General features: G+C 69.6%; 74 protein-coding genes (1 of these 74 only partly in view). 10 read left to right on the top strand and 64 right to left on the bottom strand.

From position 1 onward, the window contains the following. The first annotated feature begins 22 nt into the window (after positions 1-22). Positions 23-436 carry a hypothetical protein gene (locus LQK89_RS02820; RefSeq protein WP_231050127.1) on the top strand — a complete coding sequence of 138 codons (414 nt, stop codon included), beginning with the start codon at positions 23-25 and terminating at the stop codon, positions 434-436. A gap of 77 nt (positions 437-513) precedes the next feature. On the opposite strand, the gene LQK89_RS02815 is transcribed toward LQK89_RS02820, so the two are convergent. From LQK89_RS02815 to LQK89_RS02785, 7 genes are read right to left on the bottom strand one after another with little or no spacing between them, the layout of a single operon-like run. Continuing rightward, positions 514-1770: an SGNH/GDSL hydrolase family protein gene (locus LQK89_RS02815; protein ID WP_231050126.1), complete on the bottom strand. Its 1257-nt coding sequence runs from the start codon at positions 1768-1770 to the stop codon at positions 514-516. A gap of 52 nt (positions 1771-1822) precedes the next feature. Continuing rightward, on the bottom strand, positions 1823-2119 hold the full coding sequence (locus tag LQK89_RS02810) for a hypothetical protein (RefSeq protein WP_231050125.1): 297 nt from the start codon (positions 2117-2119) through the stop codon (positions 1823-1825). A 2-nt stretch (positions 2120-2121) separates the two neighbouring features. Next, positions 2122-2661 carry a holin gene (locus tag LQK89_RS02805; protein WP_231050124.1) on the bottom strand — a complete coding sequence of 180 codons (540 nt, stop codon included), beginning with the start codon at positions 2659-2661 and terminating at the stop codon, positions 2122-2124. Next, positions 2658-3380: a hypothetical protein gene (locus tag LQK89_RS02800; protein WP_231050838.1), complete on the bottom strand. Its 723-nt coding sequence runs from the start codon at positions 3378-3380 to the stop codon at positions 2658-2660. The genes LQK89_RS02805 and LQK89_RS02800 overlap by 4 nt, the downstream gene beginning before the upstream one ends. Continuing rightward, positions 3377-3682 (bottom strand): hypothetical protein, encoded by a 306-nt coding sequence (locus tag LQK89_RS02795; protein ID WP_231050123.1) that lies wholly within the window; start codon positions 3680-3682, stop codon positions 3377-3379. The genes LQK89_RS02800 and LQK89_RS02795 overlap by 4 nt, the downstream gene beginning before the upstream one ends. Positions 3683-3711: 29 nt before the next feature. Then, positions 3712-4830, bottom strand: a complete 1119-nt coding sequence (locus LQK89_RS02790) for a GH25 family lysozyme (RefSeq protein ID WP_231050122.1) — start codon at positions 4828-4830, stop codon at positions 3712-3714. Positions 4831-4854: 24 nt separating this feature from the next. Continuing rightward, positions 4855-5544: a gp53-like domain-containing protein gene (locus LQK89_RS02785; protein ID WP_231050121.1), complete on the bottom strand. Its 690-nt coding sequence runs from the start codon at positions 5542-5544 to the stop codon at positions 4855-4857. A gap of 187 nt (positions 5545-5731) precedes the next feature. Here LQK89_RS02785 and LQK89_RS02780 point away from each other — a divergent pair, with 187 nt between their 5' ends. Further along, a complete protein-coding gene (locus tag LQK89_RS02780; RefSeq protein WP_231050120.1) occupies positions 5732-5929 on the top strand; it encodes a hypothetical protein in 198 nt (65 codons plus the stop codon). On the opposite strand, the gene LQK89_RS02775 is transcribed toward LQK89_RS02780, so the two are convergent. From LQK89_RS02775 to LQK89_RS02705, 15 genes are all read right to left on the bottom strand, one after another. Then, positions 5926-6771, bottom strand: coding sequence for a hypothetical protein (locus LQK89_RS02775; protein WP_231050119.1), 846 nt, complete (start codon positions 6769-6771; stop codon positions 5926-5928). The two genes, LQK89_RS02780 and LQK89_RS02775, sit on opposite strands and share 4 nt — an antisense overlap. Positions 6772-6779: 8 nt before the next feature. Next, positions 6780-7913: a hypothetical protein gene (locus LQK89_RS02770; protein ID WP_231050118.1), complete on the bottom strand. Its 1134-nt coding sequence runs from the start codon at positions 7911-7913 to the stop codon at positions 6780-6782. Continuing rightward, on the bottom strand, positions 7910-8773 hold the full coding sequence (locus LQK89_RS02765; RefSeq protein ID WP_231050117.1) for a phage distal tail protein: 864 nt from the start codon (positions 8771-8773) through the stop codon (positions 7910-7912). The genes LQK89_RS02770 and LQK89_RS02765 overlap by 4 nt, the downstream gene beginning before the upstream one ends. A 231-nt stretch (positions 8774-9004) precedes the next feature. Beyond that, a complete protein-coding gene (locus tag LQK89_RS02760; protein WP_231050116.1) occupies positions 9005-12010 on the bottom strand; it encodes a phage tail tape measure protein in 3006 nt (1001 codons plus the stop codon). 12 nt (positions 12011-12022) lie between these two features. Further along, positions 12023-12463, bottom strand: a complete 441-nt coding sequence (locus tag LQK89_RS02755; protein WP_231050115.1) for an HK97 gp10 family phage protein — start codon at positions 12461-12463, stop codon at positions 12023-12025. A gap of 211 nt (positions 12464-12674) precedes the next feature. Continuing rightward, entirely contained in the window at positions 12675-13169 is a 495-nt protein-coding gene (locus tag LQK89_RS02750) for a hypothetical protein (RefSeq protein ID WP_231050114.1), read from the bottom strand. A gap of 73 nt (positions 13170-13242) precedes the next feature. Further along, entirely contained in the window at positions 13243-14232 is a 990-nt protein-coding gene (locus tag LQK89_RS02745) for a phage tail tube protein (protein ID WP_231050113.1), read from the bottom strand. Position 14233: 1 nt separating this feature from the next. Further along, positions 14234-14518 carry a hypothetical protein gene (locus tag LQK89_RS02740; protein WP_231050112.1) on the bottom strand — a complete coding sequence of 95 codons (285 nt, stop codon included), beginning with the start codon at positions 14516-14518 and terminating at the stop codon, positions 14234-14236. A gap of 10 nt (positions 14519-14528) precedes the next feature. Beyond that, positions 14529-15035, bottom strand: a complete 507-nt coding sequence (locus LQK89_RS02735; protein ID WP_231050111.1) for a hypothetical protein — start codon at positions 15033-15035, stop codon at positions 14529-14531. After that, entirely contained in the window at positions 15035-15880 is an 846-nt protein-coding gene (locus tag LQK89_RS02730) for a hypothetical protein (protein ID WP_231050110.1), read from the bottom strand. The genes LQK89_RS02735 and LQK89_RS02730 overlap by 1 nt, the downstream gene beginning before the upstream one ends. A 104-nt stretch (positions 15881-15984) precedes the next feature. Further along, positions 15985-16464, bottom strand: coding sequence for a hypothetical protein (locus LQK89_RS02725; RefSeq protein WP_231050109.1), 480 nt, complete (start codon positions 16462-16464; stop codon positions 15985-15987). Between the two features lie 155 nt (positions 16465-16619). Then, positions 16620-18077, bottom strand: coding sequence for a hypothetical protein (locus LQK89_RS02720; RefSeq protein WP_231050108.1), 1458 nt, complete (start codon positions 18075-18077; stop codon positions 16620-16622). Between the two features lie 75 nt (positions 18078-18152). Continuing rightward, the gene (locus LQK89_RS02715; RefSeq protein ID WP_231050107.1) at positions 18153-19454 is read right to left on the bottom strand and encodes a hypothetical protein; all 1302 of its coding nucleotides are present in this window, start codon (positions 19452-19454) and stop codon (positions 18153-18155) included. Further along, on the bottom strand, positions 19451-19843 hold the full coding sequence (locus LQK89_RS02710; protein WP_231050106.1) for an XkdF-like putative serine protease domain-containing protein: 393 nt from the start codon (positions 19841-19843) through the stop codon (positions 19451-19453). Before LQK89_RS02710 ends, LQK89_RS02715 begins: the two co-directional genes overlap by 4 nt. Beyond that, on the bottom strand, positions 19843-20517 hold the full coding sequence (locus tag LQK89_RS02705) for a hypothetical protein (protein WP_231050105.1): 675 nt from the start codon (positions 20515-20517) through the stop codon (positions 19843-19845). Before LQK89_RS02705 ends, LQK89_RS02710 begins: the two co-directional genes overlap by 1 nt. 20 nt (positions 20518-20537) lie before the next feature. Between LQK89_RS02705 and LQK89_RS02700 the strand changes: the two genes are divergently transcribed. Further along, positions 20538-21431 carry a hypothetical protein gene (locus LQK89_RS02700; RefSeq protein WP_231050104.1) on the top strand — a complete coding sequence of 298 codons (894 nt, stop codon included), beginning with the start codon at positions 20538-20540 and terminating at the stop codon, positions 21429-21431. Here the strand turns inward: LQK89_RS02700 and LQK89_RS02695 are convergent. After that, entirely contained in the window at positions 21386-21664 is a 279-nt protein-coding gene (locus LQK89_RS02695) for a glutaredoxin domain-containing protein (RefSeq protein ID WP_231050103.1), read from the bottom strand. The genes LQK89_RS02700 and LQK89_RS02695 overlap by 46 nt on opposite strands. Before the next feature lie 224 nt (positions 21665-21888). Here LQK89_RS02695 and LQK89_RS02690 point away from each other — a divergent pair, with 224 nt between their 5' ends. Then, positions 21889-22134 (top strand): hypothetical protein, encoded by a 246-nt coding sequence (locus LQK89_RS02690; RefSeq protein WP_231050102.1) that lies wholly within the window; start codon positions 21889-21891, stop codon positions 22132-22134. Between the two features lie 30 nt (positions 22135-22164). Here the strand turns inward: LQK89_RS02690 and LQK89_RS02685 are convergent, their stop codons facing one another. The 22 genes from LQK89_RS02685 to LQK89_RS02580 all read right to left on the bottom strand — a co-directional run bounded on the left by LQK89_RS02685 (position 22165) and on the right by LQK89_RS02580 (position 37507). Further along, positions 22165-25344 (bottom strand): phage portal protein, encoded by a 3180-nt coding sequence (locus LQK89_RS02685; RefSeq protein ID WP_231050101.1) that lies wholly within the window; start codon positions 25342-25344, stop codon positions 22165-22167. Then, positions 25313-26929 carry a phage terminase large subunit gene (terL, locus tag LQK89_RS02680; RefSeq protein WP_231050100.1) on the bottom strand — a complete coding sequence of 539 codons (1617 nt, stop codon included), beginning with the start codon at positions 26927-26929 and terminating at the stop codon, positions 25313-25315. Before terL ends, LQK89_RS02685 begins: the two co-directional genes overlap by 32 nt. Then, the gene (locus LQK89_RS02675) at positions 26892-27470 is read right to left on the bottom strand and encodes an HGGxSTG domain-containing protein (RefSeq protein ID WP_331000566.1); all 579 of its coding nucleotides are present in this window, start codon (positions 27468-27470) and stop codon (positions 26892-26894) included. Before LQK89_RS02675 ends, terL begins: the two co-directional genes overlap by 38 nt. Before the next feature lie 20 nt (positions 27471-27490). After that, a complete protein-coding gene (locus LQK89_RS02670) occupies positions 27491-27943 on the bottom strand; it encodes a hypothetical protein (protein WP_231050098.1) in 453 nt (150 codons plus the stop codon). A 229-nt stretch (positions 27944-28172) separates the two neighbouring features. Beyond that, the gene (locus LQK89_RS02665) at positions 28173-28700 is read right to left on the bottom strand and encodes a hypothetical protein (RefSeq protein WP_231050097.1); all 528 of its coding nucleotides are present in this window, start codon (positions 28698-28700) and stop codon (positions 28173-28175) included. Positions 28701-28755: 55 nt separating this feature from the next. Then, complete coding sequence (locus LQK89_RS02660; RefSeq protein WP_231050096.1) at positions 28756-29301, bottom strand: hypothetical protein; 546 nt, start codon at positions 29299-29301, stop codon at positions 28756-28758. Between the two features lie 238 nt (positions 29302-29539). Next, positions 29540-29707, bottom strand: coding sequence for a hypothetical protein (locus tag LQK89_RS02655; RefSeq protein ID WP_231050095.1), 168 nt, complete (start codon positions 29705-29707; stop codon positions 29540-29542). 159 nt (positions 29708-29866) lie between these two features. Beyond that, a complete protein-coding gene (locus tag LQK89_RS02650) occupies positions 29867-30082 on the bottom strand; it encodes a hypothetical protein (RefSeq protein WP_231050094.1) in 216 nt (71 codons plus the stop codon). 26 nt (positions 30083-30108) lie between these two features. Then, on the bottom strand, positions 30109-30603 hold the full coding sequence (locus LQK89_RS02645; protein WP_231050093.1) for a hypothetical protein: 495 nt from the start codon (positions 30601-30603) through the stop codon (positions 30109-30111). A 1023-nt stretch (positions 30604-31626) separates the two neighbouring features. Further along, positions 31627-31827, bottom strand: coding sequence for a hypothetical protein (locus LQK89_RS02640; RefSeq protein WP_231050092.1), 201 nt, complete (start codon positions 31825-31827; stop codon positions 31627-31629). After that, positions 31824-32225: a hypothetical protein gene (locus tag LQK89_RS02635; RefSeq protein ID WP_231050091.1), complete on the bottom strand. Its 402-nt coding sequence runs from the start codon at positions 32223-32225 to the stop codon at positions 31824-31826. Before LQK89_RS02635 ends, LQK89_RS02640 begins: the two co-directional genes overlap by 4 nt. Then, positions 32222-32689 (bottom strand): hypothetical protein, encoded by a 468-nt coding sequence (locus LQK89_RS02630; protein ID WP_231050090.1) that lies wholly within the window; start codon positions 32687-32689, stop codon positions 32222-32224. Before LQK89_RS02630 ends, LQK89_RS02635 begins: the two co-directional genes overlap by 4 nt. Before the next feature lie 502 nt (positions 32690-33191). After that, the gene (locus tag LQK89_RS02625) at positions 33192-33956 is read right to left on the bottom strand and encodes a hypothetical protein (protein ID WP_231050089.1); all 765 of its coding nucleotides are present in this window, start codon (positions 33954-33956) and stop codon (positions 33192-33194) included. After that, positions 33953-34216, bottom strand: coding sequence for a hypothetical protein (locus LQK89_RS02620; protein WP_231050088.1), 264 nt, complete (start codon positions 34214-34216; stop codon positions 33953-33955). The genes LQK89_RS02625 and LQK89_RS02620 overlap by 4 nt, the downstream gene beginning before the upstream one ends. Then, a complete protein-coding gene (locus LQK89_RS02615; RefSeq protein ID WP_231050087.1) occupies positions 34213-34587 on the bottom strand; it encodes a hypothetical protein in 375 nt (124 codons plus the stop codon). Before LQK89_RS02615 ends, LQK89_RS02620 begins: the two co-directional genes overlap by 4 nt. Further along, complete coding sequence (locus tag LQK89_RS02610; protein ID WP_231050086.1) at positions 34584-34835, bottom strand: hypothetical protein; 252 nt, start codon at positions 34833-34835, stop codon at positions 34584-34586. The genes LQK89_RS02615 and LQK89_RS02610 overlap by 4 nt, the downstream gene beginning before the upstream one ends. A gap of 14 nt (positions 34836-34849) precedes the next feature. Further along, positions 34850-35377, bottom strand: coding sequence for a single-stranded DNA-binding protein (locus LQK89_RS02605; protein WP_231050085.1), 528 nt, complete (start codon positions 35375-35377; stop codon positions 34850-34852). A 1-nt stretch (position 35378) separates the two neighbouring features. Then, positions 35379-35609: a hypothetical protein gene (locus LQK89_RS02600; RefSeq protein ID WP_231050084.1), complete on the bottom strand. Its 231-nt coding sequence runs from the start codon at positions 35607-35609 to the stop codon at positions 35379-35381. Next, the gene (locus tag LQK89_RS02595; protein WP_231050083.1) at positions 35606-35992 is read right to left on the bottom strand and encodes a hypothetical protein; all 387 of its coding nucleotides are present in this window, start codon (positions 35990-35992) and stop codon (positions 35606-35608) included. Before LQK89_RS02595 ends, LQK89_RS02600 begins: the two co-directional genes overlap by 4 nt. After that, complete coding sequence (locus LQK89_RS02590) at positions 35989-36747, bottom strand: hypothetical protein (protein WP_231050082.1); 759 nt, start codon at positions 36745-36747, stop codon at positions 35989-35991. The genes LQK89_RS02595 and LQK89_RS02590 overlap by 4 nt, the downstream gene beginning before the upstream one ends. Next, a complete protein-coding gene (locus LQK89_RS02585) occupies positions 36747-37061 on the bottom strand; it encodes a hypothetical protein (RefSeq protein ID WP_231050081.1) in 315 nt (104 codons plus the stop codon). Before LQK89_RS02585 ends, LQK89_RS02590 begins: the two co-directional genes overlap by 1 nt. Next, entirely contained in the window at positions 37061-37507 is a 447-nt protein-coding gene (locus LQK89_RS02580; protein WP_231050080.1) for an HNH endonuclease, read from the bottom strand. The genes LQK89_RS02585 and LQK89_RS02580 overlap by 1 nt, the downstream gene beginning before the upstream one ends. Before the next feature lie 147 nt (positions 37508-37654). Here LQK89_RS02580 and LQK89_RS02575 point away from each other — a divergent pair, with 147 nt between their 5' ends. Continuing rightward, positions 37655-37990: a hypothetical protein gene (locus LQK89_RS02575; protein ID WP_231050079.1), complete on the top strand. Its 336-nt coding sequence runs from the start codon at positions 37655-37657 to the stop codon at positions 37988-37990. A 214-nt stretch (positions 37991-38204) separates the two neighbouring features. Further along, a complete protein-coding gene (locus tag LQK89_RS02570; RefSeq protein WP_231050078.1) occupies positions 38205-38783 on the top strand; it encodes a hypothetical protein in 579 nt (192 codons plus the stop codon). A 35-nt stretch (positions 38784-38818) separates the two neighbouring features. On the opposite strand, the gene LQK89_RS02565 is transcribed toward LQK89_RS02570, so the two are convergent. From LQK89_RS02565 to LQK89_RS02520, 11 genes are all read right to left on the bottom strand, one after another. Then, the gene (locus tag LQK89_RS02565) at positions 38819-39460 is read right to left on the bottom strand and encodes a DUF4406 domain-containing protein (protein WP_231050077.1); all 642 of its coding nucleotides are present in this window, start codon (positions 39458-39460) and stop codon (positions 38819-38821) included. Between the two features lie 215 nt (positions 39461-39675). Next, positions 39676-40137, bottom strand: a complete 462-nt coding sequence (locus LQK89_RS02560; RefSeq protein ID WP_231050076.1) for a hypothetical protein — start codon at positions 40135-40137, stop codon at positions 39676-39678. Continuing rightward, on the bottom strand, positions 40134-41072 hold the full coding sequence (bet, locus tag LQK89_RS02555; protein WP_231050075.1) for a phage recombination protein Bet: 939 nt from the start codon (positions 41070-41072) through the stop codon (positions 40134-40136). The genes LQK89_RS02560 and bet overlap by 4 nt, the downstream gene beginning before the upstream one ends. Next, positions 41069-41713 (bottom strand): hypothetical protein, encoded by a 645-nt coding sequence (locus LQK89_RS02550; protein ID WP_231050074.1) that lies wholly within the window; start codon positions 41711-41713, stop codon positions 41069-41071. The genes bet and LQK89_RS02550 overlap by 4 nt, the downstream gene beginning before the upstream one ends. Beyond that, a complete protein-coding gene (locus tag LQK89_RS02545; RefSeq protein WP_231050073.1) occupies positions 41710-42024 on the bottom strand; it encodes a hypothetical protein in 315 nt (104 codons plus the stop codon). The genes LQK89_RS02550 and LQK89_RS02545 overlap by 4 nt, the downstream gene beginning before the upstream one ends. Further along, on the bottom strand, positions 42021-43289 hold the full coding sequence (locus LQK89_RS02540) for an ATP-binding protein (RefSeq protein ID WP_231050072.1): 1269 nt from the start codon (positions 43287-43289) through the stop codon (positions 42021-42023). Before LQK89_RS02540 ends, LQK89_RS02545 begins: the two co-directional genes overlap by 4 nt. Positions 43290-43334: 45 nt before the next feature. Beyond that, entirely contained in the window at positions 43335-43460 is a 126-nt protein-coding gene (locus LQK89_RS18015) for a hypothetical protein (protein WP_269145915.1), read from the bottom strand. After that, positions 43457-43630 (bottom strand): hypothetical protein, encoded by a 174-nt coding sequence (locus LQK89_RS02535; RefSeq protein ID WP_231050071.1) that lies wholly within the window; start codon positions 43628-43630, stop codon positions 43457-43459. Before LQK89_RS02535 ends, LQK89_RS18015 begins: the two co-directional genes overlap by 4 nt. A 94-nt stretch (positions 43631-43724) precedes the next feature. Then, positions 43725-44027: a hypothetical protein gene (locus LQK89_RS02530; RefSeq protein WP_231050070.1), complete on the bottom strand. Its 303-nt coding sequence runs from the start codon at positions 44025-44027 to the stop codon at positions 43725-43727. Positions 44028-44245: 218 nt separating this feature from the next. Further along, positions 44246-44467 (bottom strand): hypothetical protein, encoded by a 222-nt coding sequence (locus tag LQK89_RS02525; protein ID WP_231050069.1) that lies wholly within the window; start codon positions 44465-44467, stop codon positions 44246-44248. Next, entirely contained in the window at positions 44464-44685 is a 222-nt protein-coding gene (locus LQK89_RS02520) for a helix-turn-helix domain-containing protein (RefSeq protein WP_231050068.1), read from the bottom strand. Before LQK89_RS02520 ends, LQK89_RS02525 begins: the two co-directional genes overlap by 4 nt. Positions 44686-44767: 82 nt before the next feature. Here LQK89_RS02520 and LQK89_RS02515 point away from each other — a divergent pair, with 82 nt between their 5' ends. Then, complete coding sequence (locus tag LQK89_RS02515) at positions 44768-45163, top strand: helix-turn-helix domain-containing protein (RefSeq protein ID WP_231050067.1); 396 nt, start codon at positions 44768-44770, stop codon at positions 45161-45163. Between the two features lie 22 nt (positions 45164-45185). Next, the gene (locus tag LQK89_RS02510) at positions 45186-45548 is read left to right on the top strand and encodes an ImmA/IrrE family metallo-endopeptidase (RefSeq protein WP_231050066.1); all 363 of its coding nucleotides are present in this window, start codon (positions 45186-45188) and stop codon (positions 45546-45548) included. Here LQK89_RS02510 and LQK89_RS02505 read toward each other — a convergent pair. From LQK89_RS02505 to LQK89_RS02475, 8 genes are all read right to left on the bottom strand, one after another. After that, on the bottom strand, positions 45508-46767 hold the full coding sequence (locus LQK89_RS02505) for a site-specific integrase (protein WP_231050065.1): 1260 nt from the start codon (positions 46765-46767) through the stop codon (positions 45508-45510). The genes LQK89_RS02510 and LQK89_RS02505 overlap by 41 nt on opposite strands. 1 nt (position 46768) lies before the next feature. Continuing rightward, entirely contained in the window at positions 46769-47032 is a 264-nt protein-coding gene (locus LQK89_RS02500) for a hypothetical protein (protein ID WP_231050064.1), read from the bottom strand. 2 nt (positions 47033-47034) lie between these two features. After that, positions 47035-47490, bottom strand: a complete 456-nt coding sequence (locus LQK89_RS02495) for a hypothetical protein (RefSeq protein WP_231050063.1) — start codon at positions 47488-47490, stop codon at positions 47035-47037. Continuing rightward, on the bottom strand, positions 47487-47618 hold the full coding sequence (locus LQK89_RS18010) for a hypothetical protein (RefSeq protein ID WP_269145914.1): 132 nt from the start codon (positions 47616-47618) through the stop codon (positions 47487-47489). The genes LQK89_RS02495 and LQK89_RS18010 overlap by 4 nt, the downstream gene beginning before the upstream one ends. Before the next feature lie 94 nt (positions 47619-47712). Then, positions 47713-48030: a hypothetical protein gene (locus tag LQK89_RS02490; protein WP_231050062.1), complete on the bottom strand. Its 318-nt coding sequence runs from the start codon at positions 48028-48030 to the stop codon at positions 47713-47715. After that, on the bottom strand, positions 48023-48670 hold the full coding sequence (locus tag LQK89_RS02485; protein ID WP_231050061.1) for a hypothetical protein: 648 nt from the start codon (positions 48668-48670) through the stop codon (positions 48023-48025). The genes LQK89_RS02490 and LQK89_RS02485 overlap by 8 nt, the downstream gene beginning before the upstream one ends. Continuing rightward, positions 48667-49257, bottom strand: a complete 591-nt coding sequence (locus LQK89_RS02480) for a TetR/AcrR family transcriptional regulator (protein ID WP_231050060.1) — start codon at positions 49255-49257, stop codon at positions 48667-48669. The genes LQK89_RS02485 and LQK89_RS02480 overlap by 4 nt, the downstream gene beginning before the upstream one ends. After that, positions 49257-49829, bottom strand: coding sequence for a hypothetical protein (locus tag LQK89_RS02475; protein ID WP_231050059.1), 573 nt, complete (start codon positions 49827-49829; stop codon positions 49257-49259). The genes LQK89_RS02480 and LQK89_RS02475 overlap by 1 nt, the downstream gene beginning before the upstream one ends. 293 nt (positions 49830-50122) lie before the next feature. Between LQK89_RS02475 and LQK89_RS02470 the strand changes: the two genes are divergently transcribed. After that, the gene (locus tag LQK89_RS02470) at positions 50123-50854 is read left to right on the top strand and encodes an SOS response-associated peptidase (protein ID WP_231050058.1); all 732 of its coding nucleotides are present in this window, start codon (positions 50123-50125) and stop codon (positions 50852-50854) included. A 236-nt stretch (positions 50855-51090) separates the two neighbouring features. Then, on the top strand, positions 51091-51578 hold the beginning of the coding sequence (locus LQK89_RS02465; protein WP_231050057.1) for an Ig-like domain-containing protein. It continues 4432 nt past the right edge of the window; the window shows 488 of its 4920 coding nt (coding positions 1-488); the start codon lies at positions 51091-51093; its stop codon lies off the right edge, out of view.

Below are 51578 nucleotides of genomic sequence, written 5' to 3'. Positions count from 1 at the left end.
ATGGAGAGCGGACTCCATGTGAGTGCACGACGTCGAGCTTCCCGAGCGCCTGCGCGTGCTGCTCGGTGAGGGCGTCGTGCCGCCGCCGCTGCAGCTGCTGGGACTTCCTCCGCCAACCTCTCGGTATCGTCCGCGTATGACCCCTGAGTCGGTACAAGCGAACCCGCACGGCACCTACGACGTCGACGGGCACGCCGTCGGTGTCACACCTTGGCTCGACCAGACTGTCGATGGCAGGCCGCTCGATGAGGCCGAGTGGTTCGCCGTCACGCGTCCCGCGTCCGCAGCGCACCCCGCCGGAGGAGTCGCAGGCTTCATCCGGCCGGCTGGCTCCGGCTTCGTCGCACACCGGCGTGAGGATGCCGGCCGCGGCATCCCTGGCACCGCAATGGACTCGTTCGAAGCGGCGGTCCGGTTCCTCTCCAAGCCTGAGTAGCGGACATACGACGGAAGACCCCCTCGCGCTCCCGAAGGAGCACGAGGGGGTCTCGTCGTTCGTCGCGGCGGCCGGCGTCAGAGCTGCGGCAGGCGGATGTGGGACGCCATCACCTGCCAGCCCTCCGGCGTGTAGTGGACGCCGTCGGCGCTGACGTACTTCGCGCGGGCGTACTCGTTCGAGCCGGACGCGGGGTCGTAGATGCCGGTGAACTCGAAGTAGCCGTCGAGCAGCGCCTTGCCGAAGGTCGCGACGGTGGTGTTCATGGTGACGCGGTCGGCGGCCTTGAGGTTCGTGTTCGTCGACGCCGCGGGGAACGCGCTGGCGTAGAAGATGCGCGCGTTCGGGTAGTTCGCCCGGATCGTCTCGAGCACCGCCTGCACGCCGGCGGCCGCCTGCGCGGGCGTCGCGCCCTGCTGCAAGTCGTTGAACCCGATGTGGAGGACGACCGCTTGCGGGTTGAGCGGAGCGGCCATCGTCGAGAAGCGGCTCCACTTCGACGACGTCGCGGCCCAGTCCGACGTCCGCGTGTCGGCGAACGCGTCGATGATCGCCGCCCCGCCGGTCTGCCGCGCCCACGCCTCGGGGAACGAGTCGAGGTGTCCGAGCCAGTTCTGCATGGGCGGGTTCCCGAACGGCCCCATGAAGAACCCGTCGACCGCGGAGTCGCCGATGAACAGCACCTGCGGGGACCCGTCGTCGACGTACTCGTACTCGATCCACGTCGCGAGCGGGGTGTCGCCGTACTGCGTCCACGCGGTCCCGACCATGTCGAGGGGGTCGTTGTCGGCGTTCTGGTAGAAGCCGTTCGACGAGTAGTTGTAGGCGAGGTTCGTGCCGACGCACTGCACGGAGAGGGTGATGAACCCCGTCGCGATCGCCGTGTCCCAGGACGGTGCGAGCCAGCCGCTCACCCACTCGCCGCCGTTGTCGAGGCTGCCGCTGCCTCCCGGGAACTCCTGCTGCGTGTTCAGGGCGCAGCCGCCAGCGCCGGGGCTGGTGTTCTGCTGGCCGACCCAGGCGGCGTTGATCGACGGGCCGTTGGTCTGCGGGACGTCGCCGAGGCCGCAGACGTTCGAGATGTGCAGGCGCATCCGGGTCACGGTCTTCGGGAGCCGGATCGGCAGCCGCACGATCATCGTCTGGTTGCCGTAGGTCTTCCCGCTCGCGCAGCCGCCGAGGGTGTAGGCGGAGGAGCGGGTCTGGTCGATGCCGAGGGAGTCCTCGATCCCGCCGACGACGACGTCGGCGAACTGGTGGGTGGTGGGGTCGACGGTGGGGACGTACGCGCCGGGCACGAGCTGGGCGAGCGGGCCGTTCGGGTTGGCGGGCATGGAGGCTCCGAGGGGTGATGGTGGGCCGCCCCTCGGGGCGGCCCACCGGCTGCTACTGCTGGGTGGTGACGGCGGCGTGGATCGCGTCGAGCTTCCCGAGCGCCTGCGCGTGCTGCTCGGTGAGGGCGTCGTGCCGCTGCTGCTGCAGCGCCTGGCCGACCATGATGATCGGGAGCAGGACGAGCTGCAGGAACGTCTGCGCAACCCAGCCGACGATGACGATCGCGTCGCCGGAGAGCAGCGCTGCGGGGAGCGAGACGAGCGCGAGCGCCGCGAACAGGTACGCGGTCCACATCGTGCCGATGAGGTCGGTGATGCGGGCCGCGACCCGTTCGTTGAACCGGCGCACGGCTACTTCTCCGCGGGGACGCCCGGCACTGCGATGGTTGCCGACCCCGTGCCGTTGACGGTGGTGGTCTGCGTCACCGGCAGCACGCCGGTCGTCTTCTCGCCCGTGTAGATGTTCTGGACGACAGCGGGCGTGACGATGGTGGCGACCGCCTCGGGGAGCTTCGCGATCACGGCGAGGACGAGGGAGCCGAGCCCGGCGACGGCTGCGTTCTGCAGGATGACGACCCAGTGCACGTCCTGGAAGAGGACGGCGTTGCCGATGCCGGCGACGATCGCCTGCGCGAGGGTCTTCACGACGCGCTCGAGGAGCGAGTACCAGAGCGGCAGGACCCCGCCGGACGCCTCGGCGATGCCGGTGAGGGACGTGACGAGGGACAGGACGAAGCCGAGGCCGGCCGCGGAGACGACCGGGACCCAGCCGAGGCCGTGGACGAGGGCGACGCCCGCGCCGAGGTACGGGACGGCGATGACGAGGGCGGTGCGGACGGCGCGCAGCAGCGCGGCCTTCCACCAGAGCTTCGAGAACAGGTTGAGCTTCACGGGGTGCCTCCTGGCGTGGGTGTTGGGGTGGGGGTCGGGGTGGTTGGTGGGGTGCAGTCGCCGGCGACGTCCTGGGTGGAGCCGTCGGTGAGGGTGAAGGCGAACGCGGTGCCGGTGGACGTCGCGACGCAGGTGACGGAGGTGACACCGACGCCGTTCGCGCCGTTCGTCCCGGCGGGGCCCTGCGGTCCGGTCGCGCCGGTCGCGCCCTGGGCGCCGGTGGCTCCCTGCGCGCCGGTCGCGCCGGCGGTGCCGGCGGCCCCGGTCTGGCCGTCCTTGCCGTTGGCGCCGAGGCAGGTACCGACCGTGGCGGTCGAGCCGTCGGAGTAGGTGACGGTGAGGCCGGTGCTGGCGCACTGCATCGAGACGACGCCGCGGCCGTCGTGCCCGTCGCGGCCGGACGCGCCGGTGGCCCCGGTCGCCCCGGCAGCGCCCTGCAGCGCCTGCGGGGCGACCGTCGTCGGGGTGACACCCGACGCCTTGGCCTCCTTGTAGAGCTTCGTGTACTCGGCGGTCAGCCCCTCGACGGTCGTCTCGAGGCTGCCGTTCTGCTTGAGCAGGACGGTGATCCGGGACCGCTGCACGGCGATCGTCTCGTCCTTCGTCGCTTCCTCTTGCGCCCGGGCGACGAGGTACGCCGTCCCGACGGCGACGAGCGCGACGACGGCGACGAGGCCGATGATGTTCGAGCGGGTGAGCCACCGGCGGATCCGGGTCATCGGTGGATCACCGACCAGATCGCCACCGCCGAGGGGACGATGATCCCCGCGAGCGCGAGGTAGGTGGTGCCCTTGGACTTGAGGCCGTCCTTCACGTCCTGGATCAGGTCGCGGACGTCCTGCACGTCCTCCCGCGTCGCGCTGGCCTGCTCGAGCGACGTGACGCGTCGGTCAATGGCGGCCATCTCGACGCGGGTGGCGTACTGCTTCGCGCTCTCCTTCATCGCGCTCTCGACGCGGATGACGTTGCGGTTGACCTCGCCGAGGGTGATGTCGGTGTCGGGGGGCTTGGGGTCGGACACGGCGGTCCCCTCGTCGGTGGCGATGATGATCAGAACCGGTTCTGGTTGAGCCGGACCTGCAGTGCGGTGATGGTGTTGCGGCCCCAGATGCCGTCCTGGGCGACGCCGAGGTGCGCCTGCACGGCCTTGCGGGTGATGGGGCCGAGGAGCCCGTCGTCGGTGACCCCGACGACGCGCTGCACGGCGCGGATCAGCGCCGACGGGGTAGAGATCGTCCCGTCCGCTGGGGTTCCCATGACCTGCTGCCACCGGGTGATGGTCCGCGGGCCGAGGACTCCGTCGAGGGTGAGGCCGGCGGCCGCCGGTGCGGCGGGGGCGGCGGTGAGCTGCGCGAGCTTGCCGACGACCTGGCCGCCGGCGATGCCGATGTCGACGCCGAGCCCGTGGTCGACCTCGAACTTGTGGACCGCGGCGGTGGTCGCGGGCCCGTAGTCGCCGTCCGCGCCGGACGGGCCGAGGTCGTAGCCGAGGTGGATCAGCGCGGCCTGGATCTGCTGCGTGGACCAGGACGAGGCGTTGTGGCCGACGGTCGCGGCGGCGGTGACGACGGGGATGACGCCGCCGCTGGTCGTGCTGACGTCGAGGCTGCCGCCGAAGCCGGGCATGCGCCCCTGGCTGGTGTACTGCCAGTACGTCCACGACGTCCAGTGCGCGATCGACGGGGCGCCGTGCGCGTTGCCGTCGTTCGGCCCATACTGCGCGACCCAGAGGGGGCAGCCGAACGCGACGACCGCGGACCAGTCGGCTTGCGCGGTTACGGACGAGGACATGTAGACGCCGGCGATCGCCCCGGTGCGCGCCTTCACCTGCTGGACGGCGGCGAGCACCTGGTCGGGCGTCCAGTGCGCGAGCGCACCCTCGTTCTCGATGTCGAACCAGAGGCCGTCGCCGGCCTGCGGGGCGGCGTAGTCGATGAACGCGTCGGCCGCGGCGACGGGGTCGACGGGGCCGTTGAAGAAGTAGTGGTCGACGCCGAGGCCGGCGGCGCGCGCCCGGGCGACGTTGGTGTCGTGGCGGGAGTCCTTGTAGAGGCCCCCGTCGGCTCCTCCGGCCTTGAAGACGACGCGCTCGACGCCTGCGGCCTTCCACGCGGCGAAGGTGGACTGGTCGATGAAGTTCTGCCAGTAGGAGATGTCGATGACGGTCATGGTGTTGCCTTCCTGTGGTGGCGGTTATCCGCCGATGGCGAGATACCAGAAATGGACGTTCGTGCTTCCCGTGCTGGGCCAGAACGTGCCAAAGCCGGTGGTGGTGCTAGACGCCTCGATCAGGGTCGGATAACCCGATCCGTTCGAGTTGTTCCCCAGTTGGATGAATACCGGCCCGCAGAAGTTCGGGAATGCCTGCGGGAAGGTGCCGTACAGGACGCCGCCAGCGCTCGTCTTGCCAGCGACGTACCCGACCTGGATGATCGGGGCGTAACTCGACGGCATCTGGGTCGAGGGGAACGACAGGAGCGAGTTGCCCGGGTTCGAGGTCCGGAGGAACGCGAACGTGCGGGCGTCGGAGATGTTGCTCTGCCCGATCGACGAGGCATTCGCGGCGACGGCGATGTAGGCGATCAGGACGGCGTTGGACGGGACCGCGGGAGCGACCGGGGTGGCTGCCGCGACGCCGGTGACGATGCCGGGGATCGCCTGGTTCGTGGATCCGCTGTAGAACGAGTCCTGCACGCCCACGTAGACCGCGTCGATTCGCGGGTTCGTCGCGTTCGCTGCTGCGACGGTGAGGGTCACGTTGGCGTCGTTGAGGACGTCGTACATGCCCTGCGTGGTCGCGGGGATCGGGTTCGACCCGCTGCTCAGCGGTGCGACGCTGGTCCCGGTGATCTTCGCCCGGCCGGGACCGAGGATCACGGACATGTTCGGTGTCGGCTGCGCACTGACGAGGAGCTCGTTGACGCCGAGCGCCCCGCCACCAACGAATGCCGACGACGCGGACTGACGGAACAGCGCTGCGGAATGCGACGCATTCTGCAGCGCATAGGGAACGGTTTGTACAGCCAACTGAATGCCTCACTATTGACGAAAGCGGAAGTAGAATTGGGGCATGACAGACCAGCCGATCGACTCCGACCCGGTGACGGCGAACGCCTATCCGGACGGGAATGCGCCAGCGGGAACACCGGTGCCGTTCGTTGTGTCGTCGGACCCGAACAACGCAGACGGCGGCGCGTACCTCGACCCGGGCGCGTGGTGCGCGTCAGGGTCGGCGTCGACGGTCGATGGGATCCCCGTCTGCGACTAGAGCCCGGCGGCGCGGAGGCGTCGGTCGAGGTCTTGGACCGCGGCGACCAGCGGGATCGTGAAGCGTTCCCAGTTGATCGCGAACGGCACCTCGTCCCCGTCGTCGTTCGTGCGGCGGGCGACGAACTCGCGCAGGGGCGTCCGGTCGACGTACTCGACGATCGACCCGAGTTCCTCCGCCGCGTCGTCGCCGTGCTCCTCGACGGCGGCGATGTACCGGAACCGGATCAGCGCCAGGCGGTAGAGCGCGTCGACGAGCGGCCGGACGTCGGCGGGCGTGAAGTCCTGCTTGATCGTGTGCGACGACGCGGACGCGAGCAGCCGGCCGTCGCCGTTGAGGTACGCGGCGACGTAGGACGAGCTGACCGAGTTGTTGCGGGCGTAGGTCGACGTGACGGTGCCGGACGAGCCGAGGCCGACGGAGGTCGCGGTGAGACCGCCGCCGAACGACCCGCCGCCGCTGGATGACAGGCTCCCGACCGTCGCCGACCCGTTCACGGAGGCGTTGCCGCCGAGGCTGAGGCTGCCGTTCGGTGCGTTGAGGTTCCCCTGCGTGGTGATGTCGCTGCCGGCGCTGATCGTCGTGCCTGCGGTGATCGACTGCTGTGCCGAGAGGGTTCCGCCGGAGTTGAGGCCGCCGGAGATGTTCATCTGGCCGCCGCCGGTGACGTTCAGCGAGCCGCCGCCGGTGATCGTGATGCTGCCGCCGTTGACGGTGAGGCCGCCCGCGCCGATCGACGCGTTCTGCAGCACGTCGGCGTTCTGCAGCCGTTGGACAGCGTCCTCGAGGTTGCTGAGCCGCTTCGCGAGGTTGTGGTCCGGGCCGAGGTTCGTCGAGGCCATCGCTGCTCCTAGTAGGTCGGCGGCAGGTTGAAGGTGAGTTCGACGGTCGGGACGCCCGCGTCGGGGACATCGACGGACTCCTGCACGATGCGCCAGTACTGGTCGAGGCCGTTCGGGAAGAACTCGTCGCCGGCGGTGACGAGGCGGGCGTCGTCGCCGAGGATCCAGGACCCGAGCGGCTGCGCGCCGGAGGTTGGGACCGTCACCACCGGCGTCATGAGCGGCTGCGAGCACTGCGACGACAGGCCGTTCGCCATCTGCTGCACCTGCTGCTGCGACTGCGCGCTGCTCGAGAAGACGTAGTCCATCCGCGGCGGCTGTCCGAGGCCGCCGACGGCGAACGGGGCCACCACGGTCGCGAGGGGCCGCGCGGAACCGTTTCCAGCGCCGGTGACGGTGATGACGTTCCCGGACGGACCGTTGTCGATCGGCCAGGAGTACTCGACGCAGTTCGACAGGTCGAACATCAGCCCGGTCGACCCGGCACCGCGGCCCGAGCGGGGCGCTCGGACGTACGCGGTGCGGGTCGGGTTGCCGTTCGTGTCGTACGCGACGACGAGCTGCCAGTCGAGCGTCCCGTAGCCGGGCGTGAGGGTCGTGACGAGGTCGCTGACGATCGTCCCAACCATCGTCGGCTGCGACAGCGGGTACCCGGGCGTCAGCATCGGCAGGTTCGACGGCGCGGAGACGACGGACAGGCCGATCGAGGCGCCCGGGCCGCCGTACGCCGGGTTCTGCGTGTCCGTCAGGACGGTTCCGAGCAGGATCGCCGGGTCCACACCGTTCGGGTACGACTTCTGCGAGTAGTCCCGCAGCGCGAGGCGGCTCTCGAAGTAGGCGAGGAACTCCTTGCCGCCGACGGAGAGGAGACCGGTCGACTTCTTGTAGGCGACGGTCTCGCTGATGCCGCCCCACACGAGGATCCCGGAGCGGTCGACGTACAGCGCGACGGGGTTGCCGGCGTACTGCAGGAACGGGTTCGCGATCGCCGCGGTGCCGGGCGCCTTGAGGTCGACGTCGAACGAGATGGAGCCGTGGTCGTTGAGGCGACGGTCGAAGCGGAGACCGTTCGCGGGGAGCTCGCAGATGAACGCGTTCGTGTTGAGGTCGTACGCCTTGACCGTGAACACCTCGTCGGTCACATGAACCCCCAGGAGCTCGAGAAGGTGCCGGTGAAGGTGGCGGCGACGGCTGCGGAGTCAGACGACGCGACCTGGACGGTGACGGTCCCGGGCGGGACCTGCAGCCACGACGAGCCGGCCATGACGAGGTTCGCCCGGGCGGCCGTGCCGTTCAGGGTGGCGGTGTGCGCCGCGGTGTCGATGACGAGCACGTCGGAGGCACCGAGGGTGATGTTGAAGCCGAGGTAGAGGTTCCCGATCCGGAGGATCGGGTTCGTGACGGGCCCGGTGATGGTCATGACCATCGGGCCGGGCACGTTGCCGATGTTCACGAACTGCAGCGAGCCACCCGTCGAGGCGCCGAACACGAACGGGGCGGACGCGGGGAACGTCAGGCCGGCGGTCGGCGACGGCAACCCCGTCGACTGCGTCTGCACGACGGTGTCGTAGATGAGCGGGTCCGGGCAGGTGAACTCGAGGGCGATCGCCCGCTCGACGTTGAACTGGAAGTCCGTGTCGATCGGGATCGCACCCTTCGTGGTGCGGCCCTTCACCTGTCGGGCCGACAGCCACCCGGGGAGCATGAACTGCAGCGGCTGCAGCGCGTTCGGGGAGGACATCGGTTGGAACGCGGTGGCGATATTCGAAATGACCGTCTCGAACGCTGCGACGGGCGCGAAGACGGCGAAGGTCAGGACGAGGACCCGCTCGCCGAGGGTGTTCGTGCCGGGTGCGGCTCCGTTCAGGCGGGGCAGTTGCACGTCGCCCTGGTTGACCGTCGTCGTGTCGCGGAGACCGTCGATGGAGACGAGCTGCACGTCGGTGCCGGGTCCGAAGGTCAGACCGTTCGAGGTGCCCTGGTACGGGTTGAGCGCGGTCACTGCCTGTCCGATCTGTGTTGAGTTTGGGGACGAGCCGACAGGCCCGTGAAGGTTCCGCAAGAGAGCTCGCGGCTCCGACGGGCGTTTGCTTCTATGGCTGCCGAGCGGCGGCTTTGACGGCGCATGAGGGCCGACGCTCAGCACCCCCCTGTCGCTGCACGCGGTCCCTGCACACCCGCATCGCAGCGAGGTGCAGGGCGCCGGGAAGCGGTCCCCCACCGCTTCCCGGTGTCAGCCCATGCGGCGCAGTTCCCACCCGGCGGCGGAGGCGATCTGCTGCGGCGACGCGTTCGTCGTCGCGTATACCTGCACCGTCTGCTGCTTGACCGACGGAGCACCGCCGGCCTTCATCTGGCTCTGACCGAGCGCCTGCTGCGCCCGCGCGGGGATCGGCGCGCGGCCGGCGAGCATGTCGTTCGAGAGCATCACCTCACCGCCGTGCGCGAGGATCGGGATCGGCGCGTTCATGGCGCCGGGGATGACGCCGCCGACGTCGAACGACGGCAGGTGGATGCCGCCGAGGACGCCGCCGACCGTCGAGGCGACGCTGGACGCGGCCGACGAGATCCCGTTGATCGCCGACGAGATCCCGCCGATGATGTTCGAGATCGTCGACGCGGCCCCCTTGATGAACGAGATGACCGGCCCGAAGGCGGTCTGCACGATCGATCCGAGCCCGGACCACATCGCGTTCCACCCGGCGGAGATGTCGGCTCCGATCGACTGGAACCAGCCGACGACGGACTGGAAGATCGCCACCGCGGCGTTGATGTCCGCCTGGAACTGCTGGCGGACGAACTCGCCGATCTTGCTGTTCCAGAGGTCGGACCACCAGGACGCGAGCGTCGCGCCGATGCCCTGGAAGAACGAGACGACCGCCTGCCACGCGGAAACCAGGAACGAGGTGATCTGCTGCCAGTGCGTCGCGACGAGGATGATCGCGGCGACGAGGGCGACGATCGCGAGGATCACGATGCCGATCGGGTTCGCGTCCATCGCCACGTTCCACGCCCACTGCGCGGCGGTCGCGATCCCCATGATCGCCGCGGACGCGACGATCGGTGCCTTCTGGGCGATGAGGGCCGCGGTCTGCACGGCGAGAGCGGCGACGGTCCGGGCGGTCGACGCGACCCACGCGGCCGCCTGCCCGGCGCCCTGCGCGACGCTCGCCGCGGCGAACGCTGCCCCGCGGGCGGTCGCCTGCGCGAACGCCACGGACTGCGCCGCGACCCACCGGGCCGCGCCGGCGGCTGCCTGCGCCACCCAGCGGGCGTAGAAGACGGCCCACTGCGCGGTGCCCGCTGCGATCGCGGTCGCCTGCTTCGCTATCCACTGGCCGGCGTACATCCCCCACAGGGCGACGGACTCGGCGACGGAGACGGACTGCTTCGCGACCCACTCGGCGGCGAACATGCCCCACAGCGCGACGGACTCCGCGACCGACGACGCCTGCGCGGTGATCCAGTCCGCCGCGTACATGCCCCACAGGGCGATGGACTCGCCCGCTGAGGTCACCTGTTCGGCGATCCACGCGGGCCCGTAGGTCAGCCACAGGCCGACCCACTCGACGGCGGCGCGCGACTGGGTCGCAATCCACTCCCCCGCGTACATCGACCAGATCGCGACGGACTCCGCGGCGGACGCGGTCTGCTTCACGATCCACACGGCCGTCGCAGCCGTCATCCGGGCGAAGCTGACGACGGACTGCGCAGCCGCCCACGTGATCTTCGCGACGTACGCGGCGATCGCGACGAGGAGGACGCCGCCGATGACCGACGCGATGCTGATCAGCACCGCCGGGTGCTTCGACAGGCCCTGCATCCAGGCGTTCCCGAACTGCAGGGCCGCCGACACCTTCGGGATCAGCGCGGTGCCGATCTCGACGCCCACCGCGGCGATAGCGCCCTTCGCCTGGTCGAGCTGGACAGCCAGGTTCTGCTGCGTCTGCGCCCAGGTGGAGATGTCCTTCCCGCCGTGCTTCGCGGCGTTGCCGACGTCCTCGACCCGGGCCTTGAACCCGGCCATGTTCTCGCCGCCGAGCATCAGCGCCGTGTTCAGGCCGGTCGCCCCGCCCATGACCTGCTTGAGGTAACCGGAGAAGGTCAGGGCCGCCGGGTTCCCGGCCTTGATCATGTTGTTGAATCCGTCGGCGTTCTTCGCGACGGACAAGAACTGCAGGCCCATCGCGGCGGACGTGTTGTCCATGCCCTTGACGGACTTCTGGTAGTCCATCAGCCCGACCTTGCCGTCGAGGTAGGACTGCGAGAGCTGCTGCAGCTGGGGCGGCATCTTGCCGAGCATCGCCTGCAGGTCCTGCGACGCCGCGGCGCTCTTCTTCATCGTGTCGACGACGACGAGGCCGCTCGGGCCCATCTTCTTCGCGATGGCGTCGTAGACGAGGTTGATGGTCCCCGTCAGGCCGCGCTGTCCGAGCTTGGAGGAGACGTCGACGGAGTCGAGGCCGAGCTGCTGCATGGCCTGCGAGGCGACCGCGTTCGGGGCCTGCAGGTTGCGGATCGTGTTCGCGAGTTCCTGCGTCGCCTCGTCGGCGGAGGTGCCGTGCTGGGTGAGGGTCGCGATCGCCCCGCCGACCTGGTCGAAGCCGATGCCGGCCGCCGACGCGACCGGGATGACGGTCGACAGCGCGCCGGCGTACGCCTGCATCGTCGTCTTCGCTTGCCCGGACGCCGCGACGAGCTCGTTCTCCGTCCGCACGGCGTCGGACGCCTTGAGGTGGTACGACATCATCACGCTCGTCAGCGCGTTCGTCGAGGTCGCGAGGTCGACGTTCTCGGCCTTCGCGCCCTCCGACGCGGCGCGCAAGACGTCGATCGCCGCGGCACCCCGGTAGCCGGCCTTCTCGATGACGTATGCGCCGTCGGAGAGCTGGTCGATGGAGGTGCCGGTCGCGCCGGCGAGGTTGAGGATGCCGTCGGAGACGACCTTCACCCCGGACTTCGTCTCCCCCGCCGCGGTCTGCAGCAGCGTCATGTGGGACTGGAAGTCCGTCGCCATCTTGAGCGAGACGCCGCCGACGACGAGGCCGGCGGCGAGGAGGCCGACGCCGACGATCTTGCCGGCGGCCGCGACGCGGTTGAAGCCGCGCTCAATGCCGGATGCGGACGAGTTCACGGCCGCTTCCGTCTTGGAGACGGCAGCGTCGACGCCCTTGAGGTCGGTGATCACCTCCCCCGCCCGGGACTTCAGTTCGAGGATGAGCGGGGGCAGCATGGCCATCGGGGTCCGCCTTCACGGGTCAGGGGTGAGCCACCTCAACCAGGTGGCGGCGGCTAGCGCCTGCAGCTGCGGCGCGGTGCTGGTGACGGCGGGGACGAAGTACGGGAACGGCGGCTGGTGGTACTTGCGGCCGCGCGAGTCCTGGCCGAGGAAACCGAGCTCGATGCGGCGGCCGTAGACGACGGACGGGCCGACGACCGTGCCGTACGACGCGACGCCGAGCCGGGCGACGGGCTCGTGCCGGATGCTGCGTCGGAGGTCGCCGGACACGACGTTCGGCTTGTCGCCGCCCTGGTGCGGTTCCCCTCGGGCGTGCGAGCCCTCGAAGTTCCGCTTGGCGGCCGCCTCGACGATCGCGGCGCCCTTCGTGGTGATCTCGCGGGAGGCCATGTCCGCGCCGACCATCGCCTTGTTGAGGGCGGCGCGGACCGCTGCTGCTCCGATCAGCGGCATCAGGTGGCTCCGTTCGCCGCGGCGCGCTGCTGCTTCCGCTCGCGCTCCCGCTCGAGGTCGTCGATGTGCAGCGCCCACCGGATCGAGTCGAGCGGTTCGTCGAGGTACTCGGCGTGCGAGAGGTGGAACAGCTTCCGGTACCGGTACTCCGAGTACTGCTGGTGGGCTTCTACGGGGACGTCAGCCCCGGTGCCTGACTCCAGCGCTGCCCTCAGGCGTCGGAGCCCCCAGTAGGGGAATCCGGGTCCTCGACGGCGTCGACGGTGAACATGTTGACCAGGCTCGACGCCTGGATCTTCGCGGCGTGCCCGACGAGCGCGTCGTACAGCGGCCGCGGAAGGTCGAGGAGCTCGTCAGCTTCGGTCGGGACCGGCTCCGCCTTCGTCCACCCCTTGAGGTACGCGACGGCGGCGAGTTCCTGCAGGTGGATGATCTTCTCGGTGTCCTCGATGGAGAGGGACAAGTCGAACGGGCCGAGCTTCGTCGGGTCGACGATCCCGGCGGCGCGGAACGCCTCCTGGAACTTCGGCATCAGGTGGGCGTTGAGGATCGTGAGGGGCCGCTCGCGGCGCGGGGTGAGCTCGCCGGGCTTGTAGAACGTCGCGACGCCGCCGCCGGGCAGCTTGAGGGTGGTGAGGTCTTCGGTCTTCGGCCCGGGGGTCGTAGCGGCCTTGCGGGTCGTCGTGGTGCTCTTGCGGGTTGCCATGGGTGCCTCCGATGGGTGTGGAAACGGCTGAGGCCCGCCATGTGGCGGGCCTCAGCCGTAGGGGTGGGGTGGGTCAGTACGCGACGGCGACGGGGGTGAGGAGCGTCGCGAGGATCGGCGAGACGTTGCCGCCCGCGGCGACGTCGGTCGGGTTCGCGAGCCCCTTGAACGCCGACTTGATCTCCATCCACTTGTTCGTGCCCGCGGGGTCGGCGCTGTCGAACGCGACCTTGGACAGCTGCAGGGTGAGCGAGTGGACGCTGTCGCCGACGGGCGCCGTCTTCACGGTCACGACCGGCTGCGTGTTCGCCATCTCGGAGGCGAGGTTCACGTCCGCCGAGCCCTGGTAGACGGCGACCAGCGATCCGGCGATCGACACAGGCCCGGCGAAGATCGCCATCGGGGCCTGCTGGCCGTCGAGGTTCGGGATCATCTCGGTCGCCCGCTTGATCTCGAGGTCGACCTCGCTGTACTGGTTCAGCTGGTTCCCCGCGATCGTGATCACCGAGTTCCAGCCGGGCATCGGCGGCTGCGTCGTCGGGGTGTTCGTCGGGGCGGCGATCGCGACCGCCGGCATGCCGACGAACGTGACGTCGACCTCGATGAGGCCGTCGGACTTGATCGTGAACTTGAGGTCGGAGACCTGCGCGCCAGGCATCTGCCACGCCTTGCCCGCGCCGTCGAACCAGAACACGGTCGTCGACTGCGGCTGCCCGTTGTTGCCGGACAGCAGCGACGTCTTGTGCGTGTACGGGTCCGCGGAGCCGGTGATCGTGTCGGCGACGCCGAGCGCAGCGCGGAGGAGGAAGAACACCGAGTCGATGTAGGCGTTCGTCTTGAACGTCACCTGGTCGTAGCGGGTGCCGTTGACCTGCTGGTGCTCGACGGCCATGGAGCCGCGGAGGGCGGTGTCGACGAGCTTCTGCGTCGGGTGCGTCCACACGGGGGTGTCGGCGGGGACGAACAGGGTCGGCGTCGCGACGGGGGTGCCGTAGGTGGTCTCGGCCGCGAGACCGACCCACTGGGTGTTCGCGGCAGCGAAGGTGGGGGTGTTGCCTGCCATGTCAGTCCTTCTCGGTCTCGGTGGTGGCCTCGGGGGCCGCGGTGGCGTCGGCGACGCCGAACGTGGTGGTGAGATGCTCGGCGAGGTCGTCGGCGAGCTCGTGGAGGTCGGCGTGCACGAGCGGCTCGTCGACCTCGAGGACGTCGCCGGGGTGCAGGACGACGGTGGAGCCGTCGGGACCCGGCGCGACGGTGAAGCCGTCGCCGGTGTGCGTGATCTTCACGTGGGGGCCATAGGACAGGTCCGTCGCGACGACGGGGAGATTGCCGGTGAACAGGTAGCGCAAGATGCCCTCCTCAGGCGGTGATGATCTCGATGACGTCGACCTCGAGGCGCGTCCAGTTGTGGATGACGCCGTTGGTGCGCCGGGGCAGGTCGCGTTCGTGGCGGATGTCGTTGTCGCCCTGCCCGAACTGGAAGACGGTGCCGCCTGCGCCGGTGCCGGCGGTCGGGTCGGAGCGGATCCGGTCCTTCACGGCGTCGACGATCTGGTCGAGGGGGCCGATCCAGGAGTCCTCCCCGTTCTCCGGCACCTGCGAGGGGATCAGGTACTGGTAGGCGATCAGCAGCGACACCGTGTAGTCGATGCGCTTCTGCCCGGTCTCGACGGGGATGGTGATGCGGGACTCCTGCGCCCGGTCGATGTGGACGTACGCGAGGGCACCCCAGCCGCCGTTGTCGGCGAGGTTCCACGTGCCGCCCTGGATGAACCACGGCTCGTCGCGGTACCAGTGCTGGATGCCGGTGATCGGCGGGGCGGCGAAGAACTCGACGAGCGCGGAGCGGAGCGCGGCGTCCGGCATCAGGCGACCCTGCGGAACGGGGCGAGCAGCTCGGCGGCGATCGTCTCGTCGCCGGACCCGGACGGGTCGAGGGTCTGCTTCTGCGTCGGTTCGGAGCCGAGGGACGGCATCACGAATGCGGAGTCGCCGCGGGTCTTGATGAGGGCGGAGGTCTTGAGGACGGTCGCCTGCTTGATCGCGGGCGGCAGCGCGGACACGGCGACGTCGGCCTGGTGCTGAAACAGCAGCGCTGCGGCGAGCGTGACGGCGTTGCCGGCGACCGCGACGACGGTGACCTGCTCGGTCGCGCCCGGGTCGTAGATCGTGACCTGCATGCCGGGGATGATCCCGAGCGTCGAGTCGACGGCGATGGCCGTCGCGCCGGCGGCGGCCGCGGCGCTGAGGAGGCTGTTCGCGTACCCGTTGACGTAGTGGACGACGGCGGCGACGGCCGCGCCGGCGGGGAACTGCACCGGGACGGTGATCGTCTTCCGGCCGATCTCGACGAGCGGGATCGTCGTCGCGGGCAGCAGCTGCACGCCCGCCTGCGAGGAGCCGACGGACACATCGACGACGGCGACGATCGGGGTGTTGTCGAGCGGGATCCGGATCGTGTTGTCCGCGGTGACGCGGTACCGGCCGGCCTGCGTGTCGAGGGTCGCGGCGAGGATCTTCCGGCACTCCGTGTCGACCCACGACGACGCTCGGGCGATCGTCTGCGCGAGCGCGTCGGCGTTCTGCTGCGCGGACCCGTTCGGGACGAGGCTGGACACGTCGACGCCGGTCGGGGACGCCGTGTACTCGGCGGGCGTCAGGTACGGCGTGCGGGACGCGTACGTGGGAACGATCGGGTTCACGATCGTCATGGGTGCCTCCGTGGCGGTGTGGGTCCGGCGCCCGGACGTGGGAGGCGCACTTCCGGGCGCCGGGGATGGTGGGGGCGGGGCGGCTCGTGGCCGCCCCGCCGGTGTCACGCTGCGGGCGTGGCGTCCGTGTTCGCGGCGTCGTGCGCGGCGGCTTCGGCCTTCGCTGCGTCGGCCTCCGGGTCGGCGGCGGGCGCGGTGGCGGCCGGCTGCTCGTCGGCGGGCTTCGCCTCGGCCTCGGCGGCGGTCTTCGCAGCCTCGGCGGCGGCAGCGGCCTCGGCGGCCTCGCGCTTCTTCTTCACGGCCGCGGACTCGCGCTTCTGCTTCGGCGCGGGCCCGGCCTGCTTGGCGTCCGTGTTCGCCTCGCCGTCCTCGCTCTGGTCGCTCGTCGGCGTGTGGTCGCCGGTGCCGTCGTCGTCCGACGTGACGGGCTCGTCGACGGGCAGCGGGCCGTTGTGGCGGTGGAAGCCGAACACGCGGATCAGGTGCTCGCCGAGCTCCTCGGCGACCTCGAAGATGCCGTGCTTGGCGTGCAGCTCACCGGAGTCGGTGGCGATGGACGTAGCGGTGTCGTGCTTGACGAGCATGGGTGCCTCCTGGCTGGTCTGGGGTGGGTGGCCGCTGATTCGCTACGCAGGCTCAGCGGCCGAAGCCTCGATAGCCGCCGTGCCGCTCGGCACGACAATCGGGCAGGGCAGGTGACCCGCCCTAGGGGTCACCTGCCCTGGAACGCCGGCTGAGGTCAGCCGATGTTGCTGATGACGCCCATCGCGACCGGGGCGCGGTTCACGAGGGTCGTCGACGACGAGGTCTCACCGTCGAAGCGGGGGCCGCCGCCGGCGACGCCCTGCACGCGGGACACGCCGTACTCGTAGTCGGACACCGGGGCCTCGTCACGCTGCTCGAGCGTGTTGGTGATGTTCGAGTTCGGGAACGGCACCGTGTCGGTGCGGGCGATGAGGATGCCCGGCGCCAGGTTCGGGTGGATCTCGATCTCGATCGGGGTCCCACCGGTCGACTTGTTGATGTACCAGGACACGTTGCCGCCGGCGACGACGTCCGTGCGCTGCGCGGCCTCGTTCGGGGCGAACATCGTGACGGCACCGGCCGCCGAGGTGAGCAGGCCACCGGAGAGCTCCGACGCCGTCTGGGACGACATCATGTAGGCGGTCGGCGACAGCTGGACGCTGGCGTAGATCGCCGCGTTGAGGCGGTCGAGCTCGGCGACGTTTGCGCCGTTGATGGTGAACCCGGCACCGTCGAGGGACTGGAACGTCGCACCCGACGGGACACCCTGGCCGGCGGTGACCTGACCGTACGAGCCGGGCAGGGCGTAGTCGCCGGCGAGCGACGCGAGGAGGCCGTTGAAGTCGTTCGGCTTCGCGGACCCGTCGACGGTCGGGACGGCGGCCGGAGCGACCGCGTAGATGCCGGGGAGCAGCGGCACGGGCTGGTTCGCGGTCGGGATCGTGGTGATCGTGACCTTGTTGACGGTGGTGGTCGTCAGGTAGAACCCGCCGACGAACCAGTCGTACGCGACCGCGCCGCGGACCGCGGTGACGGTCGCGACGGCGGAGTTCGTACCGCCGGCGTTCGAGGTGGTCGCCGAGACGATCGCCGTGGCCGCGCCGGAGCCGCCGTAGTTGTAGTTCGACAGGGTGCGGGCCGCGACCTGCACCTGCACCTGCGTCGACGCGGGGATCGAACCGCCCGTGGTGGACGGGACGACGGTCACGCCGGTCGGGGCGGCGAGGGCGAACGACTGGCCGCCGAGCAGCTTCTTGTCGGCCGCGATCTTGTACTGGTTGAGGCAGTTGAAGAGCGCGATCGCCTTCGCGTCGGCGTAGCCCTTCGCCCGGTTGATGGCGTCCTTCGTCACCGTGTAGCCGGTGCCGATCTTGCCGTACGCCGCGGCGACGTCGATCTCGCTGATGTTCACCAGCGGGGCGGCGTAGTCGTACGGCGTGCCCGGGTCGGGCTGGGTGTTGTTGACGTTCGTCAGGGCGCGCCACTGCGCGAACCGGGCGCCCTGCTCGGGGCTCGTCTTCGGCAGCTGGTTGTAGAACGGCGTATTGACCGGGATGAGGGAGACGACGTCGGAGAGGTCGACGCCCTGCAGGCCGGTGCTGATGTTGACGCCGGCGGTCGTCGCCTTCTTGATCTCGTCGAGCGTCTCGGCGCTGATCTGGTTGAGGTCCACTGGGGAGCCTTTCTGGGCACGGCGAACAGCCCCGCGGGTTGGCGGGGCTGCTCAGGGGATGAAGGGGTGGGTTGGTCAGGCGAAGCGGGAGCGGATCTCCGCGAACGCGAGCTGCGACTGCAGTTCGCGGGTCTGCGCGGGGTCCTTGCTCTCGGCGATCGCCTTCCGAAGCTCAGCGTGCTGGTCCTCGGCTCCGTCGCGGGCGGCGACCCCGGCGACGCCGGTGGCGCCGTTCAGGACCGGGCTGCGACGGTCGTCCGGGCTCTGCGCGATCTTCTCGAGACGCTCCTCCAGCTGGGCGACGGTCTTCGCCAGGTCGGACTTCTCGTCCGCCTGCTTCGCGAGTGCGCCGGTGAGCTCCTTGAGCGCGTCGAGAACCTCGAGGTCGAGGCCCTTCGTGACGGGGGTGTCGTCGTCCGTCTGGGCGGGCGACTGGACGGTCTCGGTGCCGGGGATGACCTTGCTGTCGTCCGTGGCGTCGGCCGTCTGGTCTGCGGTCTGCTCGCCGGTGGTGGCGGCGGCAGCGGTGTCGGTCGCGGCGGCGTCGGTGGCCGCGGCGTCCTTGTCGGTGGCCGCGTCGTCGGCGGCGGCCGGGGTGGCGGCGAAGGTGGTGATGTTGGATGCCTTCACCGCGCCGAGCACCTTCCCGTCGGCGGTGTAGACGAGCGTCAGCTCCTCGTCGTCGGCCTTCACGACCGGCTCCTCGGCGTCGGTCTTCGCGACGTCCTCGACGGGGGCGGGGAGGCTGCCGACGACGTCCTCGAGCAGGGACTGCGCCTGCCGGATGCGGCCCTCGTTGACGCCGGACAGGACCCGGCCGGACTTGAGGACGACGGACGCGTCGTCGGTCTCTCGGTCCTCCGCCTCAGCGGCCTCGGACACGGCGAATGGGGCGAGCGCGGCGACGATGCAGTCGACGGCGTCGGATGCGCCCTGCAGGGTCCACACGTTGTCGGCGTCGTCCGGGTCGCCGCCGACTGCGACCTCGGTGGCCTCCCGCTCGATCGCGGCGGTGATGTTCCGCTTGAGGGCGACGGCGAGCTCGATCGCGGTCTGCGCGTTCGCGGCGTCGACCGCTTCCCACGCTGCCGACGTCGGGTCGTTGGGGTCGCCGGCGGCGTCGACCTTGCTGGTGTCGACGGTCGGGTCGATCTTGTCGCCAGCGTCCTTCGCGAGCGGCTCGTCGGTGGTGTCGGTCATGTCGCCCTCCTGGGCCTTGGCGAGTGCGAGGACGTCGTCCGCGCTGAAGATGGATGCGTCGTCCGAGGTGGCGGACTTGGCGAGGAAGAACCGGGTGCCGTTCGCCGCCTTCGACACGAGGTCGACGCGGGGCGTGTGCATCTCGGTGATCTCGGTGTCGTCGTCGAGGTCGCTCACGGGTTGCTCCTGATGGGTCGGCGGCGTGCGGTGCCCTGCGGCGACCAGCCGGTGATCTTCCCCGCCTTGTAGAGGTTCCAGGCGGGGTCGTCGAGGATCGCGCCGATGACCCAGTCGCCCGGGTCGACGGTGACGCTCTCGCCGTCGTCGAGGGGGAAGGTGGTGGGGTCGCCGCGGTGGATGTAGGACTCGACGACGGTGGCGTGGCCGACGGTGCCGTCGGCGTGTTCGACGCCGATGTCGCGGCTGCCCTTCATGAAGTTCCAGGCGGCCTGTTCGATGACGTCGGCGGAGGCGATGTCGCGCTTGCCGTCGGCGCCTCGCTTGACGAGGTCGTTGCGGCCGGCCTTGAACGCGATGCCGAGGACGTAGCGGTGGTCGGCGGTCATCACCGCACCGCCGATCGGACTGCGCGCGGCGCGGTCGCGGCGGCGGCCGCGCGCTTCGCGATGTCCCGGAGCGACCGGTCGTGGGCCTGCTGGACGGCGACGCGGTGCTCGACGTCGAGGCGGGCACCGAACCGGGAGAGGAACACCGGGTTCGTCGACACCATGAGGGTGTTGTTCTGCGCCTTGAACCCTGCCGGATTGGCGACGTCGGCGCGGAGGCTGATGCCGGTGCCCTCGCCGCTGTCGGACCAGTTCATGCTGCCCTCGAAGCCGATGCCCTGGCCGACGAGGATGCCGCCCTTCGTGTGGCTGATCTGGTGCGTCTCCGAGTGGCCGATCGCGAACGAGTAGTTGAAGTCCTCGCTGTTCGTCTGCTGGTCGAACTCGACGATCTTCCGCTCGTGGACGCCGCCGGCCTGCGACCGGTCGAGGGTGGCCTGCACGTGCACGGCGGGGTCGTCGAACAGGCCCATGATGTCGGCGTTGAGCTCGTCGTCGTCGTAGCCGAACATGTTCAGCTTGAACAGGAGCCGTTCCTGCGGGATCAGGTGGTGCAGGATGCCGTGGCAGTCGTCGCGGCCGACGAAGAACACGTAGTGGTCGCCGTAGCCGGGCTGCAGGTGCCCTTCGGGGGTGAACTGGCCGAGCTCGGCGAGGCGGGGGTCGTCGATCATGCGTGAAATCCGATCGCGTAGTGACGGAGTACGGGTGGGATGCCGGGGCCGCAGTTGCGTGCGGCCGCCAGCCGGAGCCGGAGAACCTGCGCGCAGGAAAGAAAGGAAAGTGGCGAGTGGCGCTGGTCGAGCCGCTATACGCTGCGAGCATCATGATCGATTGGCTGCTCGGACTCCTCACACCCGCTCAATGGGATGCCTGGCGCGGTTGGCTGACGACTCTCGGTGGCCTCGTGGCCCTGTTCGTCGCGACCAGCACGTACCTACGAAATGGCCGCATCAAACGAGAGGAGCAAGCACGCCTGGTCTACTCGAAGCACACCCACGTTGATCTGTACGAGGTTGGGCAGACGTTCTCACTCAAGTCACCCGCAGCAGATTCCGGCCAGGTCATTGAAGGCGCCGCGGACGTCGTCATGAATCCCGATTCCACCTCTGCCGAGAGGTGGCTCGGCCTCGCTCTGCAACCGCTGATCCAGGTGAGGGTGGTTATCCACAACGGGAGCAAGGAACTCATCGGCCCGGCTCGACTTCAAGTGCTGAACGCCGGGAACGGCCTGATCTGGGAAGACTTCTCGATTAAAGTCGACGCAGTTGGACCCGAGACGGACTATGTGGTCGATGCCGTGTGGATCAATAGCTTCCATCCAGGAATGCCTAGTCTCGCAACGACCGTCATCTTCCGCGATGCGAGCGGACAATGGTGGAGACGTCATCGCTCGGAGCCGATCGAACGCGTCCACGATGACCCCGAGAACTCAGGCCCAACGGCTGCAGAACGGTCAAGAATTCGCCAGCAGCAGAGCGACCAGGGCGTTCTGGAAGCGGAGCGCATTCAAGAGCCTCGTCCGACAGCCGCCGTGCGACTTCATCGACTTCTTCGCAGGTGGAAGGGCAAATCACCCACCCCCTGACGGTCCCTTAGCTGTTCGAGCAGGTCGGGGCGGAACCCGCCCCACACCTCGTCGCCGACGACGACGATCGGCGCGGCCGTCACGCCGAGCGACCGAGCCGCGTCGGCGACGCCGTCCGCTTCCGCGCTGTCGTGGACGAACGGGACGGCGTGGTCGGTAAGCCACTTCTCCGTCAGCCGGCACTGCATGCAGTTCGGCTTCGAGTAGACGCGGACGGTCGGCTGCGGGCTCACGGTGTTCCTGTCTGCGGCCGGCGGCCGCTATCGATCTGAGAGCCGAACGCTCGTCGGCGATGGGAAGTCGCACAGCAAGCGATCACGGCGGGGACCAGCGCCGTAGCCTCCGGCTGTGCACGCCTTCCTGATTGCTGCTGTCGTCGTCGTTCTCGTAGCAGTCGCCGCCGCTCAGACGTACTTCACGGTGGGCCCGGGCGGTAAGAAGCGACGGAAGTAGGCGGATGAGCCAGAAGCGTGCCTTCTTCGATGCGCCCCACCCGGCAGCCCTGATCGTGGCTGGCGTTCTCTTCGCCGTCATGGGCTTCGTTCTCGCCCCGGGGCTCGGCCCTCAGGGGCACCGTGCGATCATCGACCCGTTCACGGCGAGTGCTCCGGTGTGGACCGTCGAAGCGGTGATGGCGCTCGTCGGCCTGACCTTCATCGTCCAGGGGATTGGCACGATCCTTCGTCGTCGCGGAGGTCGGTGAGAGCTCGGCGGCGTGCCGGGCCCGGGCGAACTAGTCGCTCGCCGGACCCGACACGTCGGCATCGGGGATGGAGTCGGCGCGCGGCGCTGTGGAGCACCGGCACCTCGGGTGGATCGGCGTCTGCGCGCCCGCGTCGTTCAGCGGATGCGGGTTCGCCGCCTCCGCCGCCAGACACACCGGGCAGGCGCCCGCTGAAGTGATGACGTCGAACTCGGTGACGCCGTTGACGTCGTACACACCCAGCGACGCGGCGGTGATCGCCCGCGCCGTCTCGGTGTGCGCGATCAGCTCGGCGCGCCAGTCGGACCCGACGAGGTCGGCGAGGTCGTCGGCGATCCGGTCGGAGCCGTAGCCGTTCCGGACGCCGTCAGCGATGCCGTTCCCGATCTGGTCGAGGATCGTGTCGCTGATGCCGCTGATCGTGACCCCTGCCGTGTCGAGCAGGTCCGCGAGTCCCCCGTCGGCGACGAGGTCGGCGGCGGTGTCGTCGCCGGGTTCCCACGCGTCCCAGTCGACGTCCACGGCCGCGGTCCCGGCGTTGCCGGTGACGGTGAGCGCGTGGGCGCCGATCTGCTGCATGGACGCGTGGACGCCGGCGAGGTACCCGTCGGCGAGGATCCGCCGCACCGTCTGGTCGAGTTCGTCGAGCGGGAGGTTCACGGGCAGCTCGGACATGACCTGCTCGAGCAGGGTGTCGTCGACCGCCTTCGTGAGGCGGCTGCCGACGGTGTCGACGATGCCGGCGACGTTCACCTGTCCGACGGCGGCGCGGAGGCCGTCGCGGACGGCTGGCGCGTAGTGGTCGGTGATGCGGAGGTCGTAGCCGAGCTGGGGTGTCACCTTCGGGGTGTCACGCCAGCTCTTCACGAAAGGGGCCGCATCGTCCTCCCCATGCTCGTCGAGGCGTGCGAGGACGTGCTCGGTGAACGCGGACTGCGGCGGTGTCGGCTCCGCCTCGTCGGCGGTGTCGGGCAGCAGCAGCGGCAGCACCTGGTCGAGGTTCGCGGCGAGCTCCGGGCGGACCATCGGGTTCCCGGTCAGCGCGGCCGGGTCGACCCACAGGATCGCCTCGACGGCGTCCCCGTCGGGGTCGTCCGGGTTCACGATGACACCGTCACCGCGGACCGGCACCGACGACTCCTGGTCGACCGTGTACACGGTGCCCTGGTAGACGCCAGACGACCATGACGAACCGATCGTCCCGAACGGGGGAACCGGCACGCCGGTCTCCTCCGCCCACTCACGGCCCGCGGCCTGCAGCGGCGTCTCGTCGCCCTCGATGTGGCCGCCGGGGAACTCGAGTGTCCCGCCGGCGGGGTCGGCGTCGTCGAGCGCCCGCTGCAGCATCAGCACCCGGCCGGTGTCGGCCGCCCGGACGGCGAGGCCCGCGGCGACGAGGTCACCGGCAGCCTTCCGCACCTGCGCGCGGCCGGCGTCGTTCAGCCGGTGCGCGTCGACGGGGTCGGTGGCGGTGAACTGGAAGTCGCGCCAGGTGCCGCGCTTGCGGCGGGTCTGGGTGAACTTCCGGAACGCGGCGAGCTCGCTCTTCACGAGCTGCTCGTCGTCGTCGTCCTCGTCGTGGCCGAGCTGGTCGACGCCGGACAGGCCGGTGTCGATCGTCACACCGACGGTATCCGCCTTCGCGACCGGCGCGGACGGGTCCGCGACGACCGCGGTCGCCGGGTCCGGCTGCTCGAGGTCCGGGAACTCCGGCTCCTCCGGGTCGGACGGTGCCCGCTTGAACGACGTGCCGCCGGGCAGCTTGTCCGGCATCACACCGTCGGTGCCCTCGAACGGGGTCGGGTCGAGCGGCACCCCGTCGACCGGCGCGGCGGTCTCCGGGTCGATCGGTCCGGCGACGCGTTCCATCGCGACGAGCGGCACGAACCCGAGCCGCGACGAGATGATGCCGCGTGGGACGGGCCGTTCGTTGTCGATCGGGAGGCCGAACTGCTCCGACCGCCACTCGTCCGGCGAGACGGCACCGCCTGCGACCGCGAGGTTCCACACCTGCGCCTGCTGCAGGCTGTCCTCGACGTCTCGGCCGGTGTCGAGCGTCACCTTCACCGGCAGGCCGAGCGACGTCTGCACGTACCGGTTCAGGATGCTCTCCACGAACCGCACCCACGGGAGCGTGTTCACGCGGAACTGCACGTCGACCTGCGTCTCACCGTTCGCACGGTTCACGTCGTCGATGATCCCGAGATCCTGCGGGACGACACCGAACGCGGCGGCGACGCGGGACATCAGGTACTGCGGGAACGTCTTGTCGAAGACCTTCGGCTTCGTCTCGATCAGCTGCGTCCCGGCAGGCACCGCGATCAGCTTGTGCAGGATCGACTGGTCCCCGGACGTGAACGCGTCCCAGTAGTCCTGCCACTCGGCGACCTGGTCAGGCGACGAGATGTCCGGCGGGAGCTGCATCAGCCCGGCGGGCACGGTGCCGTCGGTGAACATCTGCAGGAAGTGCCACTGGAACCGCATGTCCGTGTTCGCGGTGAGCAGCACCGACTCGATCGGCGCGAGCCCGAACGGGGAGTCCGTCTGCGGGCGGAACCGGCGGAACAGGATGTCGTCCGCCGTGAACCACGTGTCCGTGATGCCCTTGATGCGCTGGAAGTACGCCGGCGCGGGCGGTGCGGGGCGGCGGCCGTTCTCGTCGACGTACGGGAACACGGTGGTGCCGTCGACGACCTCGAGGCCGATGACGTCGCCTGCCATGTTGCGGCGCTGGTACAGGACCGTCGAGTCGTAGCGCAGCGCACCCTCGAGGACGAGCGCGAGCCACTCGGCGTAGTCGTTGTCGCGGTCGGGGCGGGCGAGCGCGGCGCGGGCCGCGTCGATCGCCGCGGACACGTCACCGGAGACGCCGTCGGCGGGCTGGAACAGCGGCTCCATGGACCGCATCTCGTCGATCTTGTGGTTGATGCACATCCGGGCGACGTCGTACGCGTCGATGATCGCCTTGAGAGTGGCGTAGGAGGTGCGGCCCCACGCTTCCCGCGACGACGACGCGATGTTCACGCCGACCGGGTAGTCGGTGGCGCGCGGCCGCTGCGAGTACCCGGTGCGGGGCAGCAGCGGCGACCCGGGCCCCATGTCGGAGGTGCTCGCCATGCCCTCCGCGTACAGGGCGGCGGTGATCGGTGCGGGCGTCGACGAGGTGGCCTTGATCAGCTCACGGCCGTTGCGGTCGACCAGTCCGGGCATCGGTGCCGCCTTCCTTCATGCGCTGCGCGGTGACGCGCCAGTTGCGGGTGCTGGTCTTCGGCTGGTCGCCGAGCTGGTTCTTCATGTGCTGCAGGAACGCGGACCCCTCACCGACGCGGAGCAGCAGTCGGGCGAGCGCCTGCGACGTCGCGTCGACCTGGTCGTCGTGGGCGGCGTTCGGGAACGAGGTGGCTTCGTCGAGGAGGTCGTCAACGTCGAACAGGGCGACGTCCTTCGACGGCAGGTGCACGTTGCCGGCTTCGATGAACGGGGCGACGGCGTTCGCGCGGGAGTACTTCGAGTCCTTCGGGGTGATCGGCACGATGCCGGGGATCGTCTTCCGGAGCGAGTCGATCACCGCGGTCCCGTTCGCCTTGTCCTCGATCAGCTTCGCGGTCGCCTGCGGCCACCGCTTCACCATCGCCTCGAACGCCGTCTTGGTGTCGGTGAACGACATCCGCTTCTTGATCTGGTCGATCAGGTACACGTCGGCGCCACGGCGGGCCCACACCTGCCCGACGACGAAGTCGCTGGCCTTGGTGTCCTTGAACGTCATGTCCCACGACAGGATCACATCGTCGACCTCGTTGAGGCGGCAGGTGCCGGCGGCGACGTCCTCCGACCACAGAGGCTGGTCGTAGCGGCGCCACCAGGAGCGCTGCCACACGTCACCGGTCGCCGGGCTGGGTCGGCCCTGGTAGAGGGCGTTGAAGACGCGGGAGCCGGCGCGGGTGCGGATCGCGTCCCATTCGGCGGGGGTGCGGCCGCGGGCGGACGGCAGCCACGTGCCGGGTGTCCGGTCGAGCGGGTCCGTCTGCCCCTTGGCGGGGTCGTGGTCGGCGAGGGCGGGGATGTTCACGACCCGCCACAGGTGCCCGTCCTCGGCGGCCTGCAGCCGTCCTGCGAGGTCGTCTTCATGCCAGCGGGTGAGGATGACGATGACGGGTGCGCCGGGCGCGAGACGGGTTGACGCGGTCGACTGCCACCACGCCCACACCATGTCGCGGTAGTTCGACGAGTCCGCCTGCACGGAGTCCTTGAACGGGTCGTCGATGACGAGTGCGTCGACGGGGCGGCCGGTGAGGGACGACTGCACGCCGACGGACACGACGCCGCCGCGCTTGCCGTCGAGACGCCACCGGCGTGCGGCTCCGTTGTCGCGTGCGACGCGGAGGCCGAGGTCGAGCATGCCGTCTTCGCCGTCGTTGGAGACGATCCAGTTGCGGATGTCCCGGCCGAACCCTTCGGCGAGCTCCTGGCTGTAGGAGGCGATCGCGAAGCGGCGGTCGGGGTCCTGCAGCAGCGCCCACAGGGTGCCGGTCTTCGTGACCCGTTCGCTCTTGCCCTCCTGCGGCGGCATGGACACGATGAGGCGGGCGTCGCGGGTGTTGTAGGCGCGGACGAGCTCCCGGTCGATGATGTCGAGCGCGGGCGTCTGCACGGTCTTCGGGTTGATGGCGCGGGCGAGGTCGCCGGGGGTGGCGTACGTGTGCTCCGGCGGTCCGAGGTTGCGGAGGGCTGCGCGGAACGCTGCGAGGTCGGACGGGTCAGCCTGCGACAGCGGCGAGGTGAGCTTCGATGGCACGGGGCATCGCCTCTCGCTGCTGGTCGGTGAACCCGAGTGCGGGGTCGGTCATGACGGCGACCATCACCTGTGCGAGGAGCGCTCCTTGCCGTTCAGCGAGTCGGACTTGCCGTTCTGCGAGGCCGGCGGCGATCGCCTTGGTGGCGAAGGTGGCGAGGCGGTCGCGTTCCTGGTTCTCGAGCTGGATGAGGCCGCGGATGTACTCGCCGGTCTTCGTGTCGCCGCCGAACTCGGACACGGCGATGGTGTCGCCGATGAGGATGTCCTCGATCGTTGTGCCGGGTGCGAGGTCTTCGATCTTCTCGGCGATGAGAGTCGCGTACCGGTCGGCGCGGATCCGCGACTGGGTGACGAGGCGGAGCAGCACTTCGCCGGGGTCGTCGACGGCCTGCCCGAGCGTCCACGCGGCAACCTCAGCGCGGACAGCAGCCCTCGCGGCGGTCTTCGGGTTTGCGCCGCCGTGCATGCGGCAGACGGTGCCGCCGGCGATCGGGTTGTTGCGGCAGGGGTCACCGGACCGGGTCGAAGCGGAGCACTGCACGTCAGCCTCCGTGTCGCGACTCAGAAGAAGTAGTTCGGCCGACGGTAGTTACGTGGGCGGTTCTTCCCGACCCAGTGGGCCCGAGCGATGCTGCGGGCGGTGATTGCGATACAGGCCAGCCAATACAGGACCCAGCCGAGTCCCTCGAAGAAGCCGCGATTTCCCCACGGGTTCGCATCCTGATCCGAGAACAGCGCGAGCACGAGGAACAACCCGAATGCGCCGAGGATGAGCGCGCCTGCCAGGAGTTCGTACATGCGAGGCTGCAGCTCAAGCACGGCGATTCGCTCAGCGAGGTGATCCCGAGCGTTCTCGATCATCTGCTTCTGGTCGCTGTGCAGGGATCCTTCGGCGAGCATCTTCTCGGTGCGCTCCCACCGCTTGAAGAGCGTCCGTTCGCGGGCTACCCCGGCCACCGCGACGATGAAGGCCGCTGGGAGCGCGAGTATCGCCGCGAGGCCAGTCAAGTCCATCAGCCCATTGTGGTGGAGGGCACCGACCTTGGAGTCTCACTGTGCAGCGCGAACATGATGATGCGGACGCATCGGCCTCGCAGCGGACCCGAATCGTCGGGAGGCCGATGCGCCCTGACCCTCCTGCAGGCGACTAGACGCCCCCGTGCAGACCATTCGTTGCCGATCCGATTGCGGCTGGCCCGATGCGGCAAGCGGACAGGGGATCGCCGTCCCCGGCGCCATCGGTTCAGGCGGGGAGGAGGTCCGGTAGGAGCTTCCAGAGGTCAGCACCGCGGAGCGGCGTGAAGGGCAGGGTGAAATGCAGACCCTCTGCTCCTGACAAGACGAGGTTCCCGTCAGACGGCCACGACGTCGACGGCCGGTACATGTCACGTGACGACACTTCGGATAGGTGCGCGCTGCGGACGTCGGCGCGACGACGGACCCGCACGTCGACTCGGGGGCCCTGCTCGACGTTGGATGAAGTCGCAAACGTCGCCGTCACAAAGAGCTTCGTGGTCACAACCCGGATCTCACCCTTGATCCACAGTCGACGGTCCTGAGGCTGCGCGATGACATCGAGGTAGCGGACCTCCGACGCGTCCGGGATCCAGGCCGTTACCGGCTCGACGACCGCGGCGATGATCTGCTCCGCGCCGTACTGGCTGGTGCGCCCGTGGATCGCTCGGACGAGTTGAGCGAGGTCCGTGTGTCCGTCGTCGAGAGCGGTCGTGGCGATCGATGAGCCGACGTCCGTCAGAGAAGTGTTCAACATGCGCTGAAGCTACCGTGAGCCTCTGTCGTCCATGGGGTCGTGCACGTGCATGGGGTCAGAGCGACAGCAGGTTCCCGAGATCGGCGAACGGGGCACCGTGGAACGCTTCCAGTTTGATCGGCTCCCCCTCCCGCATGTGCAGGGTGACGGAACCGTTGGGCCGCCACTCTGATTCCGCTGCGTCAGTGGGCTGGGTGCGCACTCCCTCGAAGGTGACCTTCCGGATGTCGGAACGCCGTACCGCGATCGCGCTGGAGTCGACGTTCTGCGCAACGATGTAAGCGTCGGGTCCGGACTCCGCCGACATCTGCAGTGCGATCAGCAGATCGTCGGTGACGATGGTCGCCGTTCCTCGAAGAGACCGCTCGTTCGTCGCTTCCGACTCAGAGGCGAAGTTCACATCGATGTCGGCGTACATGATCCGCTCCGCCGTGCGCACCAGAGGCACCGCCGAACCGAGGAGGTTTCTCCGGACCTCCCGATGCAGACTGTCGCCGTTGCCCACAAACACCGCTTGGACAGCCTCGCTGATCGTCCAGGCGGAGCGGGAGGGCAGTGCTGCGATGTGATCGACGAGAGCATCGACCTCAGAAATCTTCATGCACGCACGCTAGCCGAGTGCAGGTCACTCCCCCGCCTACTCTGCCAACCGGAAGGCCGGCTCGCCGGTCAAGACGGGTGCCCACTCGAGCGACCGAGGCGTTCATTCGTGCGGCTGGCAGCGAAGACCCTCGCCTCAGCGTTCCGACGATCGCCGAGCTCTTCGACGTACACGGCGCGCCACTGCTCGTCGAGGAGGTTCCGGGCGATCTCGTAGAACACCCTGCCCGGGTCAGCCATCAGCGTGCGAGGGCGTAGTCGCGGCGGACGCCGATGCCGAGGAGCCCGCGGGCGAACCGGTGCACGAGTCGGGTGATCGCCTCCACCGTCCTGCGTGAGTCGCGGGAGCGGATGGGTTCGACGCCGTGCTCGGCGCAGACGCGGTCGTAGACAGGGTTGCTGTTCACGGTGGCCTCCCTACGGTGCGGGGCGGAGACGGTCGACGGGTTCGTGGATGGTGCGGGAGCCGTCAAGGGAGCGGAGGGTGCGGGTGTGGTCCCGGTACCCGACGACCTGCCACGCCTCACGTCGGTAGGTGACGGTGGAGCCGACGGGGAATCGCACGGCTACCGGCGCGGGTGCGACGACGCGACGATCGCGATGACGACGATGCTGACCAGGAACACGACGGCCCAGATGCCGGCGCTGATCCACAGGGGTGCGAGGACCCACCACCACGACCAGGCGATCACGTGGGTGAGCTTGAGGACGACGAACGCGACGGTGAGGAGGCCGACGATGCCGACTCCCCCGCTGCGGGTGCTGCTGGTGTTGCTGCTCACTGTTGCCTCCGGTGAGTGGTCGGTGGTCAGTCGGCGGACGGCCACCAGCCGTGCTGCTGCCAGATGTGGATGAACGAGCCCGGGTAGACGGCGCCCGGGAGGCGGCCGTCGTCGAAGAGGTGCAGGCCGGCGGCGAGGTACGCGGCGTCGGCGAGCTGCGCGCACTGCAGGTGCCGGTCCGACGACAGGCGTTTCTGCACCCACCGGGGTGCGGGGATGCCGCTGAGGAGGGCGACGCCGATCGCCGCGTCGTCGAGGAACGAGTACGGGGTGCCGACGTGGCCGGTCGCCCAGTCGGCGATCGCGTGGCGCTGCTGGTCGGTGAGGCCGAAGTGCGACCAGACGGCGTCCGGGTAGTCGGAGACGCGGTGCACGGTCGCGCCGGCGGGGTCCGCGCCGACGACGTGGTTCTCGGAGACGGCGACGACGACGTGGTGCACGGGTGAGCGGGTCACCGTCTCGATCGCGTGCTCAACCCAGCCGGGCGGGTGCGGGATCAGGCCGATCTGTCCGGTCAGCATCGGGGGCCTCCGTCGGTTCGGGTCGCCGGTTCGAGCGGACGCGGTGGGCGGACAGGTACGGGTCGTCCGGGAGCCGCATGGTGACCGGTCAGGGTGCGATGCCGACCGGGGCCGGCCGGTCGCAGACGGTGCAGGTGTAGAAGCCGGAGGGGCGGAGCACCCGGCTGCCGTGGCAGATCGAGCAGTGCACGACGCTGAGCGGCATGGGTGTTCCCTTCGGGAAGTCGAGGCCCTCTGACCGGGGGCAGCCGGGCTGCGTGTCGGCGCTCTCTGCTCGCAGCGAGCATCGCAGCGGATCTGTGATCCCTGCGCCTACCTGTTGACCGGCCAGGCTCCGGGATCTTGCTGGCCTCGGGGAGACAAGCGGGGCACTATGCCACCGATGGACCGGAAGGCCTATTCGCGACACGCCGACGAGCTGATTCCACACATGTGGATAGCGACATCACACCCGTGTGGATAAGTGTCGGTGGAAGGCCGAACAGAGGCGGAACTATGGGCCTCGACGGAATTGCACACCCTGTGGAGAGCCCGACCGGGAACTACACGGCTGTAACACTTCCACTTGTGGACAGGACGCCAATTCGTAACCGGCTGTAGTCTGGGTCTAACCGGGAAAGTCCCGGGGATGCAGAAACCCCGACTCTTACGAGTCGGGGTCTGCGCTGATAGCCAGGTGCAACGGTCAGCCGTCCAAAGTCGGCCGTTGCCCTGGCGGGAAGGAGGACGCGTTGGACGCATCCTCTCGATACAGCACCCCCTGCGGGCCGCTGTGTCACAACCGTACCACCGTACTAACTTGCCTGGTTGCCCAAATCGCCAGACACGCGAAGTACACGAACGCTGCGAAGCGCTTCGTACGCGCGGCTGTCGTTTTCACTGGCGCCGTGCAATTCGGGCAGGCAGCCTACGCAGTCTTCGACTGGCTGCACGCGATCCACGTTCTGTACTGACAGTACGAATGCACGGACCGCGCGGCCTCGGCTCCTCGGAGTCGAGGCCGCTCGGCGTGCAGGGGTGAGCTCAGGGAACATCACAATCGCGAAGGCAGCGCCCGGGTTGCACTAAGACGAAGAGCGGGGTGGTGATGTGGTCCCCGTGATGCTCGGCCTTGCCGAGGGTGAGGGTCGCGGACGAGTCGAACGCGGCGACGACGACGGGTGCGGTGTCGCCGACCTGCATCCACACCTTCACGGGGACGGTGACGGTGTCGGGTGCCTTCACGGCTGCTCCCGGGCGATCGCGTCGAGGTTGACGCCGCCGAGCAGGTGCAGGGGGATGTCCTCGACCGCGATCGGCGCGAGGCTCCGCTCGTCGCGGTGGAGCTCGGTGCCGCATGCGGTGCAGACGGTCCGGACGATGCGGCGCGGCTCCCGGAGGGTGCCCTCGTGGTGCTCGGCGGTGGTCGTGTCGGTGTGGTCGCAGTGCACGACGCTGCCGCAGCCACCGCAGTTGGCGGGCAGGACGGAGTCGGCGTGGAGCTGGACGTGCTGGCCGCGGTTCGGGCAGCGGAGGTTCGTGCAGACGAGCGCGAGGGAAGCCGGTGCGCCGTCGGTGGCGTGGTCGCCGCCGAAGGTGAACCCGTGCTGCTCCTCGAGCGCGGTGAGGTTGTCGGCGCTCATGCTGCGATCGCCTCGCCGAGCGTCGCGGCGACGTCGTGGACGCGCTTGACGACGCCGAGGATGTTGCAGATCGCCGCCTCGGTCAGGTATGCGGTCCCGTCGATGACGTACCGCTCGAGGAACGCGGCCGTGGCCGGCTGGATGCGGCCGTCGACGGCAAGGAGGTAGTAGCCGGCGGCGTTGCAGCCGACGAGGGGGAGGAACCGTTCGCCCTCGATGCGGGCGCCGCGGACGACGTACCAGGGCTCGCCAGCTTCGGTCTGCGCAGCGGCGGTGGCGGGCATCGCGACGCGGAGGACGCAGGTACCGAGCTGCCGGGCGATGTTGATCATCTGGTCGAGCCCCTCGACGGGGACCATCGCGGTCGCGTCCGCGGCGATCGCCTCGGCGGTCACGGGCTCCGCGCCGACGCCGAACACGGCGGGGGCGCTGGTGCGGCGCTGGCGGGTCGTCGTCGACGGCATGCGTGTCTCCTTGTCGGGTGAGGGTTCCCCGTGCTCGCGCCGCGTGCGGTGGTTCGCGGGCGACGACCAGGACGTTGCCGCTCAGGGCGGTCACGAGTGCAGCGGGGCTGGCTGCGGTTGTCCGGTCGCGGCGTGTGCGGTAGCGGTGCGTGTCGGCGGGCACGGGGAAGTTCTGGGGGTGAGCACCCCGGGGTCTGCCGCGCGCGCTTCCCTCGGGGTGCTCGACCGGTTCATTCGCGGTTCTCACGGGTCGCTGAGCCGGCAAGCTCGCCCTCCTGCCGTTACCGCGGCAGTCGACGGGGTCCGTGTGAGCGACCACACCGCACGGAGGACCAGGACCGGGAGGGGAACGACGAAGGGCCGGAACCGTGTGGTTCCGACCCTTCGATGCTCTGGTGCTGCGGCTACCCGGTGGGTGCAGCACTCGCCTCGCGTCGAGCGTATCGCTCAATGGTTCAGGAGCGCAATACCCCTCATCCGAGTGTCGCGCCCGTGTGCAACCTCACAGTCTGGGGTACAGCGTGCCGCCGTACTTTCGGGTCAGGTGCTGCGCCACCCGAGACGCCCGGAGGCTATCGGCGGCCGCCGACACCGCGGCGTCGTACTCCGACTGGATCATCAGGTGCCCGCACGACTCGCACTCGTACCGGCGAGCACCACCCGCGACGCGCGGCGGGTGCATGACGATCCACCCGCGGTCGATCGGGCACGGCAGGTCCGTCAACACCGGCCGCTCCTCCGCCGGCCACCGCGACCGGAGCTGCTGCACCAGCTCGAGGTCGTGCGCGAACGCGACGACGCGGCGCGGGTCGGTGTTGAGGATCCCCTCGAGGTGGAGCAGCAGCCAGTCGGCGACGCGGCCGGTGACCTCGCGGGCGGTCTCCGGGGTGACGTCCGCGGCGAGGCCGACGACGCGGCCGCGGTCGTTCACCCAGCCGGTGACGCGCGGCTTGTCGTCGGTCTCGAGCGCTTTCGAGAACGCCGCCGCCCAGTACGCGACCAGCACGTACAGGGTGTTGGCGTCGTCGTAGGCCGTCTCGTTGAAGGGCAAGGGTGCGTCGCGGCTGGTCTGGACGCGGTCGCCCGCTCCCCCGCCGTGCACGGTGCTGAGCGAGAGCACGTGCTCGACGAGGTCGGGGACGATCGTGAGGCGGGCCCGGCAGCGGGACCAGAACGGCGTCGAGAACCGGCCGTGCTCCGCGGGCAGCACCTCGTCCGTTCCGCGTCTGGTCGCGCCGTCGAACGCGAGGACGGGTGCGGTGGTCATGATGAGCCTTCCGGGTAGAGCGGGGACACCTCGGGGGTGCCGGTCGAACCGCAGACGCAGACGTGGGGGTTCCACAGCGCGACGACGACCCGCGCGATGTGGCACGGCGCGCAGAGGAGCGTGACGTGCCGGCAGGACCGGCACACGTGCGACCACGTGGCGGTCTTCGGGCACTTCAACACGACCTGCAGGGGCGGGGTGCCGTGCGAGTCCTCGCAGAGCAGCTCGACGCCGTCCACGGCACCGCCTTCCCGGCTCATCCTCGGGCCTCCCGAATCGCATCGCGGACGACGTCGATCTGGTGGACCTGCAGTCCCACCGCCATCGCGCCGGGTTCCGCCTCGAAGTCTGCACCGCACGGGCACCGGAACAGGACCCGGGAGTGTGAGAGGTCAGCGATGTACTCGACGCCGGCCTCTGCATGGTCGGCGAGGACGAGGACCGCGGCGGCCGCGGCGCGGCACCCGCACTCCTCGGTCACGTCCGGCAGCGGCGCTCCCGCGACGGCGGCGTCGAGCTCGTCGGCGGTCGCGTCGCCGACCTCCCGCCCGCAGCGGTCGCAGTGCCGCTTCACGGTGATGCGGCGCCCGCCGCTCGCGGTGGTCGTCGGCGGCGTGTTCGGGCGGCTCACCGCTCCTCCGCCTGACGAGTGAGGAGCACGGACGCCTTGTGCTCGCGATGCCACGCCTTCCGCTGCCGACCGCTGGTGAGGACGTCCGAGTGTGCCCCGCAGCTGCAGAGGGCGTAGCCGGTCCCAGCGACGGTGTAGGTGCCGAGATCACGGGCACGAGTGTGCTGTCCTCGTCGTGTCCCCGGTCGGTACGGCGCCCCTTCGCTCGCGAGCTCGTGGTCGGCGAGGCGGGTGCTGTTCTTGGTCATGGTCGTCCTCCTGCTCAGAACGGGGTCTCGTCGTCGTACGGCTGCTGCGACCAGACGTCCTGCGCCTGCCCGCCGGACTGCCGCTGCTCCCCCGCGTAGGCGTTGCCCGCGACGGAGTGGTCGACCTGCTGCCCGTACTGCGCACCCGACTGGCCGCCGCGCGCGCCTTGCCCCGCCGCGGCCGCCCGGATGACCTGTGCGGTCGCGTACCGCAGCGACGGGCCGATCTCGTCGACGTGCAGCTCGAACGTGGTCCGCTGCTGCCCGTCCCGGTCCTGGTAGGTGCGCTGCACCAGGCGGCCCTGCGCGAGGACGCGCATGCCCTTCGTGAGGCTGCCGGCGACGTGCTCGGCGAACTCGCGCCAGCAGCTCGCGCGGAGGAACAGCGCGTCGCCGTCCTTCCACTCGTTCGTCTGCCGATCGAACGTCTTCGGGGTCGACGCGATCGTGAAGTTCGCGACCGCGAGGCCGTTCTGCGTGTACCGCAGTTCGGGGTCCGCGGTGAGGTTGCCGACGACGTTGATGACGGTCTCGCCGGCCATGTCAGCCCTCGACCTTCGTGAATCCGTTACGGAGCGAGTGCGCCGCGATGGTGGTCGTCTTGCCGACGAGGTGCGGGCGCGCCTCGTTGCTGATGGTCTCCGCCGTGAAGCGCGGACGGCCCTTCCAGTCCGGCTGCGCTTCGGCGACGAGACGCAGCCGTCGGTTCCGCTCGTTGCTGTGCCGGTCCTCGAACACGTCGCCGACTGCGGGCTGGGGCTTCTTGCTGGTCATGCTGCTGTCCGTTCTGCGGCTGCTGCCGCCTGTCGTTGCGAGTACGTCCGGATGGCCGCCTCGATGTCACTGCGCTCCCGCGCCGTCTCTGGCACGACGACCGGCTGCGGGTGCCGGGCGATCGTGAGGTTCGCGTCGGCTTCCTGCCGGTCGTGCCGCCGCTGCAACCGCTCCGCCTCGGTCATGGCCGCCGTCGCCGCCCGGTCCCGCTTGAGCCAGTCGTGCGCTTGGACCATCTCGTGATGCTCACGGGACCCGAACCGCTCGGCGTTGAGGTCGCCGGGCCGTGCGAGTTCGCGCTGCAGGGCGACCGGGTCGAGGGAGGCGACGAAGTTCGCCCACGCGACGTCGTGCTCGTCGACCGGGTGCTCGTCGCCGGTCACGCCGCAACCCCCGGCAGGTCGAGGACGTCGACCGCGATGTGCACGATCTCGTCGCGTCGCTCCGCTGCCCGGGCGATGTACGCCGTCGGGTCGCGCACCGGCGACTTCGCTCTCCGGAGGATGACCCTCGCGAGCTCGACGCCGTGCCGCGGGTTCAGTGGCCCGACGATCGGCTCGAGGATCGCCAGCACCGCTTCGAGGTCGGGGACCCCGGCTCGGTTCGCTTCCGCGATGATCTCCTCGGACAGGTCAGTCCTCGGGTGCGCACGGTCACCTACGGGACTTGACTCAGGAAGGTAAGTCACGTCAGTCAGGGGTTTCTGACTCTGACTCTGACTCTGACTCTGGTTTTTTCCCGGTTCGGGGTCGGTACCCGAGTTGGTAACCGAGTCGGTTTCCGTTCGGTTCTTCCTCGGTCGGCCTCCGCGTGCCCCGTTGGTTCGGTTCCGTGCCTCGCGCGCTTCGCGATCCTCGATCGTGTCCTGGTGCTCGGCGTAGTTGTGGATGACGTACACGTCGCCGTCGATCGTCAGCGTCGGGCGCTCGGGATGGTTCGTCTCGAGCTCCTTGAGCGCCCGCACCTTCCACTTCGCCTTCGCGGCGCGGATCGGGACGCGGCCGTCGAGATCCTGCTCGCGGGAGTAGGCGTTGAGCTCGACGAACGCGCGGAAGGCCGCGTCGGACAGGGGACGGATCTTCGGGTGGTCAGGGAAGCTGATCGGGAACTTCATCCACAGGCGGGTGTCCTTCTTCATCAGGTCTCTCCTGCCTGCACGGCGCGCAGTTGCACGCGCGGGCGGTGGTCGTCGGGGTCGTTGTCGAGGAGGCCGCGGTGTCGGCCGCACTGGCACTCCCCGATCACGGTGCGGTGGCACTCGTGCGTCCGGCATTCGCCGGCGACGCCGGGGACCTTGCCGCAGAGCAGCTCGACGTCGGAGAGGCGCACGAACAGCACCTCGACGCCGTCGCGCGTCAGCGTCACGGACAGGGGCGGCACGAACTCGGGCGGCGCGTAGATCGCGATCCGCTCGAGCGTCCCGCGGGCGGAGTACGTGTAGGCGGTGTCCATCAGGCGGCCCGTCCCATCGGTGCGCCGGGGAACGGCCGCAGACCGGCGCCCTCGACGTAGTCGTCGCCGTAGACCTCGTGCATCATCCGCATCGCCTCCGCGTGCGTGACGTGGTCGCGGCGGGCGCACGTGTGCGCGAGCCGGTACCAGCGACCTTCGGCGGGGACGAAGACGGGCACCAGGCCGGCATGCTCGACCCAGCGGGGTACCTTCCACCCGAAGCGGAGCGCGGCCTGATGCAGGTCGGCCTCATAGCGGCTGTTGCAGGTGCCGCAGGCGGCTAGCCCCTGGTCGAGGCGGGGCCGGTGCTTCGAGCCGCCCATGCCGACGGCCTGCCGGTGCTGGAACGTCAGATCGTGGCGGCCGCAGGACACGCAGCGGTGCCCATCACGCTCGTAGACGCCCATCCGGATCGCCGGCGTCGGATCGGATCCGCGACTCTTCATACGGCTGCCTTCGCTTTGTAGTGCCCGCGGTTGAGGACGACCGCGCGGCACGACGTAGCGACCCAAGCCATCGCGAGATGAGGCCAGACGACGACACTCGCCGAAATAGCCGGCCGCCTCCCTGCAACCCTCGATACGCTCTCGCCCGTGATCTCAACCGACGGTGCAGCACTGATCGCCACGCTGATCCCGATCGGATTGCTCGTCTTCGCTTTCGAGAAGCGTTCGCCTGTGGTCATCAAAAGCATGTCGCGTGCACGACTAGAGGTATTGCGCATTGTCCTCTCCATGGTGATCGTCGCTAGCTCACTGCTGGCGATTTGGTTCTGCGTCGAAGCCGTGGCGCAGGAATCAGCACTTCGTGATGCCAAGGCGGTGTACGTCACCTCGAGCACTGCGCTCTTCTTCCTGGTGATAGCCGCAGAAGTCGGCGGCCAGGCTGTCGACAGATATTTCGAGGCCCTGCGTGCTCATCGAGACTGACTTCTCATGTGGCGCCTCGCGGGCACCACATCCGCGTCGGCGACCTAGAGCTCAGGCCGACGCCGTCGCTACGGAGAGAGCACTCGCCGGCCTCTGAAAGAGCTACCTCAGCCCGCAGAATCGCGCGCCGGTGCAGGCCATAGCCAGTCGACATCACTGCTTCCGCCCGCCGTCGCATACCGAGACGGCCTCATCTACCGCTATGCTCCGATCCGTGAACTTCAACACGGATATCGCCGTCACTTTTGTCGGGCTCGTTGCCGCACTTTTCGTCGCAACACTCATCATCAAGTCTTTCGAGAGCCGCAAGAGAACGAGCACCGGGAATCTCGTCGTCCACTTCGGCAACTTTGTCGTGACGACAATCCTGCTGCTTTTCGTTATTGCAGGAGAGAACACCATGACGGGCCTTGCGGGCGGGAGCTTATGGCTCCTCGGGGCCGTAAGCACAGGCGGTTCCCTCGTAATGCTGGCTATCGATCTTCGTGATCGGCGGAAGCCTGCCGCGACCACGGACGATGGTGACAAGCATGAAGCAGGCGTCGCCGGAGCGGGCGACAGCGCAGTAGAACTTCCGAAGTCGGTCGACGCCAAGACGGAGAACACTCAGGCGATCAATACGGAGCAAAGCCCAGCCGCGGCGGGTGCGACAGGAGCCGGCAAAGCCATGTCGGATCGTGCTGCACCGAACGAGGACGAATCGACGCATGCCGAGCCGGCCGCAGCTGCGCAGGACGAGACCGCGCACACTGACGCCGGGGACCCGCCCCATCGTCCCTCTCCGACGGCGTAGCTCAGCCGCCCTCGAAGGGCATTGTCGTTCCAGTGTCATGCTGCAACCTCGATCCACTCGTCGAGGTGCCGGACCGGCATCGCGAGAGCTTCGGCGACGCGCCGCTCGAGCGCTGCGCCGCGGGAGTTCTGCGCGCCAGGGAGGAGTGCGACGCCGTCGGCGTCGAGCATCATGCGGAGCGCGCGCCGCATCCACCACTCCCACGGCTGCTGTTCCCCTCCAGGGTTGTGCTGCTCGTTGTCGACGGGGTTGAGGACGCGGAAGCCGGACGCGCGGAGCTCGTCGGCCGCGGCGCGGAACGCCGGGTAGTTGTTCGCGGGCAGGCCCGCCATGGGCCCGGCGATGTAGAGCGTCGTGCCGGCGCTCGGCGGGACCGGGCCGTGCGGGGCGGTCTGCTCGACGAGGAGCGTCAGCGCGGCGGGCTGACCCGCGCGGTAGACGATCCGCGGGGTCGGCTTATCCATGAGCGCGGGGATGTCGTCCTCGACGATGCCAGCGTCCACGAGGCCGTCGCAGAGGGGCTTTAGCGTCGCGACGATGTTGTCGGCGTCGCGACGGTGGTGCGTGTTCACGTACCAGGTGAGGGTGACGCGGCAGGCGCCGAGCGCGGGGATGTGGTGCGCCTTCGCGAGCAGCATCGCGTCGCGGCGGACCCGCTTCGTGATGCTGTGCTGCACGCGTCGGCTGTACCGCTTGTTCAGCGATAGGGGCGGCGTCAGGTAAGGGAGCGCGATCAGCCAGCGTCCGGACTCGACTCTGTCGAGGTCGCCGAGCGCCGGCGGGAACGTCTCCGAGGCAGGAGGATAGGGAGGATTCACGTCATGTCCTTGCAGGGGGTGAAGTGGGTTGGAGGGGCGGCACCCGCCGGAATCGGGTGCCGCCCCGGTCTGTGTCAGCGGCCTACGTGGTACGCGCTGGCCGCGGCGCTCATCGCCTTGTTGAGGTTCAGGTAGCCGTAGAGCTTCGAGGTCAGGGCTGCCTGCAACCACTCGGCGTAGCGGAGCTTCTCCTTCGCGAGGTTCACCTCGTGGAGCTCGTCGATGGTGTGGAACTTCGCGTACTCGCGGGCGAAGGTGATCTGCTTGTTCGGGGAGTTCACGACGTGCTTCGAGAACTGCTTCTGGTACGCCTCCTCGGCCCGGTGGCGGGCTTCGTAGAGGCGGACCATGACCGACGGGGCGGCTTCGAGCCGGTCGGTGAGGACGCGGATCAGCAGCTCGAGCTGCGCGGGCTCGACGGGTTCGTACTCGACGAGCTCGGTCGGGGTGAGGAGTCCGATGACGTACTCCTCCGCCTCGGACGAGACGACCTCGCCGCTGGTCGGGTCGACGACCGCTCTGCCGTCGTCGCTCATGCTGCGCGCGCCTCACCGCGAGCGAGCGCTGCGTCGAACTCGGCGTTGGCGATCCGCTCGTATTCCTCCTCGGAGACCTCGCCGACGCGCTCAGACGGCGCGGTCGGCGGGGGCGTCGGAGTGTCGGTTGGCGGCACAGCCGCGGTCTGCTCGGCGCGGTCGAGCATGCCGTGCCGGGCGAACGCGAGGCCGCGGACGGCGTCGGTCAGCACGCCGTCGTTCTCGGCGCGGTCGATCAGGTCTTCGACCTCCTCGTGGGTCGTGCACGCGGCGAGCTCGGCGCGCCAGTCGCGCTCGGCGATGATGGGCTGCTCCGCGGGTGCCGGGGGGATCTCGTCGACCGTGTACAGGCCGGACAGGTCCATCGGGAACGCCTTGCGGAGGGCGAGCGCCTCGGCGCACTTGGCGAGCTGCCCGGCGCCCTGCCGCTGCCACATGTCGACGGGGCTGCCGTCGCGCTTCGTCTGGACGTACGCACCCCACTCGGCGACGCCGACGGCGGGGCGTTCCCAGTCCGTGCGGTAGACGCGGACGCGGGCGGCGAGGGGCTGGCCGCCGTGCAGCTTCGGGATGAACGCGGTGACCCACTCCCCCTTGTCGGTCATCCACTCGGCTTCGTCCTGGCCGGCGTACTTGTCGGAGCGGTCGGCGACGAGACGGAACCCGTCGATGCCGGTCTGCACGGCCCACTCGACGACGCCCTTCGACAGGCGACCGATGCACCAGATCTGGTTGGAGAGGGGGTTGAGGCCGGACTGCCGGGACAGGGACAGGAACTTCTCGACCACCGGTCGGGGTGCGGGTTCGCGCTGCCCCTGCCGGTCGCCGTAGGTGTGGGTGAAGACGAGGCCCGCGGCCTCGACGATCGCCTTCTCGGCGGCGGTCCAGGTAGAGACGTCGCCGTTGGCGGGCAGCGTCGTCAGTTCGGCGGTCATGCTGCGCTCCGTTCGTAGGACAGGGCGACCCGGAGTCGGGTCGCGAGTTCGGTGGCGATGGGGAGGATCGTGGCGCGTGCGGCGACGATCTCCGGGTGGTCGCGGCGGATGGCGAGCATCCGCGGGCGGCCGTGCAGGCCTTCGCGCAACTGCCACTCGCCGTTCGCGTCGCGGACGAGCTCGACCCAGAGGAACGCGATCTCGTCGGCTTCGGGGAAGCACTCGAACTGGAAGGCGAGCTGCCGCCATTCGGCCTTCGCGGGGCCGTCGTAGACCTTCCCGTGGCGGACCTTGCACTCGGCGAGAGTGAGGCGTCCGGTCGGCTCGACGCGGATCCCGTCGGGGGTGCACGCCCAGGCGTCGTTGTGCGGCGACCGGACGAGCGCGACGTTCTGCGGGATCGCGGCGTACTCGAGCATCAGCGGTTCCCACCGGTGGCCCTGCTCCGTGTACTCGTTCCCGTGGAACGACTTCGGTGCGAGCTTCGCGATGAGGTACCGGTCGATGCTCTCCGCCTTCGCGAAGGTCTTCGCGTCGGACGCGCCCCAGAACGGGCGGCGAGCAGCCTCCCAGGCGGCGCGGTCGGAGCCGTCGACGACGACCCGCTCGAGGTACGGCGGGGCCGGGATCAGGAGCGTCATCGGACACCCACCTCGTCGTCGAGAGCAGCACGGACGCTGAGGTCGACGGCCTCCTCGAGACGGCCGAGGTACCCGCCCGCCCAGCGGCCGTTGTCGCCGTCCTCGCCGCCCTCGTTGCCGACCTCCCCGAACGAGCGGTCGCCGTTTAGGACCGCGATCAGGTTTGCGGTGCTCTGCTCCGCGGCGAGGAGCGCGGTGGCGTGCACCTGCGCCTCGGCGATCGAGTTCGCCTTCCGCTCGACCGCGGTCTGCTGGGCGGCGTCCTCGAGGGCGTCCATCATCGCCTGCCGATGGAACTGGGCGGCGTTCATGCGGACACCTGCCCTTCCTCGATGTAGACGCCGACGGACCGGTCGTCGCTGACCTTCGACAGCCACACCTGGTAGTCGTGCGACGCGGCGAGCTCCTTGATGACCTGCACGCTGTCGGCGTCGAGCGCTTCCCCGCCGTCGATGCGCATGACCCGCAGTGTCGGGCTGCCGGACATCGCGAGGGCGGTGGAGACCCGCACCCGCTCCGCGGTGGACGCCTGCGAGAACGGGATGCCGTGCAGGGTGACGCCGTCCTCGTTGAACCCGAGGCCCGGGACCGGGAACTTCGCGGCGGCGAGCCGGTCCGCCTTCCGGCGGTCGATGTCCTCGAGCATGAGGGTGTGGTGCGCCTGCTCCGCCTTCCGGTCGGAGAGTTCTTCGGCGACCGCGGTGCGGTGCTGCTGCGCGCGGATCCGGGCGTTCGTCTGCTCGACGTTCGTGAGCTGCTCGCGGAGGGCGGTCGTGTCGATCCGCTCGGGGAGCGCCCGGTACGCAGCGAGCACGTCCGCCTCGTGCTGCTGCGCGTCGGCGAGAGCGACCGCGGCGCGACGGTGCGCCTCCTCCGCCGCCTCGCGAGCGGACTGCGCGGCGGCCGCGGCGTCTGCCGCCCGGTCGAGGCGGGCGTTCTGCAGGGACGCGCGCTCCGCCTCCGCGAGCAGCGTCGCGGACGACACCTCCTCGGCGGGGAGGGACGGGTCCGGTGCCGGGTAGCCGGCGAGCTGCCCCTCGAGGGCGGTCACCTTCCGGCCGATCTCGGTCCGACGCTCGTACACGCCCTTGCGTTCCGCGTCGAGCTTGACCGGGTCGAAGCCGAGGGAGTCGCCGAGGGCGTCGAGGAGGGTCTGCAGCTGCTTCTTCGCGTCCATGCGGACGAACTGCAGCGGGTCGAGGCTGATGGTGCCGAGCATGCCGTCGAGCAGGCTCTGCGGGGACGAGTACTTCGCGTGGTCGCCGGACTCGACGGTCAGGGACCCGGAGTCGTCTTTCGTCCACCGGCGGGTGGCGATGTAGTGGACGTGGCCGTCGGCGTCGCCGATCTCGAGGCGGGCGATCGCGGTGTCCTGGCCGTCGCGGATTGGCTGGACGGTCTCGCGACTGGCGGCGGCGCCCTTGAGGACGGCGTAGATGGCGTCGAGGACGGAGGTCTTGCCCTGCGCGTTGCGGCCGGCGACGACGATGACGTCGCTGTTCGGCTTGATCTCGACGGCGGTGAGGCGCTTGTAGTTTTCGGCGTGGAACGTGATGACGCGGAGCGGGGTGCTCATGGTCGGGGTGTCCTTCCGGTGGACGTGAAGAGGTGGGGCGACTGGTCAGTCGTCGGAGTACTCGGCGGCGCGGGCGATGGCTTTCCCGTCGCGGTCGTCGTCGTAGGGGTCGATGCCGCGGGCGATCCAGCAGGCGTCGCAGTGGCAGCGGGGGCCGTGGCCGGCGGTCACCGGTCGTCCCGCTTCGGGGCGATAGCGGCGTTGAGGAGGCTGAGGAGCGCGGCGACGAACAGGCCGACGGTGATCCAGCAGACGACGACCCAGCGGGCCGTGTGCGGGAGGTCGGAGCCGTACCAGGCGACGGCGAAGGTCAGCAGCAGTAGCAGCAGGAATGCCTTCACAGCCGGGCTCCCATCGCGAGCATGACGCCGGCAGCGCCGAGGAGCAGGGTCGGGGCGACGAGCAGGAGGACGAAGGCGTACTCCTTCACCCGGCTCATGCGGCGGCCGCCTCGTCGGCCTCGTCTGCGGGAATGAGCTCCCACCGCTGCGCGAAGTGGCCGGACGGCAGCTTCACGTCGGGGAGGCGGGCGGCGCGGACACGGATCGGGGTGTCGAGCTTCGTCATTTCGCTCCGCGCGGTGCGGACTCGGGTGGCGGTTCTCCTCGGGTAGCCGCGGTCGACGTAGGCGGCGTAGATGTCCTCGTCGGTGAGGGGGCCGAGGTCGGTGAGGATCGCCTCGATCGCGTCCTTCACCTTCGTCTGCTCGATCGGGGTGATCGCTGCTGCCGCATTCATGGACGTCAGCGGGTCACGGGTCCGGGTACGCGTGAGCGGCCCGGGCGTTACGGTGGTGCTTGTGGATGGCACGACACTGCCTTTCGCGTCTGGGGTGGTTCGTGGCTGCGAACCACCCCTCTTCTGTGTGGATGGGTGCCGTCCCGCCTGGGACGGGGAAGACCAGGCGGGACGACTGCGGCGACCCGAACGCCGCGGCCGGAACGAGTCCGGCGGTCTCAGGCCGCCTCAGAGGCCGGCCGTCCTGCCGCGACCCACGCGGCGTACCGCTCGGCCTCGGCGGGGCTGATCCAGAACTTGCGGCCCCCGGGCCGACGGCCGGCGGCGAGGTGCCCGGCGCGGATGTCGCGTCTGATCGTCGACTGCGACGACCCCATGGAGTCAGCGAGGGTCTCGGTCGTGTACGCGAGGACGGGCGGGGACGGGCTGCTGCTGGTCATGAGGCTCCAATGAGGAAGTCGGCCGGGTGGACGCCAAGCGCCCCGGCGATCTGCGACAGCTCGTCGAGCGTCATCTCTTCACGTCCGTCGAAGAACGCGATGATGTGACCGCTCGGGATGCTGGTCAGGTCCGCCAGGGCGCGAGGAGAGAGGTCGAATCGGTCGATGCCGGTCCGGATGTTCGCCACGATGGTGGCGTTCAACTCTCTGGTACCCATGTGGGTACGTTAGCACCTACTTGGATGCTATGCACGCTAAATACGCGTTTTGAGTCCCCGAACTGGCCTGTACGCTGAGGGGGTGCCAGAGACTCCGACGCGTTCGCCGCTCAACTCCGCCGTCGCGGCGGAACTGCGCGCGGCGCGCGCGGTCATCCAGCCGAAGGTCACCTACTCGGCCCTGACCGCGAAGACCGGCCTGCACAAGAACGTCCTCATGCGGATCTTCGAGGGGCAGCGTGAGATCACCACGACGCACCTCGGCCTCGTCGCCTACGCACTCGGCGTAGAGCCTGAGGAACTTCTACGCAAAGCGGTCGATCGGATGGGCGGACTCGAAGTCCTGACGTCCGACGGCGGCGGTACGGTGACTCCGCTCCGCAAACGACCGGAGGACATGACGATGGACGAGCTCGACGCCGAGCCGTACGCCGCGCAGCAGTCCACCCCAGAAGCGGAAGCAGACGAGCAGTTCTGACCTTTCCCTGGGGGCACCACTCGTGTTCGATCCCTACGAGCACGCCGAAAAACTCGGCATCACCGTCATCCACCGACCGCTGCGCACCGACCTTGGTCGGTGGTACCCGCAGTACAACCTCATCGTCATCCGCGACCGCCTCCGCGATGTGCACGATCGCGCGACGCTGACGCATGAGCTCGGGCACGCCTCGCTCGGGCACACCCAGTCGACGCCGAAGCACGAAGCTCTCGCCGACCGGTGGGCGTCCGAGATGCTGATCGGCTACGACGAGTACCGGCGGGCCGCGCGGTGGGCGGCGGACACCTACGAGCTCGCGCACGAGCTGCAGGTACCGCCGGAGGTCATGAGGCGATGGCTGGCGGAACATCCCCTGGCAGGTTGAACAGCTCACCCATGGACGTCATCCCCAGGCGCAGTCGCGTGATGTCGTTCCGGCGGCGGTAGTCCCACATCGTCGCCCGCTTCGAGTGCCCGACGATCGCCATGATCACGTCGTCGGGAACGCCTGCGATGGTGAGCAGGTCGACGGTCGTGTGGCGGACGTCGTGGAGACGCACGTCACGGTCGATGCCGGTTCCGGCGAGGAGCTTGCGCCAGTCCTTCGACTGCTGCCCCGGGTCGATCGGCCGGCCGTCGCGCGTGAAGACGAGACCCCACGGGTTGTCGTCCGACGTCGCGATGTGGTGTCGGAGGACGGACGCGAGCGGGTCGACAAGCGGGATCTGCCGCCACCCCTTCTTCGACTTCGGCCGCGTCAGGTAGAGGGCGCCGATCAGCTGGCGGTGCTCGAAGCCCTTCGGGATCCGGACGTAGCGTTCCGGGCAGTGCGTGCCGTAGGCATGTCCGCAGCGGGGAGGCTCCCGGTCTGGGGCGCAGCCGTGCCGCCAGTTGATGCGCTGCAGCTGCCAGGACAGGTCGATCTCGTCGCCGATGCGGTCCCGCTCGAGGCCGATCATCTCGCCTCGGCGGCCGCCGGTGAGCAGCGGCGCCAGCCAGAGCGCACGTTCCTCCATCGGAAGGTCGAGGAGGTGCCGGTAGAGCGCGATCGACTCTTGGAGGGTGAACGCGTCGAGGTTGGTGGGTTCGGCGATCGGGGCGTCGACGAGGCGTGCGACGTTGCGCATGATCCGTTCCTCACGGACTGCCGCTTCGAGACCCGAGCAGAGAACGGTGTGCGCGTTCGCCGCGTACGACGACGAGAGGGCGCGCCGGTCCGGGGTCGCCGTCATCATGCTGTCGAGCACGTCGCGGATGTGCACTGGCGTCAGCTGCCGGAGCTGCTTCGAGCCGATCACGGGGACGATGTACTCGAAGATGATCCGCTCGTACTGCCGGGACGTGTTCGGGGTGCGGCGCGGCACGACGATGTTGTCGAGCCAGTACGTGAACCACGTCTTGACGGTCATCTTCTCGGTGTTGATGTCGCCGCGTTCCCGCAGTTCCATCTGCGCCTTCTGCATCTTCTCGATCGCGCGGTCCTTGCTGCGGTCGCGGATGATCATGCGGCGGCGCTTGCCGTTGCGGCGGGGCAGTTCGAGGGCGGCGGTCCAGTACCCGCGGGAGTCCTGGTAGAACGCGCCGAGCCCCTTCCGGGTCCCCACGTCAGCGTCCGGACCTGACGAGCGCCGGCGGCAGCGTCGCTTCGAGGCGCTCGGCGAGGGCCGCCCACTCGTCTCCCTCGGCAGCGGAGAGGCGACCTTCACGGAGTGCGATCCGGATCTCGTCGGCCACGAGCGCCCGGTCCCGTTCGGGCATCCGGTCGAGGTTCGCTTCGACGGCGTGGCGGACGTCGGACGCTGCGTAGGTGAGACGTCCGAGGGCGTACCGGAAAGCGTAGACGAGGATGGCGGGGTCGGCAGTGATCATGATCAGTCCAGGGGTCGCACGGGGTGGCCGACGGTCCGCTCGATCGCGGCCGTCTGGAATCGGGGGATGGGTTCGGGTGGGGACGTGTACCCGGGCAGGTGGTAGCGGAGGGTCGTCTCGCCCATCGGCCGGTGCGGGATGAAGAACCACCACACGTACATGCCGGTCAGCTCGGCGAGGGCGAGCAGCTGCTCCCAGGTCGGGTACACCTCGCCGGCCTCCCACAGGTCGACCATGGGTTCTTCGACGCCGCAGGCGACGTCGACCTCGGGGCCGTCGAGCCCACGCATGTCGAGCGCCATGGTCAGCAGCCACGGGCGGAGCGCGCCGCGGTCCCACGTTCTCCTGGCCTCCTCGGTGCGTCGCTCGCGGTCCTGCCGGGCGCGGCCCTTCCGCTGCCGCACCTGCGCGGCTTCTCGCGGGTCGGCGCGGACGCCGGCGCGCAGCCACCGCGTCACGACGCGCACTCCCGCATCTGGCGGAGGATCCGCTCGGCGAGGACGAGCCGGGCTGCCTCGGGCAGGTTCGGGCTCGCGGCGCGGTACCGGTCGTACTCGTCGAGCAGCTCGGCGGTCGTCAGTGCCATCGGTCCCGCCAGGAGTCGTCGGCGACGATCTGCGCGAGCCGGGTGATGCAGGCCGCGGCGAGAGCGCAGAGGACGTCCGCGACGAGCGCGCCGATCACCATGCCCCCTTGTGGTCGTCCCAGCCCTCGTCCATCGCGGGCAGGCCGACGCCGCCGCGGTGCCCGCCGCGGACGCCAGGCACCAGCCCGCGAGCCTCGGCCGACTTCGCGCCGGTGTTGTAGCGGTCGTAGTAGCCGGACCGGTTCCGCTCGTTCGCCCGACGGCGACCCTCCGCGGACCGGACGGGCCACTTCGCCGTGCGGTGGCCGGGGTTGGCCGTCACGTGCTCGTCGGCCTGGTCCTGACCGTGCAGGACCGGGTTGCAGCCGACCGTGAGGCAGCGCATCCGGCCCGGCTGCTTCCGCTCACCCACGGTCGTCTCCCGTCTGCGGGGTCACGGCACGGATCGTGGACGGGTCGGCGGCGCGGCAGTCGAAGCACGTGTCGTTTGGCCCGTGTCCGTCGTGCGGATGGGTGAGCAGCAGCCGCTTCGGCTCGGCTGAGACCGGATCGACGGACCCGCCCTCGCCGCCGTACGCGTCGGGGCCGCTGTCGCCTTGCGCCCAAGCGGGCGGCCCCGGTTGCGTCAGCAGGGCGAGCACGTCGTCGGCTGTCGAGAGGTAGTAGTCGCGGTCGTCGTACGCGCTGCAAGGTCGGTCCTCGGCGTGCGCCTCGCGCTCCCACTCCTCCCGATCCTCCCAGTTGGCGATCTCGTCGACCCAGTAGTCCGCGTCCTCAGACTTAGCGATCGCCGCCGCGATCTGCTCTCGCGTCGGCAGCGGCATGGGCGGCGGGTCCTGCATGACGGCGGTGAACGAGTCCGCTTCCACATCGGTCAGGAGCAGCGGCACGCCGAGCTCCGACGGTGGGGCCGGGCGCTCGATGCGGACGAGCAGCTTGCCGTAACTCTCAGTCGCGATGAACGTCAGCCGATCTCCGGCCCGGCTGTCGCGTTCCTGCGGATCCTCGCCCTTGTCCCGGTCCGCGATGACGCGGTACTGCTGCTGGGTCACAGGTCTGTGCTCCGTTCGTAGGGGTCGATGGTGGGCGGGAAGCGTCGGTCGATCGCTTCGGCCCACTGCTGCATGACGGCGGACGCCTGCACGAGTTCCGTCCGCAGCTTCCGCGGGTCGGACTCCGCCATCGCCTCGAAGACCTCCTCGAGCGTGATGTCGAGCCACGTGACGGTGCCATCGGCAGCACGGCTGTCGGTCGCCAACTTCGCCGCGTCGGCGAGCACCGCGCCTCTCGCGAGATCGAGGAAGTAGCTGGCACAGGCGTCCACGTGTTCGAGGACGCGCACGTCGGGGCCGGTGCCGTCGGGGTGGTTCTGCTCGCCCCACTTCGCGTTCTGTCGCCCACGCTCCGCCCGGACGTCGGCCGCGACTCTTCTGCCCGTGTCGATCACGTCCAGTATCGCGACGCGGTCGGGGAAGTACCGGTAGACGGTGCCGATGCTGACGCCGGCGCGGTCGGCGACGTGCGCGGTCGTGAACCGGTCGTAGCCGGTGCCCTGCGCGAGGAAGCGGGCGGCGTCGAGGATCCGCTCGAGCGTCGCGGCGGAGCGCGCCTGGACGGGGTCGTTCCGGAGGTCGCTCATCACGCAGCCCCCGCGCTCGGGTGGTTCGCGATGTGCCGGACCGCGGCGCGGGGAGCGGGGGCACGGCCGGGGACGACGTCGCAGAGGCGCAGCGCCATGCCGAGCGGGATGCCCTCGTCCTGAATCCGCTGCACGTGCTCGAGGAGCGACTTAGCGGCAGCCGTGAAGGTGAGACCGGCGACGCGGACCGAGGCGAAGCGGAGCACGTTCACAACCCGCGGGTTGTCGAACTCGCGCTGCCCCTCATGCTCGACGGAGCCGAGGTCGGCGAAGCCCTTGCCGAGCTTCGCGAGGACGTGGCCGATCGCGTCGACCGGGTCGTGCGGATCGTCGATCTCCTCGTCGTGGCCCTGCGGGTCGGTGAAGTAGACCCGCTCCTCGGCAGCCTCGATCGGCACGCGGGCGGAGCCGGCGAAGTCCGGCCCCGTCTCGGCGAGCAGCTCGAGCAGCAGCGCGTGGACGTCGTCGACGTCGACGATGCGCGGTCCATCGGCATCGGGGAGGCGTCCCTGCGAGTTCGGGTCAGGCAGGGCCGCCACGACCGGTTCAGAGGTGATGCGCTGGATCGTCATCGGGTCCGTCCGCAGGGCTGGTGGCAGGTCAGGGATCGGGGCAGGCGCGGCTACTGCGGCGCCCGGTCGTCTTCTGCCGGTGAGGGTGTGGCGTACCATCGGGCACGTCCTTTCGCTGGTCGCTCAGTGGAAGGTCCGGGCCTCGGAGTGACACCTCCGGGGCCCTTCTTGTTGGTGCCGCATCGTGGAGCCATTGCCGGGACGGTAATCGCGCTCCTGGTGCGTCTTTAGTGACTGTAGCACCCACTTGGATGCTAATGCACCTCTTGGCGTACAAGTCGTACACTGGGCGCATGTGTGGAAGGTTCGTCGTCTCCGACACCACGGCCGATCTGCTGCCCGAGCTCGTCGGTGAGCTCGCCGCGCGCACCGAGCACGTCGACCAGGAGACGGGCGAGGTGCACGTCGGCCTCGCCCCGAGCTGGAACGTCGCCCCGACGGACCCCGTGTACGCCGTCCGGCAGCGGCACGGGCAGCGCGAGCTCCCGCAGATCAGCTGGGGCTTCGTGCCGAGCTGGGCGAAGGACTTCCAGAAGCAGCGCCCGAAGCCGATCAACGCCCGGATCGAGACGGTCGCGACGAGCGGGATGTTCAAGCGGGCGTTCGCGACGAACCGGTGCATCGTGCCCGCGCTCGGGTACTACGAGTGGGTGGTGCGCGAGGACGGCAAGGAGCCGCACTTCGTGCACGAGCCCGGCGGCGCCCTGGCGATGGCCGGCGTGGTGAGCGCCTGGCCGGACCCGACCAAGCCCGAGGACGACCCGGACAAGTGGCGACTGTCCCTGGCGATCATCACCCGGGACGCGCACGTGGCCCCGGGCGAGGTCCACGACCGGATGCCGGCGTTCCTGACCCCGGACGGCTACGACGACTGGCTCGACGGCGGCCTGGGCACGGACGACCTGCTCGCGCTGCTCGACCACGAGTCGCTCGCGGTCGCGGCGGGGCTCGAGCAGTACGAGGTCTCGCGGGCGGTCAACAACGTGCGGAACCAGGGCCCCCAGCTCATCGATCCTGTGCACTGACGGAACGAGGGGACGAAGTGGTCCCCCTCTTTGGGGACAGCAGACCCCCCGGATGAGCGGCAGGCGGGAACGGGCGTTCCCCCTACTGTGATGAACGGTCGCGTACCCGACACGACCGCTCTTCCCGAAGGACACCCGTGCCCTCATTGCACCGCGCTCGACCGCGCCGTCGAACCCTCCGGCTGGTCGCCGGATCCGTCGCAACGACACTCGTCGCAGGGAGCGCCGCGCTCCTGTTGCCGCACGCCGCCTTCGCGGCTCCGGCCTTCGACGCGTCGAAGCTCTACGCCGTCCAGAGCTCGTCGTCGAACGTCGTGACGATCGACCGGACGACCGGGACGGCGACGACCGTCCTGACCGCTCCCACCGGCCCCGCGAACAACGGCAGCTTCAACCAACTCGGCATCTCGGCCGACGGCGACAAGCTCTACATGACCGACAGTGCGACCGTCCGCGAGTACACCGCGTCGACGAACACCTGGGAGACGACGCAGCGCTCGACCGGCGCCACGGTCGGAACCACCATGGGTGGTGTCAACCCGAAGACGCAGCAGTACTTCTTCGGTGGGCAGACCGGCTCGAACTTCCTGTTCGACTCGTACGACCCGGCAACGAACAAGATCTCCACCACGCCGGTGACGGTCCCCGCCGCGGGAGCGCCCGGCGGCAGCGGCGACCTCGCGTTCGACCGCCAGGGCAACCTGTACTTCGTCTCGAGCTCGTC

Origin of the sequence: Curtobacterium sp. C1, assembly GCF_021049325.1 — a bacterium.
Lineage (GTDB): Bacteria > Actinomycetota > Actinomycetes > Actinomycetales > Microbacteriaceae > Curtobacterium > Curtobacterium citreum.
This window is presented reverse-complemented; position numbering and strand designations above follow the sequence as displayed.

Excerpts from the sequence above, each read along its gene's own strand:
- LQK89_RS02815 (WP_231050126.1), bottom strand. The coding sequence starts at position 1,770 with ATGCCCGCCAACCCGAACGGCCCGCTCGCCCAGCTCGTGCCCGGCGCG.
- LQK89_RS02800 (WP_231050838.1), bottom strand. The coding sequence starts at position 3,380 with ATGACCCGGATCCGCCGGTGGCTCACCCGCTCGAACATCATCGGCCTC.
- LQK89_RS02790 (WP_231050122.1), bottom strand. The coding sequence starts at position 4,830 with ATGACCGTCATCGACATCTCCTACTGGCAGAACTTCATCGACCAGTCC.
- LQK89_RS02785 (WP_231050121.1), bottom strand. The coding sequence starts at position 5,544 with ATGTCCGTGATCCTCGGTCCCGGCCGGGCGAAGATCACCGGGACCAGC.
- LQK89_RS02780 (WP_231050120.1), top strand. The coding sequence starts at position 5,732 with ATGACAGACCAGCCGATCGACTCCGACCCGGTGACGGCGAACGCCTAT.
- LQK89_RS02775 (WP_231050119.1), bottom strand. The coding sequence starts at position 6,771 with ATGGCCTCGACGAACCTCGGCCCGGACCACAACCTCGCGAAGCGGCTC.
- LQK89_RS02760 (WP_231050116.1), bottom strand. The coding sequence starts at position 12,010 with ATGGCCATGCTGCCCCCGCTCATCCTCGAACTGAAGTCCCGGGCGGGG.
- LQK89_RS02755 (WP_231050115.1), bottom strand. The coding sequence starts at position 12,463 with ATGCCGCTGATCGGAGCAGCAGCGGTCCGCGCCGCCCTCAACAAGGCG.
- LQK89_RS02750 (WP_231050114.1), bottom strand. The coding sequence starts at position 13,169 with ATGGCAACCCGCAAGAGCACCACGACGACCCGCAAGGCCGCTACGACC.
- LQK89_RS02745 (WP_231050113.1), bottom strand. The coding sequence starts at position 14,232 with ATGGCAGGCAACACCCCCACCTTCGCTGCCGCGAACACCCAGTGGGTC.
- LQK89_RS02735 (WP_231050111.1), bottom strand. The coding sequence starts at position 15,035 with ATGCCGGACGCCGCGCTCCGCTCCGCGCTCGTCGAGTTCTTCGCCGCC.
- LQK89_RS02730 (WP_231050110.1), bottom strand. The coding sequence starts at position 15,880 with ATGACGATCGTGAACCCGATCGTTCCCACGTACGCGTCCCGCACGCCG.
- LQK89_RS02725 (WP_231050109.1), bottom strand. The coding sequence starts at position 16,464 with ATGCTCGTCAAGCACGACACCGCTACGTCCATCGCCACCGACTCCGGT.
- LQK89_RS02710 (WP_231050106.1), bottom strand. The coding sequence starts at position 19,843 with ATGACCGCCGACCACCGCTACGTCCTCGGCATCGCGTTCAAGGCCGGC.
- LQK89_RS02705 (WP_231050105.1), bottom strand. The coding sequence starts at position 20,517 with ATGATCGACGACCCCCGCCTCGCCGAGCTCGGCCAGTTCACCCCCGAA.
- LQK89_RS02690 (WP_231050102.1), top strand. The coding sequence starts at position 21,889 with ATGAGCCAGAAGCGTGCCTTCTTCGATGCGCCCCACCCGGCAGCCCTG.
- LQK89_RS02685 (WP_231050101.1), bottom strand. The coding sequence starts at position 25,344 with ATGCCCGGACTGGTCGACCGCAACGGCCGTGAGCTGATCAAGGCCACC.
- LQK89_RS02670 (WP_231050098.1), bottom strand. The coding sequence starts at position 27,943 with ATGGACTTGACTGGCCTCGCGGCGATACTCGCGCTCCCAGCGGCCTTC.
- LQK89_RS02665 (WP_231050097.1), bottom strand. The coding sequence starts at position 28,700 with ATGTTGAACACTTCTCTGACGGACGTCGGCTCATCGATCGCCACGACC.
- LQK89_RS02660 (WP_231050096.1), bottom strand. The coding sequence starts at position 29,301 with ATGAAGATTTCTGAGGTCGATGCTCTCGTCGATCACATCGCAGCACTG.
- LQK89_RS02645 (WP_231050093.1), bottom strand. The coding sequence starts at position 30,603 with ATGCTGACCGGACAGATCGGCCTGATCCCGCACCCGCCCGGCTGGGTT.
- LQK89_RS02635 (WP_231050091.1), bottom strand. The coding sequence starts at position 32,225 with ATGAGCGCCGACAACCTCACCGCGCTCGAGGAGCAGCACGGGTTCACC.
- LQK89_RS02630 (WP_231050090.1), bottom strand. The coding sequence starts at position 32,689 with ATGCCGTCGACGACGACCCGCCAGCGCCGCACCAGCGCCCCCGCCGTG.
- LQK89_RS02625 (WP_231050089.1), bottom strand. The coding sequence starts at position 33,956 with ATGACCACCGCACCCGTCCTCGCGTTCGACGGCGCGACCAGACGCGGA.
- LQK89_RS02620 (WP_231050088.1), bottom strand. The coding sequence starts at position 34,216 with ATGAGCCGGGAAGGCGGTGCCGTGGACGGCGTCGAGCTGCTCTGCGAG.
- LQK89_RS02610 (WP_231050086.1), bottom strand. The coding sequence starts at position 34,835 with ATGACCAAGAACAGCACCCGCCTCGCCGACCACGAGCTCGCGAGCGAA.
- LQK89_RS02605 (WP_231050085.1), bottom strand. The coding sequence starts at position 35,377 with ATGGCCGGCGAGACCGTCATCAACGTCGTCGGCAACCTCACCGCGGAC.
- LQK89_RS02600 (WP_231050084.1), bottom strand. The coding sequence starts at position 35,609 with ATGACCAGCAAGAAGCCCCAGCCCGCAGTCGGCGACGTGTTCGAGGAC.
- LQK89_RS02590 (WP_231050082.1), bottom strand. The coding sequence starts at position 36,747 with ATGAAGAAGGACACCCGCCTGTGGATGAAGTTCCCGATCAGCTTCCCT.
- LQK89_RS02585 (WP_231050081.1), bottom strand. The coding sequence starts at position 37,061 with ATGGACACCGCCTACACGTACTCCGCCCGCGGGACGCTCGAGCGGATC.
- LQK89_RS02580 (WP_231050080.1), bottom strand. The coding sequence starts at position 37,507 with ATGAAGAGTCGCGGATCCGATCCGACGCCGGCGATCCGGATGGGCGTC.
- LQK89_RS02560 (WP_231050076.1), bottom strand. The coding sequence starts at position 40,137 with ATGAGCGACGACGGCAGAGCGGTCGTCGACCCGACCAGCGGCGAGGTC.
- bet (WP_231050075.1), bottom strand. The coding sequence starts at position 41,072 with ATGACCGCCGAACTGACGACGCTGCCCGCCAACGGCGACGTCTCTACC.
- LQK89_RS02550 (WP_231050074.1), bottom strand. The coding sequence starts at position 41,713 with ATGACGCTCCTGATCCCGGCCCCGCCGTACCTCGAGCGGGTCGTCGTC.
- LQK89_RS02545 (WP_231050073.1), bottom strand. The coding sequence starts at position 42,024 with ATGAACGCCGCCCAGTTCCATCGGCAGGCGATGATGGACGCCCTCGAG.
- LQK89_RS02540 (WP_231050072.1), bottom strand. The coding sequence starts at position 43,289 with ATGAGCACCCCGCTCCGCGTCATCACGTTCCACGCCGAAAACTACAAG.
- LQK89_RS02530 (WP_231050070.1), bottom strand. The coding sequence starts at position 44,027 with ATGAATGCGGCAGCAGCGATCACCCCGATCGAGCAGACGAAGGTGAAG.
- LQK89_RS02525 (WP_231050069.1), bottom strand. The coding sequence starts at position 44,467 with ATGACCAGCAGCAGCCCGTCCCCGCCCGTCCTCGCGTACACGACCGAG.
- LQK89_RS02520 (WP_231050068.1), bottom strand. The coding sequence starts at position 44,685 with ATGGGTACCAGAGAGTTGAACGCCACCATCGTGGCGAACATCCGGACC.
- LQK89_RS02500 (WP_231050064.1), bottom strand. The coding sequence starts at position 47,032 with ATGATCACTGCCGACCCCGCCATCCTCGTCTACGCTTTCCGGTACGCC.
- LQK89_RS18010 (WP_269145914.1), bottom strand. The coding sequence starts at position 47,618 with ATGGCACTGACGACCGCCGAGCTGCTCGACGAGTACGACCGGTACCGC.
- LQK89_RS02480 (WP_231050060.1), bottom strand. The coding sequence starts at position 49,257 with ATGAGCGACCTCCGGAACGACCCCGTCCAGGCGCGCTCCGCCGCGACG.
- LQK89_RS02475 (WP_231050059.1), bottom strand. The coding sequence starts at position 49,829 with ATGACGATCCAGCGCATCACCTCTGAACCGGTCGTGGCGGCCCTGCCT.
- LQK89_RS02470 (WP_231050058.1), top strand. The coding sequence starts at position 50,123 with ATGTGTGGAAGGTTCGTCGTCTCCGACACCACGGCCGATCTGCTGCCC.